This is a genomic window from Rhizobium sp. R711 (assembly GCF_002211365.1).
Taxonomy (GTDB): Bacteria; Pseudomonadota; Alphaproteobacteria; order Rhizobiales; family Rhizobiaceae; genus Rhizobium.
This window is the reverse complement of record NZ_LOKZ01000006.1, coordinates 111,488-153,755: the sequence shown is the minus strand read 5'-3', so window position 1 is coordinate 153,755 and position 42,268 is coordinate 111,488. Positions and strand designations below refer to the sequence as shown.

At 62.0% G+C, this 42,268-nt stretch carries 56 protein-coding genes and 3 pseudogenes (1 of these 59 only partly in view); 16 read left to right on the top strand and 43 right to left on the bottom strand.

Going from position 1 to position 42,268, the window contains the following annotated elements; all coding sequences use genetic code 11:
* The 10 genes and pseudogenes from ccmE to ATY80_RS10495 form a co-directional block, all read right to left on the bottom strand.
* Window positions 1–448: cytochrome c maturation protein CcmE (ccmE, locus tag ATY80_RS10535; protein WP_088692367.1), on the bottom strand; the 448-nt coding region annotated here is incomplete at its 3' end.
* Entirely contained in the window at window positions 445–1,578 is a 1,134-nt protein-coding gene (gene ccmI, locus ATY80_RS10530; protein ID WP_189637125.1) for a c-type cytochrome biogenesis protein CcmI, read from the bottom strand. The genes ccmE and ccmI, both read right to left, overlap by 4 nt.
* Window positions 1,579–1,690: 112 nt before the next feature.
* Complete coding sequence (locus tag ATY80_RS10525) at window positions 1,691–2,116, bottom strand: hypothetical protein (protein WP_088692366.1); 426 nt, start codon at window positions 2,114–2,116, stop codon at window positions 1,691–1,693.
* Between the two features lie 118 nt (window positions 2,117–2,234).
* Complete coding sequence (locus ATY80_RS10520; RefSeq protein WP_088692365.1) at window positions 2,235–3,638, bottom strand: HAMP domain-containing sensor histidine kinase; 1,404 nt, start codon at window positions 3,636–3,638, stop codon at window positions 2,235–2,237.
* Window positions 3,628–4,299 (bottom strand): response regulator transcription factor, encoded by a 672-nt coding sequence (locus ATY80_RS10515; RefSeq protein WP_007801211.1) that lies wholly within the window; start codon window positions 4,297–4,299, stop codon window positions 3,628–3,630. The genes ATY80_RS10520 and ATY80_RS10515 overlap by 11 nt, the downstream gene beginning before the upstream one ends.
* Before the next feature lie 53 nt (window positions 4,300–4,352).
* Window positions 4,353–4,601 carry a hypothetical protein gene (locus tag ATY80_RS10510; RefSeq protein WP_018860059.1) on the bottom strand — a complete coding sequence of 83 codons (249 nt, stop codon included), beginning with the start codon at window positions 4,599–4,601 and terminating at the stop codon, window positions 4,353–4,355.
* A gap of 302 nt (window positions 4,602–4,903) precedes the next feature.
* Window positions 4,904–5,470, bottom strand: coding sequence for a phage tail protein (locus ATY80_RS30000; RefSeq protein ID WP_088703799.1), 567 nt, complete (start codon window positions 5,468–5,470; stop codon window positions 4,904–4,906).
* A 40-nt stretch (window positions 5,471–5,510) separates the two neighbouring features.
* Window positions 5,511–5,942, bottom strand: coding sequence for a phage tail protein (locus ATY80_RS29995; RefSeq protein ID WP_280950674.1), 432 nt, complete (start codon window positions 5,940–5,942; stop codon window positions 5,511–5,513).
* Window positions 5,903–6,505 carry a glycoside hydrolase TIM-barrel-like domain-containing protein gene (locus ATY80_RS29545; protein ID WP_245306798.1) on the bottom strand — a complete coding sequence of 201 codons (603 nt, stop codon included), beginning with the start codon at window positions 6,503–6,505 and terminating at the stop codon, window positions 5,903–5,905. The genes ATY80_RS29995 and ATY80_RS29545 overlap by 40 nt, the downstream gene beginning before the upstream one ends.
* Before the next feature lie 26 nt (window positions 6,506–6,531).
* Window positions 6,532–6,856 (bottom strand): annotated as a pseudogene (locus tag ATY80_RS10495) (phage major tail protein, TP901-1 family); the annotation flags it as partial.
* An 84-nt stretch (window positions 6,857–6,940) separates the two neighbouring features.
* Here ATY80_RS10495 and ATY80_RS10490 point away from each other — a divergent pair.
* Together ATY80_RS10490 and ATY80_RS10485 are read left to right on the top strand one after the other, a co-directional pair.
* Window positions 6,941–8,155, top strand: a complete 1,215-nt coding sequence (locus ATY80_RS10490; protein WP_088692364.1) for an MFS transporter — start codon at window positions 6,941–6,943, stop codon at window positions 8,153–8,155.
* 99 nt (window positions 8,156–8,254) lie between these two features.
* Window positions 8,255–8,647 (top strand): GFA family protein, encoded by a 393-nt coding sequence (locus ATY80_RS10485; protein ID WP_088692363.1) that lies wholly within the window; start codon window positions 8,255–8,257, stop codon window positions 8,645–8,647.
* A gap of 9 nt (window positions 8,648–8,656) precedes the next feature.
* On the opposite strand, the gene ATY80_RS10480 is transcribed toward ATY80_RS10485, so the two are convergent.
* The 7 genes and pseudogenes from ATY80_RS10480 to ATY80_RS10450 all read right to left on the bottom strand — a co-directional run.
* Entirely contained in the window at window positions 8,657–9,145 is a 489-nt protein-coding gene (locus ATY80_RS10480) for a DUF3168 domain-containing protein (RefSeq protein ID WP_348626630.1), read from the bottom strand.
* A 56-nt stretch (window positions 9,146–9,201) separates the two neighbouring features.
* Window positions 9,202–9,477: a phage head closure protein gene (locus tag ATY80_RS10475; RefSeq protein WP_088692362.1), complete on the bottom strand. Its 276-nt coding sequence runs from the start codon at window positions 9,475–9,477 to the stop codon at window positions 9,202–9,204.
* Window positions 9,477–10,046 carry a phage head-tail connector protein gene (locus tag ATY80_RS10470; RefSeq protein WP_088692361.1) on the bottom strand — a complete coding sequence of 190 codons (570 nt, stop codon included), beginning with the start codon at window positions 10,044–10,046 and terminating at the stop codon, window positions 9,477–9,479. The genes ATY80_RS10475 and ATY80_RS10470 overlap by 1 nt, the downstream gene beginning before the upstream one ends.
* An 80-nt stretch (window positions 10,047–10,126) precedes the next feature.
* Complete coding sequence (locus ATY80_RS10465; RefSeq protein ID WP_088692360.1) at window positions 10,127–11,377, bottom strand: phage major capsid protein; 1,251 nt, start codon at window positions 11,375–11,377, stop codon at window positions 10,127–10,129.
* 21 nt (window positions 11,378–11,398) lie between these two features.
* Window positions 11,399–11,983: an HK97 family phage prohead protease gene (locus tag ATY80_RS10460; protein WP_189637124.1), complete on the bottom strand. Its 585-nt coding sequence runs from the start codon at window positions 11,981–11,983 to the stop codon at window positions 11,399–11,401.
* Between the two features lie 33 nt (window positions 11,984–12,016).
* Window positions 12,017–12,235, bottom strand: a complete 219-nt coding sequence (locus ATY80_RS10455) for a DUF6107 family protein (protein ID WP_245306797.1) — start codon at window positions 12,233–12,235, stop codon at window positions 12,017–12,019.
* Window positions 12,216–12,585, bottom strand: a pseudogene (locus tag ATY80_RS10450) (phage portal protein); the annotation flags it as partial. The pseudogene ATY80_RS10450 and the gene ATY80_RS10455, both read right to left, overlap by 20 nt.
* A 159-nt stretch (window positions 12,586–12,744) precedes the next feature.
* On the opposite strand from ATY80_RS10450, the gene ATY80_RS28895 reads away from it, so the two are divergent.
* A complete protein-coding gene (locus ATY80_RS28895; RefSeq protein ID WP_088692359.1) occupies window positions 12,745–12,912 on the top strand; it encodes a hypothetical protein in 168 nt (55 codons plus the stop codon).
* Window positions 12,913–12,922: 10 nt separating this feature from the next.
* Here ATY80_RS28895 and ATY80_RS10440 read toward each other — a convergent pair whose 3' ends face one another.
* Together ATY80_RS10440 and ATY80_RS10435 are read right to left on the bottom strand one after the other, a co-directional pair.
* On the bottom strand, window positions 12,923–13,234 hold the full coding sequence (locus ATY80_RS10440) for a Dabb family protein (RefSeq protein WP_088692358.1): 312 nt from the start codon (window positions 13,232–13,234) through the stop codon (window positions 12,923–12,925).
* A gap of 122 nt (window positions 13,235–13,356) precedes the next feature.
* Window positions 13,357–14,043, bottom strand: coding sequence for a glycoside hydrolase family 19 protein (locus ATY80_RS10435; RefSeq protein WP_088692357.1), 687 nt, complete (start codon window positions 14,041–14,043; stop codon window positions 13,357–13,359).
* 150 nt (window positions 14,044–14,193) lie between these two features.
* Here ATY80_RS10435 and ATY80_RS29990 point away from each other — a divergent pair, with 150 nt between their 5' ends.
* The gene (locus tag ATY80_RS29990; RefSeq protein ID WP_259126774.1) at window positions 14,194–14,325 is read left to right on the top strand and encodes a hypothetical protein; all 132 of its coding nucleotides are present in this window, start codon (window positions 14,194–14,196) and stop codon (window positions 14,323–14,325) included.
* 4 nt (window positions 14,326–14,329) lie between these two features.
* Here the strand turns inward: ATY80_RS29990 and ATY80_RS10430 are convergent.
* A pseudogene (locus ATY80_RS10430) lies at window positions 14,330–15,085 on the bottom strand (DNA-packaging protein); the annotation flags it as partial.
* Between the two features lie 147 nt (window positions 15,086–15,232).
* Entirely contained in the window at window positions 15,233–15,901 is a 669-nt protein-coding gene (locus ATY80_RS10425) for a hypothetical protein (protein WP_245306796.1), read from the bottom strand.
* Window positions 15,902–16,066: 165 nt separating this feature from the next.
* Here ATY80_RS10425 and ATY80_RS10420 point away from each other — a divergent pair, with 165 nt between their 5' ends.
* A complete protein-coding gene (locus ATY80_RS10420; protein WP_088692355.1) occupies window positions 16,067–16,411 on the top strand; it encodes an MmcQ/YjbR family DNA-binding protein in 345 nt (114 codons plus the stop codon).
* A gap of 6 nt (window positions 16,412–16,417) precedes the next feature.
* Here ATY80_RS10420 and ATY80_RS10415 read toward each other — a convergent pair whose 3' ends face one another.
* A complete protein-coding gene (locus ATY80_RS10415; RefSeq protein ID WP_088692382.1) occupies window positions 16,418–17,329 on the bottom strand; it encodes an SDR family oxidoreductase in 912 nt (303 codons plus the stop codon).
* Between the two features lie 103 nt (window positions 17,330–17,432).
* On the opposite strand from ATY80_RS10415, the gene ATY80_RS10410 reads away from it, so the two are divergent.
* On the top strand, window positions 17,433–17,987 hold the full coding sequence (locus ATY80_RS10410; RefSeq protein ID WP_088692354.1) for a TetR/AcrR family transcriptional regulator: 555 nt from the start codon (window positions 17,433–17,435) through the stop codon (window positions 17,985–17,987).
* A gap of 7 nt (window positions 17,988–17,994) precedes the next feature.
* Here the strand turns inward: ATY80_RS10410 and ATY80_RS10405 are convergent, their stop codons facing one another.
* The gene (locus ATY80_RS10405; RefSeq protein ID WP_141105548.1) at window positions 17,995–18,483 is read right to left on the bottom strand and encodes a YcgN family cysteine cluster protein; all 489 of its coding nucleotides are present in this window, start codon (window positions 18,481–18,483) and stop codon (window positions 17,995–17,997) included.
* 187 nt (window positions 18,484–18,670) lie between these two features.
* On the opposite strand from ATY80_RS10405, the gene ATY80_RS10400 reads away from it, so the two are divergent.
* Window positions 18,671–20,809 carry a transglycosylase domain-containing protein gene (locus tag ATY80_RS10400; RefSeq protein ID WP_088692352.1) on the top strand — a complete coding sequence of 713 codons (2,139 nt, stop codon included), beginning with the start codon at window positions 18,671–18,673 and terminating at the stop codon, window positions 20,807–20,809.
* Between the two features lie 142 nt (window positions 20,810–20,951).
* Here ATY80_RS10400 and ATY80_RS10395 read toward each other — a convergent pair whose 3' ends face one another.
* Entirely contained in the window at window positions 20,952–21,350 is a 399-nt protein-coding gene (locus tag ATY80_RS10395; protein WP_088692351.1) for a VOC family protein, read from the bottom strand.
* An 88-nt stretch (window positions 21,351–21,438) separates the two neighbouring features.
* On the opposite strand from ATY80_RS10395, the gene ATY80_RS10390 reads away from it, so the two are divergent.
* From ATY80_RS10390 to ATY80_RS10370, 4 genes are all read left to right on the top strand, one after another.
* Window positions 21,439–22,146 (top strand): YafY family protein, encoded by a 708-nt coding sequence (locus ATY80_RS10390; RefSeq protein ID WP_088692350.1) that lies wholly within the window; start codon window positions 21,439–21,441, stop codon window positions 22,144–22,146.
* Between the two features lie 166 nt (window positions 22,147–22,312).
* Window positions 22,313–22,993 carry a peroxiredoxin-like family protein gene (locus ATY80_RS10385; protein WP_088692349.1) on the top strand — a complete coding sequence of 227 codons (681 nt, stop codon included), beginning with the start codon at window positions 22,313–22,315 and terminating at the stop codon, window positions 22,991–22,993.
* 366 nt (window positions 22,994–23,359) lie between these two features.
* Window positions 23,360–23,947, top strand: a complete 588-nt coding sequence (locus tag ATY80_RS10375; RefSeq protein WP_088692347.1) for a DUF1214 domain-containing protein — start codon at window positions 23,360–23,362, stop codon at window positions 23,945–23,947.
* The gene (locus ATY80_RS10370; RefSeq protein WP_088692346.1) at window positions 23,940–24,494 is read left to right on the top strand and encodes a DUF1254 domain-containing protein; all 555 of its coding nucleotides are present in this window, start codon (window positions 23,940–23,942) and stop codon (window positions 24,492–24,494) included. The genes ATY80_RS10375 and ATY80_RS10370 overlap by 8 nt, the downstream gene beginning before the upstream one ends.
* Window positions 24,495–24,504: 10 nt before the next feature.
* Here the strand turns inward: ATY80_RS10370 and ATY80_RS28890 are convergent, their stop codons facing one another.
* On the bottom strand, window positions 24,505–24,672 hold the full coding sequence (locus tag ATY80_RS28890) for a hypothetical protein (RefSeq protein ID WP_189637123.1): 168 nt from the start codon (window positions 24,670–24,672) through the stop codon (window positions 24,505–24,507).
* Window positions 24,673–25,184: 512 nt separating this feature from the next.
* Here ATY80_RS28890 and ATY80_RS10360 point away from each other — a divergent pair.
* Both ATY80_RS10360 and ATY80_RS10355 read left to right on the top strand, forming a co-directional pair.
* Entirely contained in the window at window positions 25,185–25,391 is a 207-nt protein-coding gene (locus ATY80_RS10360; RefSeq protein ID WP_088692344.1) for a hypothetical protein, read from the top strand.
* Between the two features lie 181 nt (window positions 25,392–25,572).
* Window positions 25,573–26,586, top strand: coding sequence for a DUF2336 domain-containing protein (locus tag ATY80_RS10355; protein WP_088692343.1), 1,014 nt, complete (start codon window positions 25,573–25,575; stop codon window positions 26,584–26,586).
* A gap of 6 nt (window positions 26,587–26,592) precedes the next feature.
* On the opposite strand, the gene ATY80_RS10350 is transcribed toward ATY80_RS10355, so the two are convergent.
* The 3 genes from ATY80_RS10350 to ATY80_RS10340 are packed head-to-tail and all read right to left on the bottom strand — an operon-like array spanning window position 26,593 to window position 29,435.
* Entirely contained in the window at window positions 26,593–26,949 is a 357-nt protein-coding gene (locus ATY80_RS10350; RefSeq protein ID WP_088692342.1) for a DUF1491 family protein, read from the bottom strand.
* A 49-nt stretch (window positions 26,950–26,998) separates the two neighbouring features.
* The gene (locus tag ATY80_RS10345; protein ID WP_088692341.1) at window positions 26,999–27,931 is read right to left on the bottom strand and encodes a peptidoglycan-binding domain-containing protein; all 933 of its coding nucleotides are present in this window, start codon (window positions 27,929–27,931) and stop codon (window positions 26,999–27,001) included.
* Window positions 27,903–29,435: a HAMP domain-containing sensor histidine kinase gene (locus ATY80_RS10340; protein ID WP_088692340.1), complete on the bottom strand. Its 1,533-nt coding sequence runs from the start codon at window positions 29,433–29,435 to the stop codon at window positions 27,903–27,905. Before ATY80_RS10340 ends, ATY80_RS10345 begins: the two co-directional genes overlap by 29 nt.
* A 460-nt stretch (window positions 29,436–29,895) precedes the next feature.
* On the opposite strand from ATY80_RS10340, the gene ATY80_RS10335 reads away from it, so the two are divergent.
* Both ATY80_RS10335 and ATY80_RS10330 read left to right on the top strand, forming a co-directional pair.
* Complete coding sequence (locus tag ATY80_RS10335) at window positions 29,896–30,390, top strand: DUF5330 domain-containing protein (protein ID WP_088692339.1); 495 nt, start codon at window positions 29,896–29,898, stop codon at window positions 30,388–30,390.
* A gap of 205 nt (window positions 30,391–30,595) precedes the next feature.
* Window positions 30,596–31,018: a SufE family protein gene (locus ATY80_RS10330; RefSeq protein ID WP_088692338.1), complete on the top strand. Its 423-nt coding sequence runs from the start codon at window positions 30,596–30,598 to the stop codon at window positions 31,016–31,018.
* Window positions 31,019–31,045: 27 nt separating this feature from the next.
* On the opposite strand, the gene ATY80_RS30130 is transcribed toward ATY80_RS10330, so the two are convergent.
* From ATY80_RS30130 to ATY80_RS10280, 11 genes are all read right to left on the bottom strand, one after another.
* Window positions 31,046–31,474 carry a DUF6456 domain-containing protein gene (locus ATY80_RS30130; protein ID WP_348626629.1) on the bottom strand — a complete coding sequence of 143 codons (429 nt, stop codon included), beginning with the start codon at window positions 31,472–31,474 and terminating at the stop codon, window positions 31,046–31,048.
* Window positions 31,471–31,830 (bottom strand): hypothetical protein, encoded by a 360-nt coding sequence (locus ATY80_RS30125; protein ID WP_348626628.1) that lies wholly within the window; start codon window positions 31,828–31,830, stop codon window positions 31,471–31,473. The genes ATY80_RS30130 and ATY80_RS30125 overlap by 4 nt, the downstream gene beginning before the upstream one ends.
* Window positions 31,823–32,233, bottom strand: a complete 411-nt coding sequence (locus ATY80_RS10320; RefSeq protein WP_088692337.1) for a helix-turn-helix domain-containing protein — start codon at window positions 32,231–32,233, stop codon at window positions 31,823–31,825. The genes ATY80_RS30125 and ATY80_RS10320 overlap by 8 nt, the downstream gene beginning before the upstream one ends.
* Window positions 32,234–32,454: 221 nt before the next feature.
* A complete protein-coding gene (locus ATY80_RS10315; RefSeq protein WP_007801148.1) occupies window positions 32,455–32,886 on the bottom strand; it encodes a MucR family transcriptional regulator in 432 nt (143 codons plus the stop codon).
* A 440-nt stretch (window positions 32,887–33,326) separates the two neighbouring features.
* Window positions 33,327–33,659 (bottom strand): monovalent cation/H(+) antiporter subunit G, encoded by a 333-nt coding sequence (gene mnhG / locus ATY80_RS10310; protein WP_189637122.1) that lies wholly within the window; start codon window positions 33,657–33,659, stop codon window positions 33,327–33,329.
* Complete coding sequence (locus tag ATY80_RS10305) at window positions 33,656–34,033, bottom strand: cation:proton antiporter (protein WP_088692336.1); 378 nt, start codon at window positions 34,031–34,033, stop codon at window positions 33,656–33,658. The genes mnhG and ATY80_RS10305 overlap by 4 nt, the downstream gene beginning before the upstream one ends.
* Window positions 34,030–34,503, bottom strand: a complete 474-nt coding sequence (locus ATY80_RS10300) for a Na+/H+ antiporter subunit E (RefSeq protein WP_088692335.1) — start codon at window positions 34,501–34,503, stop codon at window positions 34,030–34,032. The genes ATY80_RS10305 and ATY80_RS10300 overlap by 4 nt, the downstream gene beginning before the upstream one ends.
* The gene (locus ATY80_RS10295) at window positions 34,500–36,056 is read right to left on the bottom strand and encodes a Na+/H+ antiporter subunit D (RefSeq protein WP_088692334.1); all 1,557 of its coding nucleotides are present in this window, start codon (window positions 36,054–36,056) and stop codon (window positions 34,500–34,502) included. Before ATY80_RS10295 ends, ATY80_RS10300 begins: the two co-directional genes overlap by 4 nt.
* Complete coding sequence (locus ATY80_RS10290) at window positions 36,057–36,434, bottom strand: Na+/H+ antiporter subunit C (RefSeq protein ID WP_088692333.1); 378 nt, start codon at window positions 36,432–36,434, stop codon at window positions 36,057–36,059. It lies immediately after the preceding gene.
* Window positions 36,434–36,853: a Na(+)/H(+) antiporter subunit B gene (locus ATY80_RS10285; protein WP_088692332.1), complete on the bottom strand. Its 420-nt coding sequence runs from the start codon at window positions 36,851–36,853 to the stop codon at window positions 36,434–36,436. The genes ATY80_RS10290 and ATY80_RS10285 overlap by 1 nt, the downstream gene beginning before the upstream one ends.
* Window positions 36,850–39,228, bottom strand: coding sequence for a putative monovalent cation/H+ antiporter subunit A (locus ATY80_RS10280; protein ID WP_088692331.1), 2,379 nt, complete (start codon window positions 39,226–39,228; stop codon window positions 36,850–36,852). Before ATY80_RS10280 ends, ATY80_RS10285 begins: the two co-directional genes overlap by 4 nt.
* A gap of 387 nt (window positions 39,229–39,615) precedes the next feature.
* Between ATY80_RS10280 and msrB the strand changes: the two genes are divergently transcribed.
* The gene (gene msrB, locus ATY80_RS10275) at window positions 39,616–40,026 is read left to right on the top strand and encodes a peptide-methionine (R)-S-oxide reductase MsrB (RefSeq protein ID WP_088692330.1); all 411 of its coding nucleotides are present in this window, start codon (window positions 39,616–39,618) and stop codon (window positions 40,024–40,026) included.
* Window positions 40,027–40,046: 20 nt separating this feature from the next.
* Here msrB and ATY80_RS10270 read toward each other — a convergent pair whose 3' ends face one another.
* From ATY80_RS10270 to ATY80_RS10255, 4 genes are all read right to left on the bottom strand, one after another.
* On the bottom strand, window positions 40,047–40,547 hold the full coding sequence (locus ATY80_RS10270) for a hypothetical protein (protein WP_088692329.1): 501 nt from the start codon (window positions 40,545–40,547) through the stop codon (window positions 40,047–40,049).
* Entirely contained in the window at window positions 40,544–41,050 is a 507-nt protein-coding gene (locus ATY80_RS10265; protein WP_088692328.1) for a GNAT family N-acetyltransferase, read from the bottom strand. The genes ATY80_RS10270 and ATY80_RS10265 overlap by 4 nt, the downstream gene beginning before the upstream one ends.
* A 126-nt stretch (window positions 41,051–41,176) precedes the next feature.
* Window positions 41,177–41,845, bottom strand: a complete 669-nt coding sequence (locus ATY80_RS10260) for a hemolysin III family protein (RefSeq protein ID WP_088692327.1) — start codon at window positions 41,843–41,845, stop codon at window positions 41,177–41,179.
* A gap of 184 nt (window positions 41,846–42,029) precedes the next feature.
* Window positions 42,030–42,268: the 3' portion of a TraR/DksA family transcriptional regulator gene (locus tag ATY80_RS10255; protein ID WP_088692326.1), read on the bottom strand. It continues 79 nt past the right edge of the window; the window shows 239 of its 318 coding nt (coding positions 80–318); its start codon lies beyond the right edge, outside the window; it ends in the stop codon at window positions 42,030–42,032.

Sequence of the window (42,268 nt, the reverse complement as noted above, 5' to 3'; positions counted from 1 at the left end):
GCGCCGCCTCCCCTTGCTGCCAGAGCCCTTGCGCCTTCAGCTTGTCGGCGACGTCCTTCGGCATGTACTTCTCGTCGTGCTTGGCAAGCACGGTGTCGGCGGTGAAGACGTCGCTGCCCGCCTCGAAACGACCCTCGGTCACGACGCCCTGACCTTCCCGAAAGAGGTCGGGGAGAATGCCGGTATAGCGTACCCTGACCAGGTCGCCGGTCGCATCGGTGACGGCAAATTGCACCGTCGAGCCCTCGCCCCGCACGATACTGCCCTCGCCGACCAGACCGCCGAGCCTGATCCGGGTTCCCGGCGGCACCGGGTTCTTTGCAATGTCTGCCGGCATGTAGAAATAGGCAACCGATTGGCTGAAGGCGAACATGACGAGCAGCACGGCGGCAATGATGAAGCTCATGCCGCCAGCGATGATCGCCAAGCGTTTCTGCTTGCGCGTCATTCGCTCATTCCTTCCGTCGCAATCTCGAGCTCTCGCGCCAGGGCCAGCAGTTGCTTGCCTTGTTCGCTGTCAGCCGGAAACGCCGCCAGTCCGCGTTTCAGAGCTCCAACCGCACGATCCTTGTCCTTCAATACGACATAAGAGCGGACGAGCCGCAACCAGCCTTCGAGATTGTTCGGGTCCTCGGTGAGCTTCGCGTCCAGGCTTGCCACCATGCCCTGAATCATTTGCTGCTGGTCGCCAGCGTTCATGTTCTTTGCGGCCGCAGCGTCCGCCTGCGTCGGATTGCCCGGCGCATTCGCAGCGCCGCTCGGCAACGCGCCGCCATTCCTCGCAATATGCTCGGCAACAAGCGGCAGCCAGGGCGCGTCGGCGGGCGATTGCTTGGCAAGTGCCTCAAATGCGGTTTTCGCCTCGGCAGCATTGCCGGCCTGCTCCATACTGAGTGCCAAGTAAAAACTTGCCTTTGGATTGTCCGGCTGCAGTTGAAGCGACTGTTCCAGTACCTTGCGCGCATCTTCGGTGACGACGCCGTCCGACTTGGCCATCAACGTCTCGGCGAGGCCATCCAGCCGTGCTACGCTTGGTCCCAGCAGGCGGATCGCATGGCTGTAGGCATTTTCTGCATCGGCAACGCGCATGGTGTTGAAGTAAATCGGCGCCAACACGTCCCAGCCCTTACCGTCATCGGGATTCTGCACCAAGTGCCGCTCGGCCTTGGCGACCAGGATCGCCATATCGTTGCCAGGGTTCGCAAGTCGGGCTTCCAGCGGCTGCGACGGCAAATCCGGTCGCCCCACCAGAATGTAAAGACAGAGCCCGACGATGGGCAGCATCAGTAGCACGAAGGCTTCGGACAGACGGTGATGCTTCGAGAGGTTGCGATCGGTCACCGGCGCGGCCGACACCGTGATCAGCCGCCGGCCGATTTCAGCTCGCGCATAGTCCGCCTCGTCGGCTGAAATCAGTCCGCCGGCGAGGTCACGATCGAGTTCGCGCAACTGATCGCGATAGACGGCAGCCTCCCCGGCGCGCGTGTCATCGACCGCTTTGCCACCACGCAAAAGCGGATAAAGCAGAATTGCAGCGACAACCGCCGTCAGAGCGGCCACAAGAATCCAGAAAAGCATAGCCGCCAAATACTCGAAGCGAGCGCCTATTCCAACAAGCAAAGCCGCAATGACGATTATTTGAGGCGTTTGGCCGCAACACCGCTAGCGGTCAGTCTTACCGTCACCTGAGTTAGCCGAGCGGCGACCAGCTACCGTTGTCGTTTCGGCAGGCAGAACCGCGCGCCACCGTCTCCTTGCCGTCAATCGTCACGCTGTGGGTATACTGACGGCAATTCTGCGAGCCGACCTGATAGGGCGCAGCCGCGACGACCCTGCCGCTGACATTGCGTCCGCTCCAGACAACGGGCTGACCGACTGCTGCACCTTCCAAGGCACGATACTCGGCCTCGAGGGCGCGCTGGCGGTCGCTATCGCTAAGTTCCACGCCGCTGCGACCAATAATGCCGCCCTGCAACGCCGCAATATAGGTCGCCGAAGCCGGAGGTTTCCGCGAGAAGAGCCCGCCGGAGCCACCGCTCTTCGTCGATTGGCACCCAGACAGCGTCATAGCGACGAGAAGCGAAGAAACGATCATGCCTTGCGAACGTAGCATCATTCGGTCGAACCAGAATCAGGTGTGAATCTAACGCCGCCACACGTACACCGCGCCGTGTCGGCAATAAGGCAAAGCATGCTATGCAATTGCCTATCTCTATGTGACATCAAGCAGTTGCTCACGCAACATCCTTTGTGATGCCCGGCAAAATAAGGCGGGCCTTCAACCCGTTCCATTGCCCGCGGGATAGTTCGAGCCGTCCCTGATACTCGTTGGAAATCTCCGTCACAATGGACAGCCCGAGCCCGGTGCCCGGTTTGCTTTCATCCAGCCGCTTGCCGCGCTTCAGCGCTTCGCGGATCTGATCCGGTTCAAGCCCCGGTCCATCGTCTTCGACAACAAGCTCGACCCAGTGGCGACGCCCGCTCCCCTCCGCGCCCTTGATGTCTTCGGGCGCCTCTGTGACGGAGACGCGAACCTTGGTCGCCGCGAAACGGGCAGCATTCTCGAGAAGGTTACCGACGACCTCTTCGAGGTCCTGCTGCTCCATGGCCACCGCGAGATGCGGCGGCGCCACCGTGAGTTCGAATTCCTTGTCGACGTTCAAGCGCCGCATCACGCGTACCAGCCGTTCCAGCGCTGGTTCCGCATCGGTGCGGGCGAGTACGGATTCGCGTTGTGCGGCTATTCGGGCGCGGTTCAGATAGGATTGCACCTGACCCTGCATCGCCTCCGCCTGGCTGCGCACGAGATCACCGTGCGAGCGTTCCAGGACGCGCGCCTCGTTGAGCAGCACGGCAATCGGCGTCTTCAGCGAGTGGGCGAGATTGCCGACCTGCATGCGCGCCCGCTCGACTATGCGGCGATTGCTGTCGATCAGCGCGTTGACCTCGTTGGCGAGCGGCAAGATTTCGCGCGGGAACGCGCCTTTCAACTGCTCGCTCTCGCCGGCACGAATGCGCTCGAGCGCGGCGCGCGCCTTGTCGAGCGGCTTGAGGCCATAGAGAATGGCCAGTGCATTGACGATCAGACTGCCGACACCAAAGCCGGCCAGCGCCAGGTAAAGGCTGTGGGAGAAATTGCGAACGTCGTCTTCGACAACATCGACGTTGCCGGTAACGCGAAAACGCGCGGCACGGCCATCGGTATCCAGAACGACCTCGGTCTCGGCGACGTGGATACGGTTCCCCGAGGCATCGGTTACCTGGTAGTAGCGCTCGTAGTTCTTGTCGAAGGGCGCTTCGAGAACCGAGGGAACAGGGATCGAGACAGAGCCAAGTGACGGCGACACCAGCGGAGGGGCCGTGTAGGTGCCGAGCGGCTCGACGACCCAGTACCAGCCCGTTTTCGGCTGCGCAAAGCGCAGGTCGCCGAGCTGCGGACTTCCACTAAGCGCTCCCTGATCGCCGATGGTCACGGAATTGACGACGTTGTAGAGCTGGGCGCGCAACAGGTCCTGAAAGCCGCGCTCAGCGCTCTTCCGGTACAGCGTCGAGATCAGCAGGCCAATGACGACAAGCGCGACGGTTGACCATATCGTGGTCAGCAGGAGGACGCGTGCAGTAAGTGATTTAATTCGCATTGTTCGGCGCTTGGATGCGGTAGCCAAGCCCGCGCACCGTTTCGATCAGGTCGACGCCCATCTTTTTGCGAAGGCGCCCGACGAAAACCTCGATCGTGTTGGAATCGCGATCGAAATCCTGATCGTACATATGTTCGACCAGTTCGGTGCGCGACACCACTTCGCCCATGTGATGCATGAGATAGGAAAGCAGCCGGTATTCATGCGACGTCAGCTTCAGCGCGACGCCATTGACCGTGGCCTTCGAGCTCTTGGTATCGAGGCGCACCGGGCCGCAGATGATCTCGGACGAGGAATGCCCCGCCGCACGACGGATCAGGGCGCGGATGCGCGCCAGCACTTCCTCGACATGGAAAGGTTTGGTGACATAGTCGTCGGCACCGGCGTCGATACCGGCGACCTTGTCACTCCAGCGGTCGCGCGCCGTCAAGATCAGCACTGGCATGCCGCGACCTGCGCTGCGCCACTTCTCAAGCACCGTGACGCCATCCAGTTCCGGCAGGCCGATATCGAGGATGATCGCATCATAGGGCTCGGTGTCGCCGAGAAAGTGCCCTTCCTCACCGTCAAATGCCTGATCGACGACATAGCCGGCTTCCTTGAGGGTGTCGCTAAGCTGCCGGTTCAGGTTGACATCGTCTTCGACTACGAGAATGCGCATCGGTCCGCTTTACTCCGCTTGATCTCTTCGGCGTCTAGATAGGCCGATTCTGCCTACATCGGAACCTTGACGGTTACCTTACGCGGGCGCTGGCCGTTGCCCTGGACGAGAACGGTGATGATGCAGCTATCGCCCGCAGGCTGCACGGAAAGCAGCTGGCCTCCCGTTTTTTCCACAACCTCGCGCGCGGCCTCGCTGCAATCGCCTGCAACGCGCACCGTCAGGGTACGCGGATTATCCGGTGAGGGCGACGTTATCGCCAGCCCGGCGGCTAGCGCTGCGACGCTCAAGGGAGAGGCCATGTGCAATGCTTTCAATGGATACTAACTTGGCCCAGACTATGTACTCAAGCGACCTGAATGGCAAATGAATGCCTTGTAATCCCTGATGTTTAGAACAATTTTGAATTCGCGCCACGCGTGTTCGAAAATCCGGCGGAGCAAACGAGAGCGCCCGCTCGCCGCACGAGCTTCAACCGACGGATTTGATGGCTGCCTTGGCGGTCACCCGCTCATAAACGGCCAGCAGACCGCCAAGTGCGCCAGCTATATTCACGATCGAGTCCACCAACTGGCGGACAAGACCGCTGGGAGATTGGCGCCGTTCATAACAGCGGTCGCCGGTGCCGAGCCCAGGCCACCGTAGAGCAGATCGAGTTCGAGCGCCCGTGACCAGTCGAAACGGCCGACAACACCGCCGCAAGCGCGCTTGTTAGTGTGCCGATCCGTGCCGGGCGATCGAGGAGTACCCTGCCCTTGTATCCCTCCGCCGTGGCAGACGACGACAACCCGATCGATGTCCACGGCTTTGCAAAGGCCGCTCCACGGGCGAAGCTCGAGGGGTCGCTGCCATCGAATCGCGGCAGATCCATCCGTTGAATGATAGGAGAAAACAGGTTCGAACCGCCGCCGCCACTCGGCCTTCCGCCAACAATCGTCGCCACGGTACTGCCGACCGACGCCGCGAATTCGCGCGCTTCCACCTGGCGGGCATCGCCATCTTCGGCGCGGTTAATCAGGAAGCGACCTTGGGGTCCGCTGGGGAGTGTAACGATATCGCCCGTCTGGAGGCGCATCTCATTCGGCGGCAGCGAAAACCGGATGGAGCGCCTGGCAATGCGATTGTCGCGCAGTAACACCTCGGCAGCGGCAAGCGCCGTCTCCTCCGGCATGACGGTTGTGAGATCCTGCTGAATGATCCGGTTCGTCGATTTACGCCACGCGATGGGAGCGGGCGCTCGCCTGCTCATAATCGAGGTCGGGATCGTAGAAACTCACCAAGGCTTCGGCCGCAAAATCACTGTCATGACCACGCGTCTCCTGCCATAGCGGCTCGTCTTGGCGGTCCACAAGAATTTCGACCGGCAGCGCCGGCAGGCTTGCCCGCATGCGGGAGCGGAAGCGCCGGAGCCCCGCATCTTCGATCGCATCGATCTGAAACGCTTCCAGGAGCGGCTCGATCAGGCTGCGTGCCGATGCAATATCACCCTGCACGTATCCCAATAGGTCCCCACTGACCTCCGATACGTCGAAATCGTCAAAGCCGTGATCCCGCAACAGTGCAGCCACGACCTCCGCCAGAGTGCCGCCACCGAGCCTGCCGTTCAGCCAATGTCCGATGCGCCAGTGGCACCGTCGCTCCATGTCGAGGTATTCTGCGGAAAGGACGGAAAAGGCCGCGCGTCCCACGACCAGACGAAAAGGTGCGCCGGGTCGACCATTCCGGGCGGAGGGCGACCACTGCCCCACCATGCATGATGCGCCTCCAGGAAACGCCGCTGCATGGCGCGAGTGCGGTTGGAAATATAGGGAACAGCACTTTCCGCCGACTTTGGATCGGCAAAGATGTTCGGCTGATTGGCGCCCTTATCGATGGCGCCGCAGCCGAGTTCGGTGAACCAGACAGGCTTGCTGCGCGGGATCCACGATGTCGCCGTCGGGATTTCCACGCCGCCAATCCGCTCATGATGCGGATTGGACCACCAGCCCGCGATGTCCTTGTAGCGGAAGACCCAAGACCTTCCGGCGAGCCCGTCCGAAATCGGGCTTCGCTCCCTCGCCCGGCGGGCCGCGTCACTCGCATAGTACCAAGCGAACCCCTCGCCCGACGTAATCGCCGTCGTCATCGCTTGGAGGTCATCGGCGGTCCGGAAACCGTCGGGGCTGGCGTTCGTAAGATCGTCGTCCCGCCAATCGGCGCACGGCATATAGTTGTCGATACCGACGGCATCGAATCGGGGACGATGATCTGCCAGCTCAGGATCGCCGCGTTGAAGAAGGTGTTCCGCACCAGGCCATCGGAGGCGGCATCCTTGAAGATGCCGGCCCGAGACCGACGCGCGCTGCACGCCGGCGCCGCCCAGCAGTTCACGCCAGCGCCCGGCGCTCTCGACGTCGGTGACGTCGACCGTTTCGGCATTGAAGGCGAGCCGTTTCGACCGCAGCCTTGCCACCGTCTCGTAGCTCGTTCCGTTGAATATCTTCAGGAGCAGGTCTTTGCCCTTCTGCGCCCACCATCGTCCTATCCCTTCGAGAAAACAGGCGCAGTCGGCGCCCATTGGTGTCATCCACTTGTCACTTTCAACCAGACGGCGAAGCTGCTACGACCTTGCGCCCCTACCCCGTTCGCTTCAAAGCCCGCCATGTCTCTATCCATCCCCCTGCGCTCGGTGCAGACAATTGCCGTGCTTGCCGTCACGCAGCTGATTGGCTGGGGCGCCACCTTCGATATGCTCGGTGTCATGGGACGCGTCATTGCGCCGGATCTCGGCTTGCCGAATGAGGTGGTCTTCGGCGGGCTGAGCATCATGATGGTCGTCAGCGCCCTTGTTGGCCCTGCGACGGGCCGCCTGCTCGCTCGACATGGAGCCGCGCGCGTGCTTGCCGCCGCCTCGATCGTCTTCACGATCGGCCTGCTGCTGTTGTCAGCCGCGCACGGCCTCGTCCTCTATGGACTTGCCTGGACTGCCATCGGTGCCGGCGGCGCCTTCGGTCTTTCAGCCCCCGCCTATACCGCCGTCGTCGAGCGCGCCGGGCCTGACAGCAAACGGGTGATTGCCATCCTGATGCTGTTTACCGGCCTTTCGAGCGCGATCTTCTGGCCGATCCTCAGCCAGCTCAACGCGACCGTCGGCTGGCGAATGACGTTTCTCATCTGCGCGGCGCTGCAGTTTTTCGTCTGCCTGCCGCTGCATCTTTTCGCCCTGCCGAAGCCGATTGCCTTTGCCGCAGATAGCAAAGCTACACAGGAAACGCCGGTGCCGCTTTCGCCAGCGGGACAACGCAAGGCGTTCTTACTGATTGCCGCGGCAACGACGATGTCGACCTTCGTCACCTTCGGGGTGTCGCCATCGCTGCTTGAAATCCTTCGCCAGTCTGGCGCCTCGCCGGCGCTGGCATTGCAGCTTGGTTCGGCGCGCGGCGTGATCGGAATTTCCGCTCGTTTCCTGGATATGCTCCTCGGCCGCTGCGGCAATCCGATCCTCAGCGCCGCAATGGGCGTGAGCCTGATGGTATCAAGCTTCGTGATGCTGCTGCTGATCCCGCCCTCGACACCACTGCTCATCACCTTCATCCTGCTCTACGGCTTCGGCTCCGGTGTCATGACAGTTGCCCGCGCCCTGTTGCCGCTTGCGCTGTTTTCGCCGCGCGAATTCGGGCTGCAATCGGCCCGCCTGTCACTGCCGCAGAACCTCGCCAATGCCATCGCACCCGTCGTCTTCACGGCAATTCTCGACCGGGCCGGCGCTGGAACGGCAATCGCGACCTGCGCCGCGCTCGCCATCCTGTCGCTCGGCTTCGTGCTCATGCTAGCTACGCAGGTCAAGGCCGCGACCAGGGTGTACGAACCGATCTGAATGAGATGAAAGCAGCTGCGGCAATGGGCGAGACATTTGAGGTCCTCATCCCATCTTCGTTATAAGAAGCCCATCGCTTTATCTTGGAGGAGAAGCAACATGGACCGGTTCACTGGCGGTTGCCGCTGCGGCAACGTCCGTATTGTGGCAACTGGACGCCCCTATCGGGTCGGCATTTGTCATTGTCTCGACTGCCGCAAGCATCACGGCGCGTTTTTCCATGCCTCCGCGATCTTTCCTGAGGATGCGGTGACGGTCGAAGGCGAAACACGCGAATACGACGGGCGGTTCTTCTGCCCCCGCTGTGGCTCCCCGGTTTTCGGACGCTCTGCGGATGAAGTCGAAGTAAACCTCGGCTCGCTCGATGCTCCGGACCAGTTGAAACCGACCTACGAACTCTGGACAATCCGCCGCGAGTCGTGGCTACCGCCGTTTCCCTTGTCGAGACACTACGAACGCGATCGCGACGCCACGAGCCGCTTCGAGGAGTAGATTGAGCCGCTACGAGGTGACAGCGGCGATCGGCTCCGTCACGGCCCGGAAGCGAAGTACGGCGACATAAAGCTTCGTCTTCGCTTCGCGCCGGCTCAGTGTCCTGACATGCAGCAGGCTGACGAGGTGGTGCCGGCCAAGATCGATTGCCGCATCCTGCAGCAGAGCATGGAGACGCGAAGCCACGATCTGCGCCTGCTTTCGTCCACCGGCATCGATCCAGATTTCGAGCGTAAACAGATGCTCCTCGCCTCTCTCCGTCGAGGTTGAATAGTCGTTGCTGTCGAGCTCGCCGAACACGACGCATGGGAGCTTTCGCCCCGTCACCAGCCGATCGCGGCGTCGCCGGTCAGGCATGCATGGATCGCCGTCAGCAATTCCTTGGCTGCGCTCATCGCTCCCGCCTCCCTTTGCCTGCGAGCTGCCCGCACCACCTCGCGACAGCCTCGCCAGGATCTCCGTCAGATCGCGGAGTGTGATTGCCAGGGCAGTGCTCATCGTCCTTCCTCCTCGCAGAGACAGCAGAGGTAGCGGCCCGTCTCATCCGGATCGCGCTAGGTGCCGATGGCAAACAGCCGATCTCCCTTGCGCAGCCGCATCCCGGCCCTGATGTCGCCGCGGAACCGTAGCCAGATACGATGAGTCAGCGTGAAGACATTAGCGCCCGCCCGCTCCTCGCGGACTTCGCTTAGCGGTTCGATCCGCGTCCAGACCGAGGCAACTGATGCAAAGGTGATGGTCGCGCCACCCTGCCCGTCCGGCGCTTCTTCCGGCGCCTCCAGTTCGAGCCGCGCGGTCATCTGGCCGGGATCGAAGAAGACGGACCGCATCAGAGCCTGCGCATCAGGAACGGCGCAACCAGCCGGTCGTAGCCAACAGGTATGTCCGCCGGCTGATCCTCGACGGCCACCGCACCCCGGAAAGCAAACATCTGGGCGACATGCATCAGCATCGCTCGCTTCAGCGTGTCGGGCACCTCCGCACCGCTCTCGCCGAAGCCGGCGGAAAAATCGATCTGGATGCCGTTTGCAGCGATAGGGGGATTCAAACTCTGATCGAGCACCAGACGCGCCGGTCGGGCATTGCCATCGAGCACATGGCCGGTCGCGGGCAAGACCAACTCCTCGCCTGCCTCATCGTAAATGCTCAGGCTTTCAATGGCTTGCACCGGCCCCTTGGCAATCTGAATCACGCAGTCTTCAGGTATCGATTCAAGATGGAGGCGCCATACCTGAGTGATCAGGCAGAGGCCCGTCGTGCGCTCCAGATGCTCGCGAGCAACGCGGATCAGCGAGGCCAGCAGCCCATCTTCGTTGCCGTCGTCGAGCCGCATATGGGGCTTCACCTCGGCAAGCGTCAGCGCTTCCGCCACCGGCGGGGTAATCAGTGCATAGGTCATGGGCGATCCTGAATTGGTGTGGCGCAGGGCATGTTCGGCGGGCGGATGCGGATGGGGCAGCCGCACCCGCCCTGCCTCGGTCAGCTCACGGCGAACTTGATGAGCTTGATCGCCTCGAAGTTCTGCACCCCGCCGCCGACGCGCTTGGTCGTGTAGAAGAGAACGTAGGGCTTGGCGGAATAGGGATCGCGCAGCACGCGCACGCCGGTACGGTCGACGACGAGATAGCCGGCGCGGAAATCCCCGAAGGTGATCGACAGCGCATTGGCCGCGATATCGGGCATGTCCTCGGCCTCGACAACGGGGAAGCCGACGAGCGAAGCCGCCTCGCCCGCGGTTGCCGGCGGCTGCCAGAGATAGCGGCCATCGCCATCCTTGAGCTTGCGCACCTCGGCCTGGGTCTTGCGGTTCATGACGAAGTTGGCAATCTGGCGATGTCCCGCCTTCAGAGAATAGATCGTATCAACAAGCGTGTCGGAGGCACCCGTCGTCTTGAAGGCGCCGGCCGCACCCGTCGCGATATAGCTGAGATTGCCCCAGCTCCAGGCGCTGTCGGCGACCGCGGTATAGGCGAGGAAGCCCTTTGGCTTGTTGGTGCCGTCGCCGTTGACGAAGGCGGTGCCCTCCTGCTCGGCAAAGACGGTATCGACCTCGCTCGAGATCCAGGCCTCGATGTCGACAGCAGCGTCGTCAAGCAGCGCCTGCGTTGCCGCCGGCATGGCGTAGAGTTCCATGGTCGGGAAAGAAAGTTCGGCAAGCTGGGCACTTGAAGTCCGTGGGCGGGCCGCCGTTTCGGCTACCCAGCCCGCCGCCATGCCCGTGGTCGCGAAGGGCTTCTTAAGCACCGAGCCGGAGACCTGGCGCACGGTCGCAAGCGAGCGGATCGGCGAGACGACGGAGAGCCGACGGCCGATTTCGGTGTCTGTCTCCTGCGGAACGAGATAGCCGCCATCGGTCCCCGTCCCCGCCGACATAGCCTTCGCCTCGAGCTCGCGCAAACCGGCCTCGTCGCCGCGGCGGATATACTGCTCGAACGCCGCCTTGGGTTCGTTGGCCTCGATGCCGATCGCGCTGCCGCGGCCGAGCGGCGGTCTCGCCTTCTTCAGCGCCAGCTGGTCGAGCACCTTTTTCTGCTGGTCCATCGCCCTGCTAATGCGGTCCATCTTGTCGCGGGTGACGACGTCCGCCGTCAGCTTTTCCTCGATCTCGCCGAGGCGGCGGTCGTTGGTGTCCTTGAAGGCTTCGAAGGCCTCCATGAACTCGTCGAAAACAGCCGTCATCTCCGGCGCCGCCTTGATTTCCGGCGCTATCCTCGAACCTGTCTCATGCATGTCGCATCATGTCCCGTTTTCCTATCTGAAGGTTTCTGTCAGCATCATCCGGGCGGCCCGGCGCATGGCGCGGACGAGCTCGGTCTCCTTGTCGCGGAACCACCGCGCATTCTTGATGTTCTGCATGCGCGCCGAAGGCAGCATCGGGAAGGTGACGATCGAGATTTCCCAGAGGTCGGCTTCGAGGATACGGCGCACGCCCGACTTGGCGTCGGTCTTTGCCCGCACGGTGCGAAAGCCGATCGAAAGCCCGTCGAGCGCGCCGTTCTTCAGCAGCTGGTGCACCTCGCGCGCCCGGGCCACGCCCTCGGCAAGCATGCCCTCGACATAGAGGCCGCGGCTGTCCTCGCGGATTGTCTTCCAGGCGCCGATCGGCTCGGCCGGGTCGTGCTGGAAGAGCATGCGCACGCCGCCGGCGCCGCGCTCGGCCAGCGACTTGCGGAAGGCGCCACGCTCGATCGCATCCTTGCCGAGATCGACCTCGCCGAAGACGCTGGCATAGCCGTAGAAGCTGCCGTCGCGCCGCAGCCCCCTGAGCTCGAGATTGGCGAACTTGCGCGTATCCGCGCCCATGAGTGATCGCGCAAGCGGGCGGCTTGCGGTCATAATCCTCTCCTCGTTGTAAACTGTTATCCCGGCTTAGCGCCCACGCGCGCCGTATCGTCCGGCGATGCGCGACAGGATGCCGAGCCCCCACCAGGCGCAGAGGCGTGCCGCCGCCGATCCCGACAGCACGAGCTCCGAGGCCGAGAGGCGATCCGCCAGCGCCAACCTTTCGGCAATCCAGATGCCCGTCGGCCCGCCGAAAATCGTCCCGCAGTCAAGGCCGGTGAAGAAGCACCAGCAGCGGCTCGACATAGGCATTGCCTGACAGAAGCAGGTGCCCATAGGGCGTCTCGAAGAAATCAGGCGCCCATGCGTCCGCTCGGCTGGCCGAGCAGCGACAGCACGGCATGATCCGGCCGCTCGCGATCACCCTCGTACAGCAGCCACGGCACCGAGGTGGCGGCTTCCGCGACCAGCCGGACACTGCGGTGCGCGACCGGGTTCTTCATGAAGCCCTCGCACGACAACGCCGCATAGGAGCGGCCCGTCCAGCTCGCCCGCCCCTCTGCGGCGAGCGACATGAAGACGCCTGCAGCCTTCTTCTCGGGCACGGTCCTGCGACCCGCCGCGGAGCCCCACGGCAAGAGAGATCGGAGTTTCATGAGGTGGTTCCTATGGTTAGGGGGCGCCTGCAGGCGGGAACACAGCTGTTGCCCGGTACTTCAGGGTCCGGCGCGGCGGCCGGACCATATGAAAAAAGTGAAACGAAACGCGTCCGGGACGGTTGTTGGTAGATCACCATCCCAACAATGGAGGCTCCGATGAGCAAGGTGAACGAAAAAGAAATCCAGAAACGCATCGAGCGCCAGGTTGAAAACACTAGCGGCGGCGGCCACCTCGGCGGGACTTATTTCGGCCAGGAACCTGATGGTAAGACCGCATCGGCCACAAACAAGGACGCGCGAAAGACAAGATCGAACGACGGTTGACGAGTGACCGTCAGGTAAATAGCGGCTGCTTCACCGCCGCATCGCTCTCGTAATCCGCAGCCATGCGCATTTCGCGGATCGGGCGCACAAGGTCGATGGAGCGCTGGTAATCGGGATGCGCCTTGTAGGCGGCAAGGGCCGCCTCATCGTCGAATTCGCCATAGACGACGAGGTCGACATCGGTGCCGAGCTGGTCGGTCTTGAGGTTGGTGCCGATTTCCAGCAGCCGGGCGTGCGGGATCGCTGTCAGAATCGACAGGCCGGCGCGCACCTTGTCCAGTTGCTCCGCGGGCGCTGTGAAAAAGACGATGTGGCGGATCACGCGGAACTCCTGTCAGGGTATAAAGCGCGCCGCGATCCAAGGGATCGCTCAGCGCGTTTTGGCTTATTGTTTTCGCGCATGTCCTTTACCCGAAGCCGGTTCCCGTCCTCGGGCGACATGCTTTAGCCGAAGACCCGCGCGATAGCACGCAGGAGCCAGGCCTTCAACCGCGCAAGCGGGCCTACAGGCTGCTCGCGGCGGATGGCCGCAAGGAAGGTCTTGCCGTAGCCGGCAAGCTTTTCGGCCCGGTCGGTGCCGTTGACGATGCGGCGCGCATTGACCCAGTCATCTGTCGTCTCGTTCAGATGGTCGGCGAGCTTGTGAGTGGCAAAGGAGCCCTGCACCATGCCTTCGATCAGGATCGAAACGGCGGCGTCCATCTCCATCGCCCGGTCGGGCTCGGCCACAAGATCGATACCGGTCAACCGGCTCATGGCCTCATAATTGCGCTTGTGGGTGAGTTGCACGAGACCGCGACCGAGCCAGCACTTGCCATCCTCGTCCGGCCGCCAGTAGGGCGTCTTCACCCAGGAGAGCTTGCCTGATGCATAGGCATTCTCCAGGATCTCGATTGCCCTTGCATCCGTCGTCGCCAGCGTCTCGCGCACCGGCTGCATCGTATAGGCCGTCTCGTGAAAGGCGGTCGCCATGATGTAGGCGAGCCAGCGCGGATCTGCCTCCGCCATCCGCGCTTCCCAGAAGTCAAGAATCGCCGTCATGCCCTCCACCTGCGGCTGATTAAGCGCTCCCTTGAACAGCGCGTCGCGGACCGTGTCGAAGAAGAAGGGCCTGTCGATGTGGATAACCATGAATGTCAGCCTCAAAAGTGGTACGGCGCTCTGCGCCTCAATCGATTAAAATTAATTCAATCGTTTAAAGTGTTTAAGCGCCTGATTTACACGCAGTTTAAGCCGTGCCAGTGATTAACTCACCGTTAAATCAAGCACTCGGAGGAGAGCATGCAACAGCCGGCCAACAGCAATCAGCCGACCATTCCCCAGCATGTCGTCGACCAGCTCGAGAACGAATGGCGTCAGGTTCGCCCGGAGCAGCAGGCGCCGCGCCCGGCACAACAGCAACCTCAACGCTAGTCTTTCAGACACCCCTCACCCGGGGTTCTCCATTTCCCTCCAGCATCAGTGCCGTCAACGCCCAGACCAGCGCATCCAGCCTGTCGGGCGAGCAGCCGGAGAAAGCCCGTCCGGGCCGAAGTCGCACATCTGGTCTTCCAGCGCGACGAAGCGCCCGGCATGGGCAACCCGCCCCTGCTCGTAGAGTGCCGCGACCGGTTCGGCCCTCAAGTATTTAGCGCGCGTCGCGCGCACGGTCGAGACCGGCAGGCTCTCGTCGATGCTCTTCAGCATCGATGTCACCATGTCGCCGCCCTGGTTGATTTCCGCCACCACCCGGTCCGCCGAGAAGCGTCGGTAGGCGCGCACCACCGCGCTCGCCCATCCGGCCGAGCTTGCACCTTGGACCGAACAATCGGCAAGCACGACGGCGCACCCCGATGCCTCCAGCCCGGCCACGACGATGCCGCAGCAGGACTGAGCACCGGCCGCCGCCGGCGGATCGACGGCAACGACGATGCGCCTGATCTCACCGGTGAAGCGGATCGTGGCAGCCTCGATCATCTCGCGCCGCCAGAGTGCGTCGTCGTGATCCCCGATCAGTTCGCCGTCGAGCTCCTGACGCCCCAGCCGCGTACCGCCGTAGCGGTGCGCCAGCGCATCGATGAAGCCCGGCGCCAGATTGGCCGCGTTGGCAAGCGTGCTGATCCGCGTCAGCTGCGTGCCGGTGTCGGCGATCCAGCGGCACCGGCCACGGCGTCGTCGTCACAAGCTGGCGCGGAAAACTACCAGGGCGGCGCCCTGCTGCAGGCCCGCCTCCACTGCCGTCCGCACCGTTGTCCGTTCCGTTGCGATGGCCGCCATCTCCTTGCCATGCCGCGCCATTGCCTTCGTGACGCGGCGCCGAAGTGAGCGCGGCGCGTGCCCCTCAACCGGTGTTGACGTGCAGAGCGCCACCGGCAGCGGCATCACCTTGACCGGGAGGACCGGCAACCTGCCACTCGGCAAGGAGTTGCCGCGCCCGTTGTTCCGCCAGCTCGTCGATGCGCTCAAGAAACCGCTTATTCGCATCCTCAAGCCCCATGGCAGTATCGTTCTCTTCCGCGGCCTGCTCGCGATCACGGGCGATCTGCCGCTGTAGCTGATCGACCTTTTCCAGCGTACGCACGATCAGCGACATGGCATCGGTCGCAGCCTTCAGATCGGCCCGCGCGAGCTTCGCCGCCGCCTCGTCGCCGCCTGCGGACGCCGCTTCCGCCGCCCGCCGCAGCTCGCGAAAGGCGCTGAACTGGTCGCGCAACTCCGCCGTCATCTCATTGAGCAGAACCCGCAACTCCTCGGCGGGTGAGGCTGGACCGGACTTGGTCTCGAGGAAACAGGCCTTCGCCTCCGCCGCCGCCCTCGCCTCGGCGTCATCCGCTTCAAGATGCAGCGGATCGCCGCAAACACGCCTCTGCGGCCAGAAGCCGTAAAGCTCCGGTTCGAAACTCTCGATATCGATCATCGGGAACCCTCGGGCGGCCAGTTCTCCCTTGGCGACCAGAAACACAAAAGCCGGGTCGAACGCCCGGCTTCCAGATCCGGAAAGCTTGGGCAAACACTCCGCTTCGCCCGCAACTTTCCGACTATGCCATAACCCTATCAAACGACCGTCACGCCATCAAGGATTATTTTCCTATCAATGAAAATTTTCCGCACGCCTGCCGCTGCTTGAGTTTTTCTGATTGGCCCGCATCCATCAGCATGTGCTAATTCTACAACCATGAACCAGGAAGAGCTCATTTCCTTTGCGCTCAGCCTGCCGGAGGCGGTCGAGAGCGCGCACCACGGCACGCGCGATTTCCGCGTGCGCAGCAAGATATTCCTGACGATGCCGGAGCAGGACTATTGCGTCGTCCGCCTGACGCCCGACCAGCAGCACATGACGCTGGCGGTGGCGCCCGATGATACGGCGGCCGTGCCTGGCGGCTGGGGGCAGCGTGGCTCGACCCGGCTCTTCTATGGCAAGGCGAGCGAGGAGCTGGTGCAGGATCTGGTGCGCAAGGCCTGGCAGAACGCGGCGCCGAAAACGCTGCAAAGACAGTTCGTTATCATCCCATCCGGCTAATCTGATCTAGCGATACCCGCTGGCATCGGCGGGTTTGCCTGCGTCCATCACCTCGTCCATGTAGCGCCAGCAATCCGGCCGTGAGCCGTCCATGTCGTCAAAGCCGTAGACCTTGGCGAGCCCGCCGCTCGACAGCGACTGGCCGTTCCAGCGGGCGCGTTCGGGATCGGCGGCAAGGGCTGCCACCGCCCGGCCGGTGAAGCGCGGCGTCTCGGAGATGACGAAGTGCGGCTGCACTGATGTCGCGTCGCGCCAGTTCTCCTCGGTGACGCTGAAGATATCGAGCATCATTTCCGAGCGCATCCAGCCGGGCGTCAGCGCCACCGCTGTCGCGCCATGCGGGGCGAGATCCTTGGCGTGCGCCCAGGCCATGCGGATCACGCCTGTCTTGACGAGGTCGTAATAGGGGCAGAGGCGGTAGTGCGTGGCGTTGTATTCGGCCGTGCCGTCGGTCAGTTCGACCAGCAGGCCTCCGGGACGCTCGATCATCAACGCCAGCGCGAAATGCGCGGTGATCAGATGCGTGTCGATCGCCAGCCGCAGCATGTGCAGCCCCTTGTCCAGCGAGTGCTCCCAGACCGGCTTGTTCCATTCCGTCAGGTGCTCGCCGCCCCAGATATCGTTGACCAGGATATCGAGCCGGCCCTGTTCGCGGCGGATGCGGTCGACCAGCGCCTCGACCTCGGCCGGCACGGTATGATCAACGCGAACGGCGATCCCCTCGCCGCCTGCAGCGGTTACCATCTCGGCCGTCTCCTCGATCGTCTCCGGGCGTCCGTATTCCGACTGCCTTGCTCGCGTCGTGCGACCGGTGACGTAGACCGTTGCGCCGGCGGAGCCGAGTTCCACGGCAATCCCGCGACCGGCACCGCGCGTGCCGCCGGCCACAAGGGCGATCTTTCCGGAAAGCGCTGTCATGTGCTTGTCCTCCACACTAGAGCAAGCCAATGGATCTTCACCATTCAGCTTGAATATAAACGAACGTTCGTTCATATACATCGCGAACGCAAGAGGAAACTTCATGCCGCGCCCCCGCACGCTTTCGGACGAACAGCTTCTCGATATGGTGCTGGGCCTCGTCCATGCGGAAGGCCCTGACGCGGCGAGTTTCGGCGCGGTGGCGAAGATCAGCGGTCTTTCGGGCTCGACGCTGGTGCAGCGCTTCGGTACCAAGGCGGCGATGCGGCGGGCCTGCTTGTTGCGCGCCTGGGACCGGCTGGACATGGAAACGGCCCGGCTGATCCGATCCGTTCCTGAGACAGCCGAAGGCGCCGTCGACCTGCTCGCCGGACTTTCCAAGGACTACGGCGAAGATGCCGCCTCTTACGCGGAAGGCCTGCTGGTACTCCGGGAGGATCTGCGCGATCCCGCGTTGCGCGCACGCGGCGCGGCCTGGGGAAAGACACTGGCCGCAGCACTCGACCAATGCCTTGGCGCCCAAGGCAAAGCTCCGCTTGGACGGCTGATGCTCTCCCAGTGGCAGGGCTGCCTGCTCTGGTGGGGCTTCGAGCCGCAGGGCTCGATCGAAGACTATGTGCGTGGAGAGCTAGCCCAGTTTCTTGAGACTGTCGCCTAGCCCGGCACTACTTGGCCGTTTCTGGCTCCTGTGCCCGCGGTTCGTCACCCACCGTCAGCGGCCAATCCACCACGTAATCCTCGAAGTCGTCGACCTTGACCTCGGTTTCGCTGATTGTCCGGCCGCGTGCCGAAATGCCGGCCGCATGCACGGTCTCGGGATCGCCTGACACCAGCGGATGCCACCAGTAGAGATCGCGCCCCTCGTTGATCAGCCGGTAGCCGCAGGTCGGCGGCAGCCAGGCGATCTCGTCGACGTTTTCCTTGGTGAGCTGGACGCAATCGGGGACGAAATCCCAACGGTTCTCGTAGGAGGAACAGCGACAGCTGTGGTCGTCGAGCAGCTTGCAGCGGATCGAGGTGAAATAGATGTCGCCGCTATCCCACTCCTCGAGCTTGTTGAGACAACAGAGGCCGCAGCCGTCGCATACGCTCTCCCACTCGGTCGTCGTCATCTCGGCGAGCGTCTTCGTCTTCCAGAAGGGTATGTCTTCCATCATTCCGTTCTTGCAACAGCTCCGCGCAAAATCGCGTGAGAGCTTCCATTTCTCTTGTTCTTGTCAGGCAAATCAACCAATGATTCACCAAGCTCCGGTTACGCCGGGGCACTGTCGGCAGATTTGCCATAGTCCGGCGTCAGGTTCCTCCGACGTCGAAGTGACTGATCGGGCGGGAATATAAGACGTGACGGATCCGGACAATCCAGAAAAACGGCCGCGCAAGCAACGCCACCTGCTTTTGAAGATCGACTCGTGGATCGATTCGACCATCTGGAACGCCGGTTTTCGCTCCGCCGAGATCTGGGAAGACATCACCATCTTCTTCCGCCGCTTTCGTGTCCGCGGCTGGAAGCGCATCATCTTCGAACTGGCCGGCGAAGGCCTGACATGGGGTTCCGTCGGCGCCGTCCTGATGCTCACCCTCGCCCAGCCTGCCTTCGAGGCTACCAAGGAAGATTGGCGCAATCGCGGCGACTACGCCGTCACCTTCCTCGATCGCTATGGCAATGTCATCGGCCATCGCGGTGTCATCCACCAGAACTCCGTGCCGATCGACGAACTGCCCGACGCGCTGATCAAATCGGTGCTGGCGACCGAGGACCGCCGCTTCTTCGATCACTTCGGCATCGACGTCATCGGCCTCTTCCGCGCGCTCGTCACCAACGCCCAGGCTGGCGAAGTCGTGCAGGGCGGCTCGACGCTGACGCAGCAGCTCGCCAAGAACCTGTTCCTTTCCAACGAACGCTCGATCGACCGAAAGATCACCGAAGCCTTCCTGGCGCTGTGGCTCGAAGCCAATCTTTCCAAGAAGGAAATCCTCTCCACCTATCTCGACCGCGCCTACATGGGCGGCGGTACCTTTGGCGCTGCCGCCGCAGCACAGTTCTATTTCGGCAAGAGCATCACCGACGTCAATCTGGCCGAATCCGCGATGCTCGCCGGCCTGTTCAAGGCGCCGGCGAAATATGCGCCGCACGTCAACCTGCCGGCGGCGCGCGGTCGCGCCAACGAGGTGCTGACCAACCTCGTACAGAGCGGCCTGATGACCGAGGGCCAGGTCATCGCCGCCCGGCGCAATCCGGCGACGGTCGTCGACCGCAACCAGGTGGAATCGCCCGATTTCTTCCTCGACTGGGCGTTTGACGAGGTGATGCGCCTGTCGCCGCGCTTCCACCAGCATTCGCTGGTCGTTCGGACCACGATCGACATGGGCCTGCAGAGTGCCGCCGAAGATTCCGTCGAGACGTCGTTGCGCGAATATGGCGAGAGCTATCACGCCAAGCAGGGCGCGATGGTGGTGATCGAAAACGGGGGCGCGGTACGGGCCATGGTCGGCGGCCGGGATTATGGCGAAAGCCAGTTCAACCGCGCCACCAAGGCGCTGCGCCAGCCGGGCTCGTCCTTCAAGGTCTACACCTATTCCGTAGCGATGGAGAGTGGCATGACGCCCGATACCATCGTCGTCGACGCGCCGATCTACTGGGGTAACTGGAGCCCGCACAACTACGCCAACAAATATGCCGGCCGCATCACCATCGCGACCGCCATCGCCCAGTCGATCAACACCATCCCGGTGCGGCTTGCCAAGGAGAAGCTCGGTATCCAGCCGATCCGCGCCATGGCGAAAAACCTCGGCGTCGAGACGCCGATCCGCGACGACGTGACGATCCCGATCGGCACCTCCGAGGTGACCGTGCTCGACCAGGCGACCGCCTACGCCGTCTTCCCGGCAGGCGGCTACCAGTCGCGCCGTCACGGCATCACGCAGATCCTCGATTACGGCGGCGACGTCCTCTACGACTTCGACCACGACGAGCCACCCGCCAAACGGGTGCTCTCCGAGAAGGCAGATACCTACATGAACCAGATGCTGTCGCGCGTCCCCTATGTCGGAACGGCGCGGAAGGCAGCGCTCGACAACGGCATCCTGACCGCCGGCAAGACCGGCACGACGCAGGCTTACCGCGACGCCTGGTTCATCGGCTACACCGGCAACTACACGGCCGCTGTCTGGTTCGGCAACGACGACTACACCTCGACGAACAAGATGACCGGCGGCTCGCTGCCCGCCATGACCTTCAAGCGCGCCATGGACTATGCCCACCAGGGCATCACGCTCCGGCAGATTCCCGGCGCGCAGCCGCTGCCACCCGACAAGACGGCCAAGACCGTTGCCGCCACTAAGCCGGAGGAAGGCAGCCCGCCTCCCCTCGTTCGCCCTCGGATGCTCTCGGTCGAATCCACGCGCATTCTCAAGGAACTTGGGCAGGCATTGAAGTTGGCACCGCCGCTTGCCGCGCAAAAGGTGGCGAGCGCCGGGTAGGGCCACGCCGGGAGTACATGAGGATCAACGTGGCGAAAAGGGGTCCCTTTGCGCCAGAAGCGGTCGGCGAGCCGCGCTGGTTGCGGTCCCCTGCGCACGGAACGTTCCTCAAAGACAAGCTTCGGCCAACGGTTTTGGCCAATCAACGGCCAGCGAAACGCCGTCTCGCGGCGTCGGCTACGGGTGTATAGAGGGCGACGCGTGTCCCCTCGGGGTCGGCAAACTGCACTGTCCGATTGCCCCATGGCAAATCCTTGGGTGCGTGCACGACCGTGACCTGGTCCTTGAGCCGCGCGAATTCCGCATCGACGTCCGGCACCATGAACTCGAGAATGGCCGTCCGGTTGGCTCTTGGCTCCGCGCTACCCTCGCTGAACAAGGCCACGGTTTCCGCGCTGCCGATTGCGAGGCTAGCGCCGGGGGTGACGATCTCGGCGAAGACGGGCGCAAGCCAGTCCGCGCGGCAGCCCGTCACAAGCTCATAAAAGGCCACCATGCTGTTGATATCCGAGGCAATGAGGCGGGTGGATGCGAACTTCATGATTTTCTCCCTGATGCACGACCATCTCTTTCCTTGCTTTTGTGACACAGCCGTGCTGACAGCGTTGTGGCAGCAGGAGTAATCAGGCATGCGAAAAGCAGATCGGCTTTTTCAGATCATCCAGATTCTTCGACGGTCGAGCCGCCCGGTGACCTCGTCTGAGCTTGCGGATGAACTTGAGGTCGCGCGGCGAACCGTCTACCGCGATATCGCACACCTGATTGCCCAGCGTGTTCCAATCGAAGGCGAAGCGGGGTTCGGCTACGTCCTCGATCCACGATACGACATGCCACCGCTCATGCTGACGCCTGACGAGATCGAGGCCGTCGTGCTCGGCGTTCAGATGGTGGCAAGGTTGAACGACGCGGCCATCCGGAATGCCGCGAGCGATGCAATGGCCAAGATCACATCGGTCATGCCGCAGGACTTTCTTTCCTATATTACCCAACCCGCCGTCAGCATCAAACCGGATGATGTCAGCGGCGACGTGACACGCGACACGCGTCCGCTCAGGTTGGCGATCAGGGAAGGCCGCAAGCTTGCGCTTGACTATCGCGCGGCGGATGGCGCGGTTACCAGCCGCATCGTGTGGCCTGTGCTTCTCGGCTATGCCGACACGCACAGCCTCTTGATCGCGTGGTGCCAATCGAAACAAGCCTTCCGTCATTTCCGCACCGAACGTATCCTCAAAGTCGAGATTCTCGATGAATCTATAGGCATGTCCAGGAGCAAGCTGAGGCAGCAATGGCAACAGCGGCGCGATGCCGAAATGCGGAAACCCCGTGAGGTGCAATGACCGCTTCGGGCCGCCAAAAGGGGACGTGTCGCCGTCGTAAGACTTCTGAAGCTTCGCACTGCAGCCGATTGCACCGTGAACATGGCGAGTGGTGCCGTGGCGTGATAGGTGTTGGACTTGGATCAAGCCCAGCATTCACCTGAACTCCTAGCAGAGGACAAATGCCATGGGAGACCAGAAGCGCCCGCTCCAACCAGGGGAATACGCACCCGCCTTCGCACTTCCGTCGGCAAATCAAAAAGGAACGGTTTCACTCGCGAGCCTTCACGGTCACCCTTTTCTGATCGCCTTCTTCCGCGGGTTGCACTGCCCGTTCTGCCGGCGTCAGGTGGGGCAACTCGGTAGTCTACAGCCTGCCCTGCGCGCCGCGGGGGTGGAAACAGTTGCCGTGATCAACACGCCGGTGGAGCGCGCCCGCATATATTTCGAGCACCGGCCGACGCCGGCCGTGCTCCTGTGTGACCAGGATTGCTCCACGCACCGGGCCTTCGGCGTGCCGCACGGCGACTTCCTGCCCGAGGACAGCCGCGAGAAACCAGTATGGCCCTATCGGGCAAGCATGGAGCAATTCGAGGCCGCTCGCATTAACCCGACGGGCGAATTGCCGGAAGCGTTACACCCGATGGCGGCCAATGCCTTACTCAACGCCCAAGACGGCTTCGAGCTTACTGAAGTTGATCATGCCATCTTCGCAAGGCACCCGACACAGCTTGTCGGGCACTTCCTCATCGACGGCGATGGCATCGTTCGCTGGGTGCAAATTGAAGCGCACGACGGGCCTGACAGCCTCTGCATCTTTCCAAACGCGGCGGAAATGCTCGCCGCTGCCAGCAGCCTCCGACGCTGAAGGCGTCGCCATTCATCAAGCGTGCACCACCTCATCGGGGGGGGGGGAAAGATTTTGATCGCTGATAGTCAGGATTAAAAGCGCAAACAACCGCAACGGGCTGTCAGTTAGAGTTCAATCGGATCAGACGCTCGTCCGCTTTTGCCGAAAACGGCCGGAATGCCCGCGAGCGCTTTCCCTTGACCCACGGCGAATGAATTCAGACATCCGGAAGACGCTTTTCGCAGAAGCTGCGGAGATTTGGCTGTCCGTTCCGACCGGGATACGCCACCGACAATCGCCTGCACCATTCCGCCCAGCTAGAATCAGTGGTAACCCTTCAACTGATTTGTTTCTCAAGGTCGTCGTGTTTCTCAAGGGCGCATAGTGTTTCGGTTTCCTCTCTTCATAGCGATGACTTTGATTATCGCCTTTGGCGGCGGGATCATGATTTCGCTCTACGCGCTGGACGCAACGGCCGGCTTCGGCGCGATCAAGCTCGGCGCATGGGAGGCGTTCCCCGAACTGCAGACGGAAAGCGCCGACCCTTACGCTAAATCGCACAGGGCGCGCGCCGGGCGCCTGCTTTACGGAAACGCCGAAGGCCTGATGTTCACCGCCAAGGTCGACGATGCCGGCACGCGGCTGAATGCCGGCTGCAGCTATCGCATCACGGGGCAGACGCCGCCTGCCCGGATCTGGACGCTGTTTACCGCTGATAATAGCGGCAACCCGGCCTCGCTGCGGACGGGACTTCCCGGCGCGATGAACTCCTGGACGGTGCTGCGGCAGCCCGACAGCAGCTTCTCAATCGACATTTCCGCGCAGGCGCGGCCGGGCAATTGGCTCGCGCTGCCGGCGGCCGGGACGTTCCAGCTCGTCCTGACGCTTTTCGACACCCCGACAGCCGGTAGCTCCGGCGTTATCGACCTTGCTATGCCGAAGCTCCAGAAAACCGGATGCGGCAATGCTTAGGATCCTCTTCGCCATCCTCGCGGGACTTTTCGGGGCAGCACTGCTGCATCTCGTGATCATCCTCTCGCTGCCGCACTTTACAGGCAGGGATGCCGCGACCCGTGTCGCGTCCGAGGGCGATCTCGACAAGTTCTACCTGCTTGGGGCCGCCGATGACGCGGCAGGACTTTCCAACGACGATCCCTTTGTCCGCACCGCTGTCTGCGCGTTCGACATCGAGGAAAATCCGGTCCGGCTGACTGCGAAAGGCAATGTGCCGTTCTGGTCGACAGCACTCTACGATGAGGCCTCGAACGAGGTCTTCAGCATGAATGACAGGACGTCGGTCGGCGGTGCGCTCGATATTCTGATCGGAACGCCGATCCAGTTGACCGAGCTTCGCAAGGCTTTGCCACCGGATCTGCAGAAAACCATTCTCGTGGAAAGCACGCGTTCGGAAGGCTATGCGGTGCTGAGGACATTGGCGCCCCAGGCGAGCTTCGATGCGGCCGCACGGAACTTTCTCGCGGAGGCCGGCTGCGACGAATATGCCGGCTCCTCGAATTGAAGCAATCGATCTATTTTTTGGCCCGCGAAACGCGATGCCCGGAGGAACGCTTCGAACTCTCCGTCAGGCGCTCGTAACGCACGCCGGTGAAAAGCAGGATCTGTGCCTCGACTAGGTTCTTGCCCTTGCGGCGTCGCGTCTGAGACAGACGGTCCGCCAATGCGACGACTATTGCCATTCTCGTCTCCATGCACGGCCCGAGACGGATGAACTGTGCAATCTCACCCTGCCCGCCTATGCGAGCCAGCGCGTCCTGTAGAGCCTGATACGGGGGGCTCCGAGGCATTCGCGCCTTTCTCACGGCACCTGTTCGAAATACCGTGATGTGAAACCGGACGACCGAAGCGCTCGGCCGCCGTTCATATCCGAATTGAGACATATGACCGTTAACAGATCGTTAATTTCATGCGTGAACATTAGCTACTTCAACGACGTTCTATAAACGCGCCGGACCGTCTTTTGGTTTCAAACGTCTCACAAGAAGATTCGGTCCACAACGGCGCAATGATATTAGCATTAATTCATATACTTAACGGAGGTTGTGCCGTCGGACCCTCCCGATCACGATTTCCTGTCACAAAAATATCAATTGCGGTCTCTGGCAATACCGGTAAAGTTGTATAGCCGGAGAAAATTCACGGCCGCTCGGCTGGGCGCTGTTCCGTTCACCGCGGACAAGGAGGGGTAAAAATGTCTTTGCTTATCGGTTCGACATTCTCCCCCGAGGACCTCGATGTGCTTCGCCATGCGCTCGATGCCTGGTGCACGGAAAAGCGGATCGACATCAAGAGCCCGGAGGCGCAACTGGCAGCCTCCGCTGCGCTCGACCTCTACCAATCCGGAAACAACAGTGCCGAAAGGCTTCTGGCAGCGCTGCGCGAACACAAGGGGCTTTAGTCTCGGACACAATTTCCGCAACCGCCGGGCGGTGGGTCCTTTCGGCACAAATTCGTGAAGGTCTTTAGTAAGCATTAACCCTGCCCATGTAGGATTTGTTCATAACCTATGTGGGGTAAGGGGCGTCCCTCCGCGTCCAGTCCTGCGACATCCCGTTTTTGCGTTTCCAGGGTGTGTTCTTGTGCGTGACCGGTTCCGAGACCTAGAGGCCCCATCCGCCAGCCGGAAGAAGGACGTGGTTCTCATGGCGACCGTCAGCAGCTTCGAGGGATTGCAACCGCCGACCCGCTCTGAACTGCGCCAATTCGCCGAACTCTTCACGCCGTTGTTTCAGGCATCTTCCGATGAGGCGCGACGGCAGGCCGTCGCTGCCCTTTCCCAATGCCCGCAGATTCCGGCGGCCGTGGCACTGTTCGTCGGCTCCCAGCCGATCGACATCGCCGCCCCCTTCCTCACCTCGTCACCGGCGATCGACGACGAAACCCTGATCACGATCGCGCGCACCCAGGGCAGTGCGCATATGAAGGCGATCGTCAGCCGGAATGCTGTCTCGCCGCGCGTTATCGACGCTCTCGTCGGACTGCGCCAGACTGACCAGCGACTGGCGGCACCGGCCGAGATCGAGGCTCCCCTCGTCGTACTGCCCGAAGTGCCCGCCGCGACATCCCTCGAGGAAGCGGAAGCTGCCGCTCGCCGCGTTAACGAAGAAGAAATGCGCGACAAGATCCGTGAACTGGCACGGCATGTCAGCCGTCCGGAAGGCGATCGCCTTGGCCTGCGCAACCTGTCGCCGATCCAGGCTGCCCTCCTCGTGCGCTTCGCCCGCAACCGCGAGGCCGCGCTCTTTGCGAAAGCCCTTGCCGACGGACTTTCCGCAAGCCGCTGGCTTGCCGAACGCATCATGCTCGATATCTCCGGACAGCAGCTCGCGACCACGCTCATCAGTCTCGGCATGGATTTCCTCGACGCCGTCTTCGTGCTCGAAAAGCTTTATCCTCACCTCGCGGAACCGCAGCACGGCGTAACGCGCGCATGGATGGTGCTGGACGGGCTTGATCCGGAAGAGTGCAACGCTCGTGTCGAGGCTTGGCGTCGCGCCGACAATTATACCTATCTGCCCGAGGAAACGGGACCGGCCCACTCCGCCCGCGAGGTGCCGCCGGCCCGGGGCAGGCGTTTCATCCGCTCGCGCTGATCCTGCCTATAACGGGTTCTGCCGCTGATCAACCAGCGGAACGATATCACCGAGATCATCAGCCTCGAGCTCGACGACCCAGAGATCAGGATCGAATTTGCGTTCACGCTCGAGGAGTTCCCTGACCCTCTCAGGCTCCTCCCGCGTCAGCCGCTGCTCGAACAGTCGCTCGCCGCTCGTCTCCCCGTCGAACAGGCTTTGCGGCGCGGGGCCATAGAGCGTCTCCAGACCATCGCGGAAATGCTGGCGGATAAACACGGCGCCGGCCTCGTCGGCGCCTTTCGCTTCGACAGCGGCAAAGTCGCCCCTGGCAAAAACGCGACGCAGAAGGGCGGAGACGAAGATGTCGGTGCGCAATCTCATGGGCGAGCTATAGCAGACAAACGGATGGCGGCAATGCAGGGCACGCCCTTCAGAGCGCGCCGATTTCCTTGAGCTTCTTCAGGACCGCCTCGCTGGGCTCGCCATTCTCCGGAAGGTTGTAGTGCTTCTGGAAGTGGCGGATCGCGGTGCGTGTCTGTTCGCCGGGCACGCCGTCGACGCCGACGTTGGCGTAGGCCATGTTGCTGAGGCCCTTCTGGATCTTCAGGACGAGATCGACGGTCGACAACTCCGCGGACGGCGTGGCTTTTTTTGCCGGTGTCGGCGCGGTCTTTACGGTCTTTTCGGCGCTGCGGATGGCGGCTGCGACCGGGTCCTCGGCGGATGCCTTCGAGGTGACGTCGGCCGGCGGCTTTTCCAGCGGAACCGCCGAGGGGCCGACCGAGTCGGCTCGGAGCGCTGCCAGCACATCGGGCGTCGGTTCGCCCGTCTGCGGCATGCCCACGGTTTCTTCGAAGAACAAGATCGCCGCGCTGGTGCGCGGACCGATGACCCCATCCGGTGTGCCGTTGTAGAGGCCGCGCCGTACCAGCTCGGTCTGGATGTCCATGACGATCTGGCTCCGTTGCTGACCACCAGGAGCGGCCGGCGGCGTCGCATTGGTCTGCGTGGCGTCGGCCTCGTCCTGCCGCTGGATCTTGAAGGTCGTGACGTTCCCGCTTTGCTCCTCAATGGCCGGGCGGCCACCAAGCGCATTCGGGAAAAGCGCGTCGCGCGTGCGCAGGAAGGGGTGCGGATGGGCGCCCGGCTGATACCAGAGCGCGTTGGCGGCGACGAAGCTGAAGATGACCAAGAAGGCTGCCGTGCCGCCCGCGACCGACGGGTTACGGCCGATCACGCCGCCGAGCGCGCTTGCGCCCTGCAGCCCGATACCGCCGACGACGGTTGCCCCGGTGAGAAGGAGGCTCGGCCGTTTCTGCCGACCTCTCCGTCCCTTAGGCGATTTTCGCTTGCTCGCGGCCATCGAAAAGCCCCTCTTCCAAAACGCCTGCTCGCGCCGGCGCAGCCTTCAGTCGCGGCGGGAACTCGACAAGATCGTTGCGGGCAGTACCCACAGCCGGAATGCCAGAGCCATCCGCTGCAATGGAAATCGTAATGATCGTACCGGCACCGGGGGTGCTGGCGATTGCGAAGTCGCCGCCATGCAGCGCCACCAAGCCCTTCACCAGCGACAGACCGAGCCCCGTCCCTTCGAAGCGGCGGCTATAATCATTCTGGATCTGGACAAAAGGTTGACCGAGCATTTCCAGCTTGTCGCTTGGTATGCCGATGCCGGTGTCGCTGACGCAGAGGTTCAAGACGCCGTCGCGCATCGACGCATCGATCGAGATCGCACCGCCCGCATCCGTGAACTTCACGGCATTGCCGACCAGGTTGATCAGGATCTGCTGGATCGCGCGCTGGTCGGCTACGACCTCGTCGAGACCGCGCTGGACCCGGCTCGTCAGCGAGACACCCTTGGTCTTCGCCTGCAATGCCAGCATTGCCTCGCAGGAACGAACGACGGATGCAATGTCGAAGGGTTCGAGGCAGAGCTCGTAGCGCCCGGCTTCGATCTTGCTCATGTCGAGCATGGTGTTGACGACCGAGAGCAAGTGCGCGCCGGAATCCCTGACGAGGCCGACATACTCCCGCTGGCGCTCATTCTCGAACTTGCCGAAATATTCGCCGATCAGGATATCCGAGAAGCCGAGGATCGCATTGAGCGGCGTGCGCAGCTCATGGCTGACGGCGGCGAGGAACCGCGACTTTGCATCGTTGGCCGAGCGGGCGTCATCGGCACGGTTCTGCGCCTCCTGCCGCAACTGCTGCTCCAAGGAGACATCGCGTAGCTGGGCAATCACGCTGAAGAGAGCACCGTCGCTGTCTTGCCGAGCCGTCAGGTCCATCCGCAGGTAGGCAAACTGCCTGTTGTCGCGTGAGACCGAAGGCCGTTCCAGCCGCAGGTCGACTGCGGCAGTCGCCTCACCCTGGCGAAGCTGATCGAGTGCCTGCAGAAAAAGGATACGATCGGAGACGTGTATCTGATCGACAAAGCCCTTACCGATCGGATCGCGCATCCAGGCGAGAAACTCGCGCTTGTCACGGCCACCGACCGAGGTGACGTTGCCCTGAGGATCGAGGAAGAAGGCGAGACCGGCGGTGGCCTCCATGAAGAAGTCTTCTGCAATTGGCGGGGCGGCCGCAGCCGTTGCCGTGCTCTGGCGCGACAGGGCAATGCTGCCCACTGCGGAGAACAGGAAGGCCGCGCATACGGTGGCGACACCCACAGGCAGCGCGATGGCGGGGCTGGTGACCAAGGAGAGCCCGATGGGGGCTGCAACGAGAGCCGCCGACGACAGTAGCGCCAGCCGGCGCAGGATCATCAGTTCGCGCTGACGCACGGCCGCACCACCTCCGGTCCGGGAGAGCCAGCTTCCAACTGCCCGGTCCACGAGGGCTGCCGCCCGCTCTGCGATCTTACTCATTACACGCACGCAATACCCGCCCGAAAAAGGCCCTTTACCAAGGCCGACAATAGGCCTTGGGCGCTTAAAGAAAGGATAAGGGAAAAGCCGCCTCCACACCTCAATAGAGCGAAATGTCCCGTTTTTGGGCATCTGGAAGCGGCTTTGGTTTTTACGGTTAACGGGCGGTAAGCGACGGAATTCGCTCACATTTCAGCCTATCGTTAACCTTTGTGGCAGCTTCGCCGCAAGGTTTGCCTGCAATTACAGGGAGAGACCCGTTACATGCTTAACGACGGTCACTACAATTTGACTGAAATGTGGTGCAAATCCCGTTCATTAAAATTCGAGCTAAATTTGCCGCAAATGCCGACGAGTTTCGAAAACCGGTATTCGCAACTCTGCTCTAAGGTCAAAGCACACCGGAAGATCGGACCGATTCGGCGCAAGACCGAACGGGAAAACAGGATGGGCAACGACTATGTGGTTTCTGATCAAAGGATCATTCTGGTTCGGGCTTGTGCTCGTGCTCTTGTCGTTCTTCAGCGGCGAAAGCCCGACCGGTTCGCAACCGAAATTGCAATTTTCCGACGCCTTTGTCGCGGCGACAGGCGCCTATGACTATGTGACCGGCATGTGCGGCGAGAAGCCGGAGGTCTGCGTCAAGGGCGCCGAGACCATGTCCGCGCTCGGCCATCGGGCCCGTGAAGGCGCCCGAGTCGCCTACGAACTTCTCGACAGCCGCTTCGGCGACGACAAGGCTGCCAAGCCGGCCGTTGCCGCGAACACGTCGGTCGCACCCGTCGCAGCACTTGCGCCCTCCCATGCCGAGGCCCAGACAGTGGCGCAGGAACGGACCGCAGCGCTGAACCAGCCAATGCCCTATCGCCCGCCGGTTGACGATGGCGATGAAAGCGTTTCCGACACCGTGACGACCGGTGCCATTCCGCTGCCGACGCCGCGTCCGGCCACCTGAGAATTCCGCGGGATTTCCCGCAACCAAGCTTGCACCGGCGATCCGCCAAGCCGCGGAAAGTCCCATGCCTGACGTGCCTGCCCTGTTTATTTTCAGCGTTTGCTGCGCCGCGAGGATGCCCATCCTTCGCGGCGTTTCTTTTTAATGGTTCAAATCTCGCCGCGTTTCACCTATATGAAATCTTGATAACGAAAGGCCACAATACATGACGTCCCTTGAGCAGATCCTCGATGACTTTTCCTTCCTCGACGACTGGGAAGATCGCTATCGCTATGTGATCGAGCTCGGAAAGGCACTTCCAGACCTTCCCGACGACAAGAAGACGTCTGCCAACAAGGTCATGGGCTGCGCCAGCCAGGTCTGGCTCGTTACACATACCGAGGGCGACCCGGACAATCCTGTCATGACCTTCGAAGGCGACTCCGATGCGCATATCGTGCGCGGACTCGTGGCCATCGTGCTCGCGACCTACTCGGGCAAGGCGGCCTCCGAGATCGCAGCACTTGACGCCTTCGACGTGTTCTCGAAGATCGGGCTCGTCGAGCACCTTTCCTCGCAGCGCGCCAACGGTTTGCGCTCGATGGTTAATCGCATCCGCGAGGAAGCGCGCGTGCGCGCGGTGGCCTAGGCATCCCGGCACCAATCACGAATACAATTACGGCCGATAGCCCTCCGCACCCCAATGCTCCATTCGCGGCCGGCGTGCGGGCGTGGGTGGATTGTAGTGCCGTGACAGCGCCATCAACGCCGTCCGCAACATCAGCTTGGCGGAACGCACTGGCCACTGGCGCTCACGTTCGACGGCCTCCAGCCGCTTCATGAAGCAGCAGACATCAAGCGCCACGCCGGCGAGCGCCGGTCCCATTGCTTCCAGCGCGCGATTGACCCCGACCCGCGCGGCGATCGCGCTGTCGGTTAGGTCCGCTCTGCCGCCGCGGGCTCCATTCATACGGCTTGCGTGACGCGGTTCCCAGGAGGCGGTGATCCGCGGCTTTAACTGACTGCGCGTGAAATCGGCAAGCAGCCGTTCGCCAGCAGCAAGCGCCTCCACCGGGAGAAACGGCCCGCCACTCTTCTCCTTCAATCGCGCAAGGCTTGAGAGCGGCGATTCCTCCCGGTTAATCCCACGAGCTGCAGGCAGCGGTCCACCTCGGCCGCAAAATGGCCGATTGCGCCATGCTGTTCGATGAAGGCCTCCTCCCTCAGGGAGGCGGCACGCCTGAGATAGGAGCGCGCAGCGGGGCACAGGCAAATCCGCCCGCTTCCGCGGCTAGCCAGCCCGGCGGATACAGCCTCGACCAGCAAAGTTTCAGAAACGATGTGAAGCGAGCCATCGCCGAGGTGCAGTGACAGGGCCGGGCCCTCGCATGCCTGCTCCCGCGCCTCGCCGCGCGCCAGGAACCTCAAAAGTTTCACCATGGCCTTGTTCGCGTCATTCATTCCCGAATACCCCGTTCGATCGAAACACAGAATTGACCGTCCGTTCGACGGCCGCGACGAATTCGTCGAACGCCGGATCGTCACGGCGATCCTCGACGACATGGCAAGCATGTCCGACCGTCGTGCCGTCACGGCCGAAGGCTCCACCGATCTCATAAAGCGGGATCTGGAGAGCGACATGGCAGACATACATGGCGATCTGTCTGATATGGCAGAACGTGCGCCGCCGATCCCGACGCATCTGGATGCGATGGCTGGCAAGCATAACCATCTCGGTCGTGATCTGCGCGCAGATCCGGCACACAGCGCGGACAGACATCGTTGCGGGAGGTGAGGCAAAACCAGAGGCCGCGCCTTGCGCCGTTGCTACTTGGGGAAAGGATGGCGCAGAGGCGCCTGGCAAAGCAAAATTTGCATCGGCATACGAACACTCCTAAAATAGGAATTAATTCATACATCCTACACAGGAAAGAAGAATCCGCGACAGCGCAACTTTTTGTTGTTTTGATTCGTCAACTTCTTTAACGGGCGGAAATAAATAGGATTATTTTCCGCATGCATTCACCCCAAAAACACAAAAGCCGGGCTTCCGCCCGGCTCTACAGGATCAAATCCTTGGCAAAATCACACGCGTCCGCGCTTGCGACGCTGACCGAGCCCCATTTCCTTTGCGAGGCGCGAACGCGCTTCAGCATAGGCCGGCGCTACCATCGGGTAGTCGACAGGGAGCTCCCACTTCTCGCGGTATTCTTCCGGCGAAAGGCTGTGATGGGTCATTAGATGGCGCTTCAGCGACTTGAAGTTGCCACCGCATTCCAGGCAGGTAATCTGCTCATCCTGGACGGATTTGCGCACCGATACAGCCGGCTTCTGCTTCTCGACGACCGCTGTTGCAGTCTGCGGCGTCGACGTGTTGCTGAGTGCCGAATGCACGTCCGAGATCAAGTTAGCGAGATCGCCAACTGGCACAACATGGTTGCTGACATAGGCGGCGACAATATCTGCGGTAAGCTCCACCAGCAATTCCGGCCCGCTACCGGCTGCAGTATCCGTCATATTACGTTTCTCCTGTTTCAATGCTCCAAAGGTCTCGACCCCTTAAGACAAGACCGTCATCGTAGAGCAACAGCAAAAAACCCAGGCTACGGCTACCTGTTTCGAAAAACTGAAATCCACCCCTAGATTCCTGAGGCCGAAACCCGTTCTTATACTGCCTGATTTTGAATTAGTACGCTATCACGCAGCCCACTTCCTCAATTAAACACTGAAATTCAAAGCCAAGGAGGAAATAAGCAACGTGATTCTAATTCAATATCAGAACTCTACTTAGACCATCAAATATCACCGTTTTGCGAAAACGCCAATTATTATTTCATATATATCTACCGAAAAATGCACCTTCGCAAGAATTGTTCATCGAGAACCCAAACATTAACCATTAAGAAATCTGCAAGTGGGTGCAAAAATCAACTTAAAATACTGAATCGGAAGCGCTCTCATCTTTTGGCGAGGTCATCGCGCACGGATTGAGGGCCGAGGCGGTATCCTGTCTGATGCGCGGCCTTGGCAAGGAGGTGCGTCGCGACCGGCGCCGTCAACAGGAAGAAGACGAAGCCAGCAAGCGCGCGCGCAAAGGTCGCGACCTCGCCCGATGCGACTCCAGCGGCAAAGAGCAGCATGCCCGAGCCCACTGTGCCCGCCTTGGACGCGGCATGCATGCGCGTATAGAGATCCGGCAGCCGCACAACGCCAAGAGCGGCGACAAGCGCAAACACCGAACCGGCAAGTAGAAGGAAAGCGACGAGGAGCGCTGCCGCGTAGTCCATCATTTCTTGCCCTTCCTGTCTTTCTTGCCGCTGCGTTTGGCCGCCACTTTGGGCTTTTTCGAGGCACCCCCCGCATTTTCGCTGTACCGTTCCGCGACAGTCGCGCGCGACATGACAAAGCGCGCGAAGGCGACGGTCGCCAGAAAGCCGACCAGGCCCAGCGAAATCGCAATATCGATGTAGAGGCTGAAGCCCGTTTTGACCGCCAACACGGCAATGAAACCGATCGCCGTGCCCGAGAGCGTATCGAGCGCCAGTATCCTGTCGGGCAGCGTCGGCCCGGCGAGGACCCGCCAGCCGGCCAGAAGGAAGGCAACGCCAAGGATCACCAGAGCAATCGCGGCGGCCGTGGAAATGATCGCGAGCGGTTCGATCATCGGAAGGCCTCCACGATCCGGCGCTCGAAACCGTTGGCGATATTGCGTTTGGTCGCCTCGGGATCGGAGCAATCCAGCGCGTGGACGTAAAGCGTCATGCGGTCGTCGGAAACATCGACCGACAGCGTGCCCGGCGTCAGGGTGATCATGTTGGCAAGAAGGGTGATCTCGAAATCGCGGTCGACAGTCAGCGGAAAGGCGAAAATGCCGGGCTGCAGCCGCATATTGGGCGTCAGCACCGTGACGGCGACCTTCCAGGCCGAGATCGCCAACTCCTTCAGGAACAGAAGTGCAAGCTGCACGATCGCCCACGACCGGCGAAGATACCCCCGGCTGCCATAGGGTTCGCGAACAACGGACAAGCACAAGGCGCCGATCGCAAAGCCGAAGAGGAGGTTGTGCGGCGATGCATTGCCGGTGACGGTAGCCCAGGCGACGGCCAGCAGGACGTTCAGCAGGAGGGCAATCATGGCATCCCTCCATCCGGAAAGACCGATTGCAGATAGGGCGTCGGATCGATGAGACCGTTCGCTGCTACCTGCGCCATGTCAAGCAACTGTTCGGGCAGTATGCCGAACGCGACGACGAGAGCCGTCAGGATGGCGAGCGGCAATCCCGCCTGCCAGCCGATGGAGGCTGCCGCCTGCGGCGCCGCCGCCGGCCGCCAATAGGCGAGCAGGAAGACGCGCCCGAAGACCACCGTCAGCAGGAAACCGCCGATCAGGATCGCCGCGGCCAACCACCAGGCGCCGACGTCGATCGACGCCCTGACCAAAATCACCTTCGGCCAGAAGCCGGAAAAAGGCGGCAGTCCGCAGGCGGCCACGAAGAGGATGAAGGAGAGCGCAGCAAAGCCGCTGCTCTTGCGATAAAGGCCGCCGAGCCCTGCTAGCGAGAAGCCGCCAGCAAGGGCAGCCGCCTGTCCGGCCAGAAGATAGAGCGCCGTCATCAGCACGATCGAATGCAGCGCGTAAAAGATCGCGCCGGACAAGCCGCCCGGCGTGCCGAGCGCAATGCCGATCAGCATGTTGCCAATGCCCGATATCACGACGTAGCCGAGCAGTTTGCGGATATCGTCCTGCGCCAGCGCCCCAAGCGCGCCGATGATGATGGTCGCTGCCCCGGTTGCCGCGATCAGCAGGCTCAATTGCTCGCGCTCGACCGGCAGCAGCATGACGATGATGCGGATCAGGGCGTAGACGCCGACCTTGGTCAGCAGACCGGCAAACAGCGCCGACACGACGATGCGCGGCGTATGATAGGAGGCCGGAAGCCAGAAATTGACGGGAAAGGCCGCGGCCTTCATCGCAAAAGCCAGCAGCACGAGCGCCGACAGCGTCATCAGCGGCGCGGTGTCGCGCACACTTTCCACCTTGCCCGCGATGTCGGCCATGTTGAGCGTGCCGAAGACCGCGTAGACGATGCCGACCGAGATCAGGAACAGCGTCGTGCCGATCAGGTTAAGCACCGCATATTTCATCGCCCCGTCGATCTGCCCGCGCTCCGAGCCGAGGATCAGCATCCCGAAGGACGAGATGAGAAGCACCTCGAACCAGACGTAGAGGTTGAAGACGTCGCCCGTCAGGAACGCTCCCGAAACGCCTGCCATCAGAAGCAGGAGGAAGGGGAAGAAACCGTATCGCCGGCCGCTTTCGGTGATGTCCTTCAACGCATAGAGCCCGCCTGCGAGCGCCGCGATGGCGGCGGTCAAGGCCATCAGCGCGCCGAAGAGATCGACGGTGAAGGCGATACCGAAGGGCGGAAGCCAGCGCCCCATCACCATGGTCAGCGGACCATGCGCGACGACCTTTGCCAGCAGCGCGGCATCCAGCAGGACCAGAACGGCAAGTCCCGGAATGGCGACCTGCGCCTGCAGCCGCATCGAGTTGCGCATCATCAGCAGCACGGCGCCGAGCGTAATGCAGAGCGCGACAGGTGCGATGACGAGCCAGTTTGAAAGAGGCACGGGCGCTGTGACCATCGCAGCCGAGAGATCGGCGATCGTGTTTGTCGGGGCCGCCATCTAGTACCCCATCGGTGGCAGCGGCGGATCGGCGGGCTCGGCGACACGCATCTTGTCCGTGTTGTCGGTGCCGATGTCCTGATAGGCGCGATAGGTCAGCACCAGCAGGAAAGCGAGGAAGGAAAACGAGATGACGATCGCCGTCAGGATCAGCGCCTGCGGTAGCGGATTGGCGGCGCCTTCGGGGAGCGTATCGAGGTTTGCAGGGATGATCGGCGGCACCTCGCGCGTCAGCCGCCCTGCCGTAAACAGCAACAGATTCACCGCGTTGCCTAAGACGGCGATGCCGAGCATGATCCGGATCGAGAATTTCGACAGCATCAGATAGATCGCGGCGGCGAAGAACAGGCCGACGAGGATGGCAAACAGCGGCTCCATCACTCGACCTCCCTTTCCTCAAGCGCCAGCGCGATCGAGGTGATGGCGCCGACGACGACCAGGTAGACCCCGATATCGAAGAGCATGACGGTCGAGAGCGGCACTTCGACACCTGCTACTTCAGGATAGACCCACAGCCCGGTCATGAACGGTACCGCAAAGACAATCGAGAACAGACCGGCGCAGGTCGCCATAAGAAGACCGGCGCCCGATATCGACAGCGGATGGAAGACGATGGCCCGGCGCACGGCCCCAACGCCGCGGGCAATGCCGAAGATCGCCAGCGCCGAGGCGGCAATCAGCCCGCCGATAAAGCCGCCGCCCGGCTCGTTGTGGCCGCGCAGCAGGACGAAGACGGAAAAGAGCAGCATCAGGGCCGTCAGCACCGGCGCAATCGTGCGGAAGATCAGCGTGTTCATGGGCGCTCGACTCCGAGATCCTCAGGCGCATCGGGATCGTTTTCCGCAAGCTTGCGCTCGGTCTGCGCGCGGATGCGAATGAGGGCGAGGATCGCAAGGCCGGTGATGGCAACGACCGCGATCTCGCCCAGCGTGTCGGTGCCACGGAAATCGACGATGATGACGTTTACGACATTGGCGCCGTGCGCGATGGTCCTCGAGTAAGTATTGAAGAATTCCGTCAGCGCGTTGTTGAAGGGGCCCTGAGTGGCTTTCATCAGAAGAAGCGCAAAGCCGCAGCCGCAGGCGATCGCAATGCAGCCATCCAATATCTTCTGACCAAGCGGCCGCCGATCGGCCGGCGACAATTGAAGGCGGGTCATGACCAGCGCAAGGATGACGACCGACAGGGTCTCGACCATGAACTGCGTGAAGGAAAGGTCGGGCGCACCGAACAGCAGGAATATGATGGCGACAGAGAAGCCCTGGATGCCGAGCGAGACGATCGCCGTCAGCCGGTCGCGCGCGATGACAACGCTGAGCAGGCCAAGGACGGCGAGCAGGAAGATCGCCCATTCGTGGATCTGGACCTCTCGCGGCCAGACGGGCAGCGCCGGCATTTCGCCAAAGAGCCAGAGCGGAACAAGCAGGGTGGCTGCGACGCAGAGGAAGGTGCAGGTGATGTAGAGTTCAAGTCGTCCCGGCTGGACGAAACGCGTCACGCGGACCGACAGTCTGATGAGGCCGGTGATAAAGTAGTCGAACCCACGATCCGGTCCGGGTCCGAGCCTTCGCAGCACCGCCGCGATGGTCAGGCGCTCTTGATCTATCCGCCAATAGACAAGAATGCCGAGCGCGATCGTAAGAGCAGAAAGAAGCAGTGGCACGCCAACGTGCGGGACCAATGAAATCTCGATCATGCTCGACGATCCACGGATAGCGGACGCCGCGGGAGACGAGATGTAGAGGTGCGCGGTTGCAGAGAAGACCGCACCGATCAGGCCCAATAGTGCCAGGACCACGGGACCAATCCACAGCAAGGGCGGGGCCTCATGCGGGCGCTTTGGCGTTTTCAGGACCGGCCCGAGAAACGGCTTCAACGCCACCGCGAATCCGACCGCGAACATCAGCGCATTTCCGACCACTGCAACCAGCGTAAAAACGATCGATCGCGGGTCCGCATGCGCCAGCGCGGCATAAATCTCTTCCTTGGCGAGGAAGCCGAAGAACGGCGGCAGACCGCCCATGGAAATCGCCGCGGCGAGTCCGGCCGCAAAGGTCAGCGGCATCGCCGACCTCAGGCCGCGCAGTCTGGTAATGTCGCGCGTGCCGGTCTCATGGTCGATGATGCCGGCGACCATAAACAGCGCGCCCTTGAAGAGCGAATGCGCCACGAGGTAGAGCGCCGCTGCCTCGATGGCGTAGCGCGCGTCGAAGCCCGTCAGCAACACCAGAAGGCCAAGCGACGAGACCGTCGTATAGGCAAGCTTGAGCTTGAGATCAGTCTGGCGGACCGCAAGCAGTGTGCCAACGATCAGCGTCACGCCACCAAAGAGCGGCAGCAAGATCGCCCAGGCTGATGTCCCGCCCATCACCGGATTGAGCCGCATCAGGAGATAGACGCCCGCCTTCACCATCGTTGCGGAGTGCAGGTAGGCGGAGACGGGCGTCGGCGCCTCCATCGCGTTCGGCAGCCAGAAGTGAAACGGAAACTGCGCCGACTTGGTGAACGCGCCGCCGAGAACGAGGATCAGGATTGCCAGATAATACGGATTGGCGCGCAGCAGATCACCCGATTGCAGCAACGTCGACAGGTCGGTCGCGTTTGTTGTGCTCCAGATCAGGAGCAGGCCCGCCAGCAGCAGGAGGCCGCCGCCGCCGGTGACGACGAGCGCCTGCAGGGCGGCGCGACGGGCAGCCTCGCGCTCATGATCAAACCCGATCAGCAGGAAGGACGTGATCGACGTCAGTTCCCAGAAGATGAAGAGCATCAGCAGGCTGTCCGATACGACGAGGCCGAGCATGGCGCCCATGAACAGGAAGATGAACGAGAAGAAGCGCCCCTGATCCGGATGGCCTTTGAGGTATCCGCCGGCGTAGAGGACAATCAGCGTGCCGATCCCGGTAATCAGCAGCGCGAAGGTCACTGAAAGACCGTCGAGCAGCCAGGAAAAACGGAGGTCGAAGCTCGGCACCCAGGCATAGCCACCGGTAATCACCTCGCCGCCTGATATCGCGGGCAGCAGGCTGGCAAAGTGCGCAAAGGCCAGCAGCGGCGCGAGCGCCAGCGGCCAGGCGGCGTTTACACTAAAGACGCGAACGAGAAAAGGAGCGAGAACGGCGCCGAGAAGTGGCAGACACAAGGCCGCAAATGTCAAAGCCGTGACACCGGCCATGTGCCCTCCGCTGCTGGCGACGCTTCGTGGAGCCGGCCAAAGCCGGAAGTCCCGTCAGGTGTACGAGAACAGGCGCGCTGTCACAAGTCTTGTTCGACAGAGAGCAACCGCCAACGGCAGATAATCACAGGGAACGATCGTTTCGGGTCTGCAGACTGCTTGCGGCATCTTCGAGGCGTTCGTTGAAGCGATATCAACCGAGGCGGTCCACGGCGCTTTAGGCCTCCGCAGCGACCAACATTCTCGACGAAGCATCAACGAGATCGCAGTTTTCGCCGGACCGGGATGCTGCCTTGACGAGCTCGGCGTCCCTTGATCCATGCGGCCTTCCGCACCACATTGCTGTCGAAAATCAGAGCCGTACCCCCGGCGCGAAAGGAACAAGCCATGGCCGATACGACAATCGCCAAAGTTCACAAGACCGACGCGGAATGGAAGGAACAGCTGACCCCCGAGCAATACCGGATCACCAGGCAGCATGGCACCGAGCGTGCCTTCACAGGACCCTATTGGGATTCGTTCGAAACCGGGCTCTATCGCTGTGTCGGCTGCAACTCGCCGCTGTTCCGCTCGGATACGAAGTTTGATGCCGGTTGCGGATGGCCGAGCTACTTCGAAGCGGTCTCGCCCGACGCGGTGACCGAACACCGCGATACGACCTACGGCATGGTCCGCACGGAAATTCGCTGCGGCACCTGCGATGCCCATCTCGGCCATGTCTTTCCCGACGGCCCGCCGCCGACCGGCCTGCGCTACTGCATCAACGGCCACGCGATGGTATTCGAGCCGGAGCAATAACGCTTCGGCCCGAAGGCCGGTCAGAAGCGTTCGACGACCGCGCGGACGCTTTCATCCAATGACAAGCGGGACGTGTCCAGTATCGCGCACTTCTTCGCCACGGCCTCGCGGCGGAGGAAGGATGCCCAGATCATCATTTCGGCGTTGGCAAGCTCGGGCTGCCGACGCTCGACAGCCAGGCGATGCGTTCTTGTTTCGTCATCGCAATCGGCCAGCAGCGGCAGATAGGCAATGCCTGTTGCCGCTGCCGCTTCTTCCAGAAATGCAAGGCGCATCTGGCCTTCGAGCAGTTGATTGCGGCCTGAGTGCTGCGCCTGCGCGAGGCTCTCAAACCACTTGAAGGTCATGGCCCGCTGCCAACCAGCCGGCGAGCCGTAGTCCGCCGCCATCCTTGAGAGGGGGGGAACGCCGATGTCATCGAAATGGTAGACGTCGATCTTACCTGCGAACCGAGCGGCAACCGCCTTGGCAATCGCCGTCTTGCCTGATCCAGAAGCGCCGGTGAGGATGATGAGGCTCACTTCGTGACCCTAAGCTCCATGCAGGTCAGATCCAGCCAACGGCCGAACTTGGTACCGACTTCCAGGAAGGTTCCGGTAATACGGAAACCAAGCTTTTCGTGCAGTTTGATGGAGGCCGTATTCGCGGCCTCGATGCCGGCGATCATCACATGGATGTTGGCGTCGGCGGCGCGCTCGATCAACGCCCGCATCAGTAATTCACCGATGCCCGCGCCGCGGCAATCCTTGTCGACGTAGACCGAGTGTTCGACCGTATGGCGGTAGCCATCGAAGGCCCGCCAGTCGCCATAGGAGGCATAGCCCGCGACCTTGCCATCCTTCTCCGCAACGATGACCGGGAAGCCCTTCGTCTTCCTCGCCTTGAACCATTCGATACGGTTGTCTAGATCGACCAGCGTGTCGTTCCAGATCGCAGTCGTGTGCTCGACAGCGTCATTGTAGATATTGCGGATCGCCGGCAGATCGGCTTCGGTGGCATCGCGCACGAGAACGGCGTCGGTCATTTCAGGTCCAGTTTCGGTTCGGTTCCGGCAAGCGGCATACGCCCGGCATTCAGCGTTGTAAACCAGCTAGATCGAGCGCACGCCGCATTGGACATAGCCATTGGCGGCCGCGTCTGAACGCAACGATCAGAGCCCAGCGTTTGCCATGCTGAAGCAGGTGAGTACCGCCGAATAGTGCACGGCCGCCGCGGCCACCACGAAGCCGTGCCAGATGGCGTTCTGGAAGCGCAGCTTCTCCCACACGTGAAAGATGACGCCGAGAGAATAGATGACACCGCCGACGAGGATCAGGAGCATCGAAACATAGGGGATGCGTTCCGCCACCGGCCCGGCAACCAGGATGCCGCTCCAACCCATCCCGAGATAGAGAAGGATGGCAAGCTTGTCATAGCGGCCGGGAAACGCGCATTTCAGGAGGATGCCGAGCGCTGCGATCGCCCATATGCTGATCAGCATGCCTAACAGCAGCGGGTTGTCGGCACCGCGCTCGAGGAAGGGCGTATAGGTCGCGGCGATCAGGATGAAGATCGAGGAGTGATCGAGACGGCGAAGGAACCACTTCGTCCGCGAAACCGGCCAGGCGTTATAGGAGAAGGAGATGCCGATCGTCAGCACCAGGCCAACGCTGTAAATCCAAGCAGCGGCGAGTTCACCGTGGGAGCTCCAGAGCGTGGCGTAAAAGATCAGGACGGTCGCACCGATGAGCGCAAACGCCAAGCCCACGCCATGGACGACGCCGTCGGCGATCAGTTCATATTTGTCGTAAGCCCAGCGAATACCGTTGAACTCTGTCATGCTGGGGACCCCTCACCTTTCCACCCGATCGTCGCACCGAAACGGTGTGCAGGCAACACAACAGAGATGGCGAACCATTAAATCTTCGTGAGCTTTGGACACCGATTCTTGCGCTTGGAGATATACGGGCGCAAAGAAAAAGGGTAGCCGTGAAAGCGCCACCCCTGATAGCACGACAGACAAATCAGCCCATGCAATCCTCGCAAAGGGGCGCATAGGGAACAGCGCCAAGGCGCTCCTTGGAGATCGGCAGGCCGCAGCGCACGCAGGTGCCATAGGTGCCCTTTGCGATCCGGTCGAGGGCAGCACCGATGGCCCGCAGCTCTTCCTGACCGGCCTGCCCAAGCCCCTCGAGCACTTCGTCGTTTTCGCTCTCTGTCGCGCGATCGTCGCTGTCCTGCTCCTTGGTGCGCCCGAGATCGA

What these genes read in the sequence shown, in the direction of transcription:
- ccmI (WP_189637125.1), bottom strand. Translation starts at nt 1,578, where the DNA reads ATGCTTTTCTGGATTCTTGTGGCCGCTCTGACGGCGGTTGTCGCTGCA.
- ATY80_RS10525 (WP_088692366.1), bottom strand. Translation starts at nt 2,116, where the DNA reads ATGATGCTACGTTCGCAAGGCATGATCGTTTCTTCGCTTCTCGTCGCT.
- ATY80_RS10520 (WP_088692365.1), bottom strand. Translation starts at nt 3,638, where the DNA reads ATGCGAATTAAATCACTTACTGCACGCGTCCTCCTGCTGACCACGATA.
- ATY80_RS10515 (WP_007801211.1), bottom strand. Translation starts at nt 4,299, where the DNA reads ATGCGCATTCTCGTAGTCGAAGACGATGTCAACCTGAACCGGCAGCTT.
- ATY80_RS10510 (WP_018860059.1), bottom strand. Translation starts at nt 4,601, where the DNA reads ATGGCCTCTCCCTTGAGCGTCGCAGCGCTAGCCGCCGGGCTGGCGATA.
- ATY80_RS30000 (WP_088703799.1), bottom strand. Translation starts at nt 5,470, where the DNA reads ATGCCGGAGGAGACGGCGCTTGCCGCTGCCGAGGTGTTACTGCGCGAC.
- ATY80_RS29995 (WP_280950674.1), bottom strand. Translation starts at nt 5,942, where the DNA reads ATGGAGCGACGGTGCCACTGGCGCATCGGACATTGGCTGAACGGCAGG.
- ATY80_RS29545 (WP_245306798.1), bottom strand. Translation starts at nt 6,505, where the DNA reads ATGCCGTGCGCCGATTGGCGGGACGACGATCTTACGAACGCCAGCCCC.
- ATY80_RS10490 (WP_088692364.1), top strand. Translation starts at nt 6,941, where the DNA reads ATGTCTCTATCCATCCCCCTGCGCTCGGTGCAGACAATTGCCGTGCTT.
- ATY80_RS10485 (WP_088692363.1), top strand. Translation starts at nt 8,255, where the DNA reads ATGGACCGGTTCACTGGCGGTTGCCGCTGCGGCAACGTCCGTATTGTG.
- ATY80_RS10480 (WP_348626630.1), bottom strand. Translation starts at nt 9,145, where the DNA reads ATGAGCACTGCCCTGGCAATCACACTCCGCGATCTGACGGAGATCCTG.
- ATY80_RS10475 (WP_088692362.1), bottom strand. Translation starts at nt 9,477, where the DNA reads ATGCGGTCCGTCTTCTTCGATCCCGGCCAGATGACCGCGCGGCTCGAA.
- ATY80_RS10470 (WP_088692361.1), bottom strand. Translation starts at nt 10,046, where the DNA reads ATGACCTATGCACTGATTACCCCGCCGGTGGCGGAAGCGCTGACGCTT.
- ATY80_RS10465 (WP_088692360.1), bottom strand. Translation starts at nt 11,377, where the DNA reads ATGCATGAGACAGGTTCGAGGATAGCGCCGGAAATCAAGGCGGCGCCG.
- ATY80_RS10460 (WP_189637124.1), bottom strand. Translation starts at nt 11,983, where the DNA reads ATGACCGCAAGCCGCCCGCTTGCGCGATCACTCATGGGCGCGGATACG.
- ATY80_RS10455 (WP_245306797.1), bottom strand. Translation starts at nt 12,235, where the DNA reads ATGTCGAGCCGCTGCTGGTGCTTCTTCACCGGCCTTGACTGCGGGACG.
- ATY80_RS28895 (WP_088692359.1), top strand. Translation starts at nt 12,745, where the DNA reads ATGAGCAAGGTGAACGAAAAAGAAATCCAGAAACGCATCGAGCGCCAG.
- ATY80_RS10435 (WP_088692357.1), bottom strand. Translation starts at nt 14,043, where the DNA reads ATGGTTATCCACATCGACAGGCCCTTCTTCTTCGACACGGTCCGCGAC.
- ATY80_RS29990 (WP_259126774.1), top strand. Translation starts at nt 14,194, where the DNA reads ATGCAACAGCCGGCCAACAGCAATCAGCCGACCATTCCCCAGCATGTC.
- ATY80_RS10420 (WP_088692355.1), top strand. Translation starts at nt 16,067, where the DNA reads ATGAACCAGGAAGAGCTCATTTCCTTTGCGCTCAGCCTGCCGGAGGCG.
- ATY80_RS10415 (WP_088692382.1), bottom strand. Translation starts at nt 17,329, where the DNA reads ATGACAGCGCTTTCCGGAAAGATCGCCCTTGTGGCCGGCGGCACGCGC.
- ATY80_RS10410 (WP_088692354.1), top strand. Translation starts at nt 17,433, where the DNA reads ATGCCGCGCCCCCGCACGCTTTCGGACGAACAGCTTCTCGATATGGTG.
- ATY80_RS10405 (WP_141105548.1), bottom strand. Translation starts at nt 18,483, where the DNA reads ATGGAAGACATACCCTTCTGGAAGACGAAGACGCTCGCCGAGATGACG.
- ATY80_RS10395 (WP_088692351.1), bottom strand. Translation starts at nt 21,350, where the DNA reads ATGAAGTTCGCATCCACCCGCCTCATTGCCTCGGATATCAACAGCATG.
- ATY80_RS10390 (WP_088692350.1), top strand. Translation starts at nt 21,439, where the DNA reads ATGCGAAAAGCAGATCGGCTTTTTCAGATCATCCAGATTCTTCGACGG.
- ATY80_RS10385 (WP_088692349.1), top strand. Translation starts at nt 22,313, where the DNA reads ATGGGAGACCAGAAGCGCCCGCTCCAACCAGGGGAATACGCACCCGCC.
- ATY80_RS10370 (WP_088692346.1), top strand. Translation starts at nt 23,940, where the DNA reads ATGCTTAGGATCCTCTTCGCCATCCTCGCGGGACTTTTCGGGGCAGCA.
- ATY80_RS28890 (WP_189637123.1), bottom strand. Translation starts at nt 24,672, where the DNA reads ATGGCAATAGTCGTCGCATTGGCGGACCGTCTGTCTCAGACGCGACGC.
- ATY80_RS10360 (WP_088692344.1), top strand. Translation starts at nt 25,185, where the DNA reads ATGTCTTTGCTTATCGGTTCGACATTCTCCCCCGAGGACCTCGATGTG.
- ATY80_RS10350 (WP_088692342.1), bottom strand. Translation starts at nt 26,949, where the DNA reads ATGAGATTGCGCACCGACATCTTCGTCTCCGCCCTTCTGCGTCGCGTT.
- ATY80_RS10345 (WP_088692341.1), bottom strand. Translation starts at nt 27,931, where the DNA reads ATGGCCGCGAGCAAGCGAAAATCGCCTAAGGGACGGAGAGGTCGGCAG.
- ATY80_RS10340 (WP_088692340.1), bottom strand. Translation starts at nt 29,435, where the DNA reads ATGAGTAAGATCGCAGAGCGGGCGGCAGCCCTCGTGGACCGGGCAGTT.
- ATY80_RS10335 (WP_088692339.1), top strand. Translation starts at nt 29,896, where the DNA reads ATGTGGTTTCTGATCAAAGGATCATTCTGGTTCGGGCTTGTGCTCGTG.
- ATY80_RS10330 (WP_088692338.1), top strand. Translation starts at nt 30,596, where the DNA reads ATGACGTCCCTTGAGCAGATCCTCGATGACTTTTCCTTCCTCGACGAC.
- ATY80_RS30125 (WP_348626628.1), bottom strand. Translation starts at nt 31,830, where the DNA reads ATGAATGACGCGAACAAGGCCATGGTGAAACTTTTGAGGTTCCTGGCG.
- ATY80_RS10315 (WP_007801148.1), bottom strand. Translation starts at nt 32,886, where the DNA reads ATGACGGATACTGCAGCCGGTAGCGGGCCGGAATTGCTGGTGGAGCTT.
- mnhG (WP_189637122.1), bottom strand. Translation starts at nt 33,659, where the DNA reads ATGATGGACTACGCGGCAGCGCTCCTCGTCGCTTTCCTTCTACTTGCC.
- ATY80_RS10305 (WP_088692336.1), bottom strand. Translation starts at nt 34,033, where the DNA reads ATGATCGAACCGCTCGCGATCATTTCCACGGCCGCCGCGATTGCTCTG.
- ATY80_RS10300 (WP_088692335.1), bottom strand. Translation starts at nt 34,503, where the DNA reads ATGATTGCCCTCCTGCTGAACGTCCTGCTGGCCGTCGCCTGGGCTACC.
- ATY80_RS10295 (WP_088692334.1), bottom strand. Translation starts at nt 36,056, where the DNA reads ATGGCGGCCCCGACAAACACGATCGCCGATCTCTCGGCTGCGATGGTC.
- ATY80_RS10290 (WP_088692333.1), bottom strand. Translation starts at nt 36,434, where the DNA reads ATGGAGCCGCTGTTTGCCATCCTCGTCGGCCTGTTCTTCGCCGCCGCG.
- ATY80_RS10285 (WP_088692332.1), bottom strand. Translation starts at nt 36,853, where the DNA reads ATGAACACGCTGATCTTCCGCACGATTGCGCCGGTGCTGACGGCCCTG.
- ATY80_RS10280 (WP_088692331.1), bottom strand. Translation starts at nt 39,228, where the DNA reads ATGGCCGGTGTCACGGCTTTGACATTTGCGGCCTTGTGTCTGCCACTT.
- msrB (WP_088692330.1), top strand. Translation starts at nt 39,616, where the DNA reads ATGGCCGATACGACAATCGCCAAAGTTCACAAGACCGACGCGGAATGG.
- ATY80_RS10265 (WP_088692328.1), bottom strand. Translation starts at nt 41,050, where the DNA reads ATGACCGACGCCGTTCTCGTGCGCGATGCCACCGAAGCCGATCTGCCG.
- ATY80_RS10260 (WP_088692327.1), bottom strand. Translation starts at nt 41,845, where the DNA reads ATGACAGAGTTCAACGGTATTCGCTGGGCTTACGACAAATATGAACTG.